Genomic DNA, 47646 nt, shown 5'->3' on the forward strand with positions numbered 1-47646 from the left:
TCACCGGTAGTGGCAATTGGTCATCAGATGGTGGCCATTCTCCAAACCCTATCAGGGATTCATCATCTTCCAGCTTTACTAAAACTGCCTCCGTTAGTTCCATGCCTTCAGCATTTACGAGAGAGATATCCATAATTGTAATTTCCTTATCCCCTTTATGTTTGAGAAACGTATCCCCAAACATTCTGCTCTCTCCTTCCCCTCCAGGTACACAATCCATCCCATATGTCTGACCAAGGTCCAAACTATTTCCAACTGGATTGGAGTTAGAACATCCACCTATGAATAGGGCCATCAATATAAAAGAGAACCTTAATAACAAGCATCTAGGAGAACCACAGAAGATTATAACCCTAAGTATATTAACCTTCTTTTTCATTTTTACAACCACCTTTATATGTTATCTATATGAATTATTCTGAGAAGTTTTATATAAGATAAGGTATTTTTTTCTTTTTTTTAGAACATTCACGATAGCTGTAATAAATTTATTAAGGTTACCTAAGTAATAAGTACTGTTCACCGTAAAAAACAGTAAGGAACACACCTAGGGTTGTGTTGAAAATACATTCAGAGTGACACGTAGGGAAAGTGCTTCAACCCACTTCAAGCAAAAAAACAATCTGCAATAATGGCTCTGTCTATTAAAAAACAGTATATAGTCCTAAAGCTATTCTATCCTGTTAATCTTCTTAGCCACAGCCATAGCAGGCAAAGAAGTTTCTACTTCTTTCTTAATCCATACTTCAATATTATCACCTTTAGTTAGGTTTGCTGTGTCATTATATGTTAAATAAAAAAGGTTAGGCACTTCCTCAAGTTTGAGTAATTCTACTAAGCTTAAATCCTTTATTTCCTCATATTCGTTACTTTCTATCCCCTCAACGAATAATACTTGGTCTTCATTAACTTCTAATAGGAAACCCTTCTTACTCTCACTATTACCTATAACATTTGAACATCCAATTATAAATGTTATTGAGAGAATAATAGGTAAGAAAACGGAAAACTTCTTCAATGAAACACCCCCTATAAATTCATATACTCATAAACATTATAGTATTTATTAAAAATTATTATACGAGTCAGACCAAAACGTATCATCGTATTTTCTATTTATATATATTCCTGTAATTCCACTATACCCCTTAACTTTTCCGTAAGCTTTCATACTGTGATATACAGGTGCACCACTATCACCACCAATTGGCCAGGATCAATTTCACTTCTTAAACCACAAATCTTTATACATCACCCTTCCATTATTCATAAGGGATACTCCTTGTATGGAAGAATGATAGATGTTCACCTGTTGAGCACGGTGGTAAAATAAGTGGATTAGCTTTCTGTTAATAATTGTTTCTTCGAGTTCAAGTAGAAGGCGGAGCTGCTTGCTACGATCCGATGTATTTTCCACCTTTTGAATGGTTTGATCAATCTTATGCTGGAGATTTTCTTCTGCTAAATTGTATATAAAAGCATGAGGTATTTGAAAAAATCTGACATAGGAAAGCACGTCGTCCTCACTGAAGGCAATTCCACCGATAACCATATCGACTCTACTTAAAAATTCATCTTTAGCCAATTTGTCAATGGGAACAATTTCAGATCGGACGTTATATCCTTCTTTGATAAGTTTTTCTGCTACCCATTTTAATTCTCTTTCCACATTAGCTCCTTTTCTAATTTCCGTTCCACAGATAACTAACGTGTTTGAAAGATTAATAGTTGTTATTCTCTCTTCTTTTTGTCTAATTACCGCACTTTTTTCCGGCATGAAGCTTGTAGCTTGGGCGTTATTTTCAACTCCAAGGTAAGATGTAAGCTCACCCGCGTCTAATATTTCCATGATAGACTGTCGCAGCTTTTCGTCTTTGAGCGGCCAATTTTTCCTTAAGTTAAAAGAAAGATATGTTGCACCTTTTTCTAGTTTACGTATGCTCGTTTCTATTTGTTTATCGTTATTATTTTTCCAAAAAGATAGCTGTGTTTGTTTTGGATACAATTCAGGCAGGTGGATAATCTCCACTCTGTTTAGAAAAGGACGACCTTGAAAGTATTGTTCATGAGCCTCCAATACCATCATTGATTCATCATGGTGATGTAACTTAAACGGACCGGTTCCGATTGGTCTTTCACCAAGGTTTGTTTTACTATCCTCCGGGATGATGGCTGCTCGGATACTGCTTAAATAGTTTAGAAATAAGTAGTTGGCTTTTTTCAAGCGAAATTGAACCGAATAAGTATTTACCTTCATCACAGCTTCTACCAATCCTTTTATCCACGCTGCCTTTTCTCCTTGTAGATGCAACAATCGTTCAAAGGTAAATACAACATCATCTGCATCTAGTTTTTTACCGTGATGAAAGCAGACTCCTTTTCTCAAATAAAACGTCCACTTTAGCCCTGAATCATCAACCTCCCAAGCATAAGCAAGCTGTGGTTCAAACTCTCCCCCACTTGCATTAAATGTTACTAGAGTATTATATATTTGCTCTGCTATGTGAACATCATGTCGTGATACTAACTGATAAGGATCCAAGTTTTTCACAGCTTCATAGAAAGGATAGCGAAGTATATCCCTATTTTCTTTTGAATCATAACCTAGCTGTCCCTCTAGCGATTTTAAGAACTCCTCCCTCTTTCCATGTGATAATTGCTGCATAGGCTTTAAGGATTGCTTGTATTTCCCTTGCTGAAAAAGCTCTTGTGCCTTGATTAGTTCTATATCTTCCGTTTTCCATAGCAAAGTCAAAATAGATCGGTTTCCTCGACCTGGCCTAACCTCCCAAGTAATCCATCCTTTCTCTTTTAACTCTTTGATAATTTGCTTTGTGTACCGCTTGGAACAAAACAGTGTTGCCGAAAGCTCTTCCATCGTTGTTAAAATCGGTGTTTCTACTTTATTTATTTCATTTAATAGACGTATATAATGTTCTAGTAACTTCAATCCGACACTCCCCCTAAAAAAGGTGCTCTATCTTCTATTTAAATCGTACACTTTTTATTCCCCTTTTTACCAGATAAACTTATATTTGTTGATTTACGGAAGGATGGGATATTAATGGGGGAAAGGAAATTAGCTCCAACCTTTCAGGAGCCAAGCTTATGGAAAAACAAGCACTTTATGTTCCTATGGATTGGAAAAGTCATATCAAACTTCGGCTTTCAAATTTATGTGATCGCCTTGCCGCTCCTAATCTATGAATTATCAAAATCGGCACTTGCAATGAGCATGATGCGTGCCGTTGATTTTCTGCCTAATATTTTCATAGGAATGCTTGCTGGAGTGATGGTAGACCGTTTTAATAGAAAAAGGATTATGAAGTATGCCGTCATTATGCAAATTATTGCGCTATCTGCTGTTGTTTTACTCATTTTCTCAAATGAAATTGCTGTATGGCATCTCTATATTTTTGGATTTATTTTGTCCACTTCAGGCTATGCGTTTGGTAATTCGCAGCATTCTTCCATTCCTCAGTTGGTGTCCAAGGAGCAATTAACGGCAGCAAATGCAAAATTAACCTTTGTAGACACTTTTGTGTCAATGATAGGACCAGGAGTAGCTGGAATTATCATCGCTTTTTATTCATTTGGAATTAGCTTTTCATTCTACTTAATTTGTCTCGTTGTATTACTAGTACTTATATTATTTATACAAGTCCCACCAGTACAACGGAAACAAGAAAAGCAGACTTCTGTGTGGGAAGATATGAAAGAAGGTATTCAAGAATTATTCGGGAACAAAACACTACTTACACCTACTGTCATTACAATTTTCTCCAATCTTTCTGCAAGTCTTGTAGTAGGTGTTTTAATCTTTTACGCTGCTGATATTCTCAATGCTTCAGAAAAAGAAATTGGATTTATGTTCAGCTTTGGAGCAGTAGGAGGATTAATTGGAACCCTAGTCATTACCAGACTAAGAAAAAAGATGGGTCGGGGCAGAATCTATGCATGGTGTCTATTGATTGAAATCATTAGTCTGATGGTCCTTATTTTTGCAAACACATGGTGGTTAATTGGATTATCCTTATTAATTCGAAGCTTTTCTGTTATCATGTCAAATGTTGTCTACTTTACCATTCGCCAGGAATTTACGCCGAACCATTTGCTAGGAAGGGTATCGGGCACATCTTCCATGCTAATGAAGTTAGCGTTACCTCTTGGACTATTCATTGCAGGATTATGGGCGGAATTTTTGCCGATTCCACTCCTGTTCATTTTTTCTACTCTAATTATGACTGTGTTGTATATCGTTATTAAGAGAAGTGCATTCTTTTTGGTGGAATAAGCTGTAATTGGGAAAAACCGAACTCATTCAATTTTAATGTAGAATGAGTTCGGTTTTATTTTATATCTTTACATAAGAATATATCGTATAATAAGATATATATATAAAGGGGGCATCTTTATGTTTTTTAATACCACCATTAATAGTCTAAATGAAAATTGGACAAACATTTATTATTTACTTCATCACGTATATGAAGAAATATCGCATCAAGCTATTCGATTATTACAGCACATAGAAAAGAATAGAGAAACCACTATAGGAGATTTAGCAAAATACTTAGGTGTAACTCATAATACTGCTTCTGAACATATTAAGAGACTCATTACAAAGGGATTTGTTTCAAAAAAGAGAAGTGTTGTAGATGAGAGAAAAGTTTGTGTTATTTTGACGGAAAGAGGTAGCGAAATACTGTACAGAAATACACGATTAGATGATGAAAAACTAAATAAAGTTTTAGAGGGCCTGACGAAAAAAGATATTGAATTGATTGAAAAAGCATTTTCTCTTCTTAGTAGGGAAGCAAAAAAATGTTTTTAATTACAAAAATTTTTGTCTCAGCAGTCATCATTGGCATAGTTACAGAAGTTGCAAGAGTATTCCCGAAGTATGGTGGGATTATTGCAGCTTTACCCTTAGTTAGCTTACTAAGTTTATTTTGGCTATATTTACAGGGAGAGCAAACCGTTACACTAAATAAATTTGCTATGGGAGTATTATGGGGGTTTCCTGCAACTGCTGTACTACTAATTATCGTAGTATTTTCACTCAAAGCATCCCTATCGCTATTTATATCAATTGGATTAGGGGCTGGTGGATGGTTTGTTTTTTTAGCTTTTCAAGATTATCTGGTTAAGAAGGTGGGGCATTTTTTCTAAATTTCACTTTTGAATTAGTGGTCTTTACATTTATAGCTTTAGTAGAGAGAGCCACTGAGTGAATTCTTTTAGTTACTATAATTACTCTTATTAATTAATCACCTAACACAACATTAATAGGAGCCATATAAATTGGCTCCCCACTAAACCTTTACTATCTCCCGTTCAACCAAAGGAATGCGTTTCCGAGAGAAAATGACCACATAAGTTGATGCGATCACGAGCAGACCCGTCATTATGGAAAAACACAATAAAATCTGCCCAATTGATACTAAACCAGTGAATAAAGCCAGTAACACAATACGCAACAAAAGCCCGACTGCTCTCAATAATCCATCAACCCTGCCTATAATTTCATTTGGAATGCGGTCCATCATAAAGGCATTCCTAGCAACCCTTGCACCACTATTCCCGATAGCGATGAATAGCATCATAGATAGATAGCCTGGGATGGGCATGTACACTATAAAGGCAATAGCCATCGTATATAGAATCATGGACGATGCAATCAGCTTCTCATCCCCGAATTTCCTAGCAGCAAACGGAACGATAATCCCTGCCAGCACAGCTCCCAACCCATACACCATCCCCTGAATTCCGTAGATATTCCCTTCTACCTTCAACACATCTGCCAGATATACCGGAAATAGATAGTTTGAAAGCATTACCGAAATAAACGGCAGAGACGATGCTATCAGAAGCAAAAACATACCTGGATTTCTCTTTATAAAACTCATAGTTACAGATGAAGAGGCACTTACCTTCCTTTCGTCGGTTTTGACTACTTGGTTTCTAACATATGGAACTTTCACAAAAAAGTAAATGGCAAGTGCATACGTACCTACATCCAAAACCAAAATGTAATGGAGATCCCATTTTAATAGAAGAATACTGGCAATCGCTCCAGCAATCATACTTGAAAGTTGGCCCTGAACCTCCATTAAACCGTTCAAAACCTTAAATTGATTTTTGCAAAACAACTCCTGATTCAAGGCAAACATCGTTGGATAGAAAATGGTGTAATAGAGGCTGCCAATCATATAAATCATAATGTAATGCCATAGCTCGTAATCCATACCAATGAAACCGACAGCAGAAAATAGAACCAAAGCGATGAGGCTGACAATCTTACTGTTCACCATCATTCTCTTTCGGGAAACTTTATCAATTAAATACCCTAAGAAGGGGGTAAGAATAAAATTAATGATGGTCATGCAAATTGCTACATAGCCAAACACTTCATTCCCATTCTCGCTTGTTACCAATAGCCACGGAATCGCTATCATGGTAATCCCGCTCCCAATAGAAGATGCCACATTAGCCATAATAATATAGCGAAATCTTATATCCTTATATAAACTTTTCATTGGTGTACTCCCTCTCCACACTTGATACATTTATCATAAGTGTTAAAGAGAAACGCTACATTCTTCGAATGGTGGAAGTTTAAATACTACTTTGTGTCCAATAAAATATTAGATTTTTGCGACTAAAGATGTATATGTTTGCGAATTATACTAACAAACTAAATACCCCTCGTAAATTACCACAATATTAAAACCCAAAAAAAGTAATATTTCATTTAAATCTTATTGAATTGTTCAAAAAAAATAAATAAATTGGATTTTATTGAAAATTAATGGAACTTTTTACTACTATATTGCGTCTATATATGGGGTGCATTGTCATTACTAGGCGAAAGTAAAAGAAAAAACTCGAAGTTGCTATTAAACTACTTGTTTTTAGTCCTTTGTCCTGAACATATAAAAAAGGTACAAGGGGATTTACTGTAACTAAAGTGAACTGCTGTGTCCTAACTATTATAGGGGGTATGTACATGAATTTTGTCAAAAGGGGATTGCTTAGCATTACAAGAAACAAAGGTAAGTCCATTATTTTATTGTTGGTTATTTTTGTGTTAGGCAACTTAATTTCTGGAGCAATTTCCATTCAACAAGCAACGGGGAATGTAGAAACCAGTATTAAAGAAAAATTAGGAACAGCAGCAACGGTCGAACTGGATTATGATGCGATGAATGAAATACCCGATGACCAGTGGGGAGAGTATGAGATTGAGAATCTGAAACTTGACCTGATTAAAACAATTGGCGGGCTATCCTATGTAAAATACTATGACTTTAATTCCAATGCTTATTTAGGTTCAAAAACACTTCAACCTTACAGAGGCGATCATGAGGAGAATTTTGAAACAGACCCAGATTACTTTAGTATGGAATTCATGGTAAAAGGAATTAACTATGCACCAGTTCTTGATTTTGAGGAACAGAAGTCAAAATTAGTTGATGGACGTGTTTTTACAAATGAAGAAGTAGAAAACGGTTCAGCAGTAGCCATTATTTCCAAAAAATTAGCAGAAAGAAACAGTCTTCAAATTGGTGATACTTTTGCATTAAATAATCAAATTTACCTTCCAGAAGACGATAAGCCAAGAGTTACAAATGATTTAGTTTTGGAAATAATAGGATTTTTCGAGCCACAGTCAGTGAAAAAAGAAGAAGGATCCAACAAAGATAGAGGCATGTTTGATTGGATGGATATGGAACTTCAAAATTCTATGTATGTACCAAATGAAGTAGTAATAAAAGAAAATAGATATCATATGGAAGAATATGCAAAGAATGATCCGGAATTTGCTGCAATGATGGAAAATGAAGAAGCTTTTGATTACTACACTCCTATTTTCGTATTAAACAAGCCAGAAGATAGTGCGCCATTCGAAGAAGAAGTAACGCCATTGCTTCCAAACCTTTATATAGTCAAAAAAGCAAGTGATCAATACGAAACGATTGCTGCGCCAATTCAATCCATGTCAAAATTATCTAACTATGTATTAATTGCAGCAGTTATCACAACCATTTTAATTATCGGTCTTGTCGTTCTTCTGTTCTTACGTGATCGTAAAAGAGAATTAGGCATTTACTTATCGTTAGGTGAACGTCGTGGGCGCCTAGTTGGACAAATCTTATTAGAAGTGATGATTATCTCTCTTATTGGGATCACCTTGTCCTTATTCACTGGAAATTATTTAGCCCAGGGAGTATCGGATACGATGATCAACGCGGAAAAAGGTCAAAACAATGACGATTACTACATGAATCCAATTTCAGGTATTCATTCGAATTTAACTACAGATGACGTAATCGCATCGTACCAAGTATCACTAGATGCATCTTTCATCTTCTTATTTTATGGTGTAGGAATAACTACCATTCTATTATCAACCATCCTACCACTTATTTATATCATTCGATTGAATCCTAGAAAAATAATGATGTAAAAGAACAGGGCTGTTATTAATAGATACCCGAATGCAATGAAAGTTAAACATAAGATAATTTTAATTTTATCTTGATCCTAACAACCTGAAAGGTGATGAAATATGATATTAGAAGTGAAAGATTTGAATTATTACTACCAAGATGGTGAAAATCGCCGTTTTATTTTAAAAGATACAAACATCTCCTTTGAAAAAGGAAAGTATTATGCCATTTTAGGTCAATCCGGTTCAGGAAAAAGTACTTTTCTATCACTGATTAGTGCCTTGGATACGCCACAAAATGGATCTATATTATTTAATGGACAAGACATTAAAGGTATTGGTTACGATCATTATCGACGTAATAACGTGGGGATTATTTTTCAAAATTATAATCTAATTCCTACCTTTACAGCAGTAGAAAACGTATTAATACCAATGTCCATTACAGAAAATCCATTACCTGATGATAAATTGAATGTTGCATATAACTTACTAGATTATATCGGCATTGGTAAGAGTAAGGCGGATCGCAGGGTTAACCAACTGTCTGGAGGAGAACAGCAGCGTGTTGCCATCGCTAGATCACTAGCAACAAATGTAGAATTGATTCTTGCAGATGAACCTACAGGAAATCTAGACGAGGATATGGAACAAGAAATCATTGCTATTTTCAAAAAGCTAGCACACGAACATCAAAAATGCGTCATAGTGGTAACCCATTCCCAAGAAGTTGCTCAGCAGTCTGACCAAATCTTTCAACTAAAAAAGGGTGTATTGACTCCATATGAGTGATTTTTTATCCAAGTTTAATAAAGATAATTACGATAAGTTGGAAAACGAGCAAAACAGTACTAGGGAAAATATGGAGCAAAAAAAGGAAGAAAAACAAGAAGAAGCAAAAGTAGAGACACCTTCTTCCACTATTAGTAGCTCTGATAGCAAAACTACTGACAGTACCCTTTCTACTAATAGGGTAGAGAGAAATGTTGACAATTATGGAATAGACGAAGACGTAGAAGTGGATCCAGATTATAAGAATAAAAAGCGTCGTAAGCAAATGATGATTGCTGCTGGATCCGCTATTGCTCTTATACTGATCTTTTTCATTTACTATCAATTAGTACATGTCAAAATGGAAGACTTTGTGGACAAGCCTGTTTCCGAAGCACGTACATGGGTAGCGGAAAACGGTCTAGAAATGGAATTAACCCAGGAATTTAGTAATGAGTACGGAGAAAACCAAATTATTTCTCAAAGTGTTCCTGCAAAAGATAAGGTCCGCAAAGGAAAAACAGTCCAATTTGTAAGTAGTAAAGGTGCAGACCCTGATGATATTATTCCCCTCCCTGATTTTTCCCTGCTAAATCAAGGTGAGATTGAAAATTGGATTGAAGAAAATCATGCGAAAAATCTCAAAGTTGTCTACGAATTCAGTGATAAAATCGATAATGGGGAATTCATCCGAATGGAAATAAGAGACAGTAACATTAAAGCAGAGGAATATAAAAGGAAAGATAGCGCTGCTGTGTATCTGTCCAAAGGGAAAGAAGTCTTTGAGAAAAATATAGCTGTTCCAGACTTTACTAACAAAACGAAAGATGAAGTGGAACAATGGGCTAAAACAAACATGATTGAGATGGAATATGAAGAAGAGGATTCCAACACTATAGAAGCTAATTTAATAATAAGTCAAAGTATAAAAGCTGACGAAAAAATTGCTAAAATGGATCAAATGAAGGTGAAGGTCTCTTTAGGAAAAGCAACAATCATCCCAAATTTCTCAGAACTCACACCAGATGAAGCGAGTGAACAATCCGGATTTTTATTGTCGGTAAAACAAAGATTCCACGCCGATGTCTCTTATGGAAAGCTCATCTCTCAGTCCATTGAAGCAGGCACGAAACTAACCAATCAAGAGGATACAGCTGTCACTGTTGTATATTCGCTAGGTCGACCATATTTAAGGGATTACCGCGGTCAACTTGATGGAGATTTACCTCGTCTATTTTATGAAGACTATCACTCAAAGGGAGCAAATGTTAATTACATTGTAAAATATGTCGACTCCCCAGAAATAAAAGGTACAGTTGTCGATATGAGTGCATTCAATCAATTTATTGCTATGACCTACACAGTTGAAGTACATGTCAGTAATAATGTTTATACTTCCCCCGCACCAGTGGAAAATGGGGAAGGGAAAGAACTAGATTAAGAGAATTCTATCATAAGTAGGCGCTTCCCTAAATCGGGAAGCGCCTTATTGATTGGAAAACAAAGTGTGAATCTAAGGTCGCATTCTTGAAAAGAAAAAAATTCGAGGATCTATTACAGATTCTCGGACTGATTTATTTCAAGCAAGGCACAGCACTCTACATGCACCGTATGTGGAAACATATCCACCGGCTGCACTTCAATTGTTTTATAGCCCCCGTCCTCCAACACTCTCAAATCTCTTGCTAGAGTGGCTGGGTTACAGGAAACATAGACAACTTTTTTTGGTTTCATTTCGATAATGGTTTGGAGTAAGGCTTCATCACAGCCCTTTCTTGGCGGATCAACCACTAGGACATCTGCTGTGTTTCCTTCTTTGTACCATTTTGGAATAACGACTTCTGCTTCTCCTACAGAGAACTCAGCATTTTTGATTTCGTTCAATGCAGCGTTACGTTTGGCGTCTTCGATGGCTTCTGGTACAATTTCCACTCCGAACACTTTGCGTGCTTTTTGAGCGAGGAATAGTGAGATAGTTCCGATACCACAATAAGCGTCAATAACACTCTCTTCTCCGGTAAGTCCTGCATATTCTAAAGCTTTTTCATACAGCACCTTCGTTTGATCCGGGTTAACCTGATAAAACGACCTAGCGGAAATGGCAAATTTAATATCACCGATATAGTCATAGATATATTCGTTCCCCCACAGGACTCTTGTTTCATCTCCAAAGATGACATTTGTTTTCTTAGTATTGACGTTCTGAACAACAGACTTCACTTGGGGCAATGTCGTTGCGATTTCTTCTACAATTGCCTTCCTGTTCGGAATGTCTGGTGTTCGAGAAATTAGGACGACCATCACTTCCCCAGTAACGAGTCCATAACGTGCCATAACATGTCTTAATGTTCCTTTATGGGTTTTTTCGTTATAAGCTCTAACTCCATACTTGTCACAGATTTCACGGACGGTTTGTACGACTGTATCATTAATTTCCTGTTGGATGAGGCATTCCTTCATATCGATAATCTCATGACTGCGCTGCTGGTAGAACCCTGCAATTAGTCCACCTTCGCGCTCACCAATTGGAACCTGGGCTTTGTTACGGTAACGCCACGGATTATCCTCCATACCAAGTACTGGATAAACTGGCACTTCCTTCAGGTGTCCGATGCGTTCGAGAACACCCTTCACTTGCTTTTGCTTGGCAATGAGCTGCCCCTCATAGCTTAAATGCTGAAGCTGACAGCCGCCGCATTGTTTATAAATAGGGCATGGTGCTTCAACTCGGTAAGGACTTGGCTTATAAATCTCCTCTAAACGCCCGAAGCCATAGCCTTTTTTTAATTTGATTATTTTTATTTTGACTTCCTCATCCGGCAATGCATTTTGGATAAAAATCGGAAACCCATCTATTTTTGCTACGCCAGCACCATCATGCGTCAAATCCTGAACGGTGACATCGTAGTATTCATTTTTTTGTACAGGTAAGTCTGTCATATCAATTCTCTTCCTTCATGTTAAATGCTGTTTTTGATTGTACCATAAGGCGGGGTGAGGTGCTAGTTGGCTATAGGGGAGGAGAGGAATTAATGTGCTCCGGGATTTCGTGGGGCTGTAGTTGTGAATTTGTATTCCGTTTTGAGGTTGGCCGAATAAATTGTTCATTTGTCCAAATCTTCGAAGGTTTTGTCCGAAATTTTTTGTGATTTGTCCGAAAAAAAGGCTCATTTGTCCGAATTGAAATTTATGGTTATGTTGACCACAATAATTAAGAAGTTTCCTATTAATTTTTGTCCGAACCAACCTAAATAGTGACCGAAATCGCTCTTATTTTGTCCTAATCCTATAATACTTCGCCTTTTTTAGTTAAAAAAAAGGGAAAAACACGCATCTCCACTCAATTTTCCACCTTACTAGTAATTCCCACTACAAACTTAAATGCATTTCTCTTTTTCTTTGACTTTTTAAATCCTTCTCTTACATCTATTATAAATATCGACTTCCCCAACCACACTCTCATATATACAGAGTGCAACTTGATTGGTCTAACTATTCCTTTTTGCTCAAATTCGGTTCCATCCTCACTTTCTATTTCTGTCCTGACTAACCAGGTATTTCCTAATCCGAACTCAATGTATTTCAAATCATTATCACCTCTAGTATTTAATTAAAATGACAGTACCAGAAGAATATTTCCTACTTATACGTCAACAATTTTTCCTACCTTTACCAGATCCACCCTACTCTGACTCAAATACCAATTCGAGTTGGACTCTAAATTGATTTGAATACTTTCTATAGCTTCTTCATTTCCATTCAACCTTTTAACTATTCCACCGTCAGGAGAAACAATCATAGATGAGCAGCCTTGTTCAGGATGACTAATATTTGAAGATACAATATATCGTTGATTTTCAGCTGCACGGCTTATTAAATGGGAATCCCAAACCGGAAGTTTCTCTGAACCACTGACATTTGTAAGATAAAATATAATTTCTGAACCATTCATTGATAAAAATTTCCACTGTTCAGGAAAACGAATTTCTCTACATAGCTGAACCGCTACCTTCATTTCTCGGCCATTAATATCAAGGCAAAAAACAGGAAGTTCGTTTCCTTTATGTAATATTCCTCTTTCATGCATAGCTAAATTAACCTTTTTATAGATCTGTTTATTACCTCTAAATGATATAAGGATACCAGCATTAAACCACCTGTTCTGTTCTTTTATAAGGGATCCAAAAATTAAATGTACCTTATATTTTATCGCTGCTTTTTCTAATTCTAAAATTGCCCTTTCAATATCAACATCCCTTGTATCACATAAGAAATCTAGATTATGAGAATACCCTGATAAGCATCCTTCTGGCATAACCAAGATGTCATTTTCCTGTGCTAATGATATCAGTTTTAACATTTTCGTTGAATTCTCAAATACATTTAATGAAGGTCTAAAATGCGATAATGCAATATTTACTTTCAAAAGTAAAAATCACCTCCGACACCTACATACATTTTTCACCTGTTTCCGTTTATTCTTTCTATCTCCCTTATGCTACTTAATGTACATTTGTAAATCCATATCTATTTCTGCTAAACCCTTTTTATTTTTCTATCACATGTTCATTTATGTAATTAATCAACATCTGCCTGTCTTCCGGAAAGGACATTTCTAATCTTTTAATCTCATCTATACTTTTCCACGATATTTCATAAATAAGGTTGTCAGGATTCTTTATTTCAGGTTCCCCGCCAATGACTTCGACTTCAAAATAGTGTGCTACTACGTCTATTCCAAATGTATTTCCTTCTTTAATGAATAAAGGCTTAATTATTTTTACTTCATAGCCTGTTTCTTCTTTTAATTCTTTAATACAACACTCTTCATACGTTTCATTTCCTTCTATTCCACCAGAAGGGATAGACCATACTTTTTTCTCATCTAGTTTGCCTTGTAATACCATAAGTATTTGACCTTGCTCGTTCATACATAAACCGGATGCTCCGTACCATTTTGTCATCTAATCCCTCCGCCTTCTAACAGATTTTAAAGTTTTTCACAAACTCTCTAAACTTCTCTTCTTCCTCAATGTAGGGATGATGATTGGATTCTTTAAAAATTTTTAATTGTGAAGAAGGAATGTGATCTGCCATTTCTATACTAAATTCAACAGGGCATTGTGCATCATATTTACCTGCATAAATGTAGGTAGGTACTTTTATATTATTCAATTGATTTCGCAGATCAAAGTTTTTCACTTCTACTTTTCTAAAATAATCAAGATTTTCTCCAACAGTGCTTCCACTATTAGGGCGTTTCATCGACTCGTTTAATTTGTCCGCTGAATAATAGGACATTAAAGCCCACTCATAGCCTAATTTTTGCCGCTGTTCTTGCACTGTATCTGAGTTGTTTAACAAATCCATAATTTCAACAATTCGTGAAAAATGCTTATTCTCTGAACAGTATATGCTATTTTTGTGTGAAGCGTATGCGTTGCTTGCTGAAGCACATCCTACAACTATTTTTGTTAAAGAATGAGGGAAATTAATAGCATATTGTAGTGCCAGCATGCCACCAGTTGAGTGCCCAGCAAATGACCATTTTTCCAATCCTAAAGCTGCTCGAATCGCTTCTAAATCTTTAGTAGCTTCTTTCATACTGAGTTGACTTGAATGATCAGCCGTTACTGACTGACCTGCACCTCTTATATTTATCAAATAAACCTTATAGTGATTGGTAAACGGATTGGCGAATAAATTTCCACGCTCATCAAATGCCATATACATATGGGTAATAGCTAACGGTTCTCCCATACCGGCAGAAAAATACTCGAACGTACCTCTTTCCGTTTCTAAAAATTCTTGTTTCCACATTAGGTTCACTCCTCCTTCTTTTTGCTAAAATGTTTAGGTTTATTTAACCTGCTTAATGACATTAAACGATAAGCTAGTTAAAAGGAATGCAAGCCCGATAAGAATTGGCGCTACGAAAAAGATGCCTATTAGGTCGGTAGCAGAATTCCAAGGAACAAAAGAATTCCATAATCTCCCTGTAATCTTCCATAGGACAACAAAAAAACAAATAGTAAAGAAAAAATAAATAATTTTCTCAAGTATTTTAATCATAAATATAACCCCTTACATGAAAAAAATGGCTGCATCTTCATTATACAGCCATTTACTGTTATCTACTGTTTAATTATTGTATTTTTGGAAATATATTTACTATAATTTTCTCACCAATGGGAAAAGTGTACAATCTTTAATATTGTCGCAATCGGTTAACACCATCAGTAATCGTTCAATACTGAAGCCCCAACCGGAGATTGGTGGCATTCCGTATTCCATTGCAGTTAAATAATCTTCATCCATCTCCATCGCCTCTGAGTCTCCGTTGTTTTTTAAGAAGGCTTGCACTTCTAGTCTTCTTCTTTGTTCGATTGGATCGACAAGCTCGGAGTAGGCATTGATAATTTCTGCCCCATTTACGATTAGCTGGAACCGGTCTGTACGATTCTCGTTTTCATCATTAGCTCTGGCAAGTGGTGATAAATCGATAGGATGCTGCACTAAAAACGTCGGTTTAAATAGATGAGGGCGACAGGTTTTTTTGTAAAGCAAATCGATGAAATTCCCTCGTCCAAGCGACTCCGCTTCCTCATGTTCTAAATTAATATTTCTTCTTTGTGTTTCATCATGAAGTTCTGCAACATCCGGATATAGGTCTATATCTATTCCTGTATTTTTCAATATTAATTCTCTAAACGAAACCACCTCCCACTCCTGTGAAAAGTCTACTTCTTGTCCGTTAATGCTTATGGTGGTGGTTTGGAAGGTTTGTTCTAATATTTCCAAAACCATTTCCCTCATTAGCTTCATTGTATCTTCGTAATTCCAGTATGCGGCATACCCTTCCACCATTGTAAATTCTTGAAGGTGCTGCGGGCTAATCCCTTCATTCCGAAAACACTTTGCCACTTCATAAACCTTTGTAAAACCTCCAACTATTAACCTTTTCATATAGGTTTCTGGAGCAATTCTTAAATTTAACTCCGTATCCAATGAAAGATGGTGAGTCCTAAATGGCTTCGCAAGTGCACCAGATGAAGTATGCTGCAAAACTGGTGTTTCTACTTCCATAAAGTCTTTATCTTCAAAGAAATTACGGATAGCTCTTACCATTTTGCTCCTAGCTAACAGGCGATCTTGCGTCTCCTTTGTCATCATGAGATCCAAATATCTCTGTCTATACCGAAGTTCCACATTGCTTAAGCCGTGCCATTTTTCCGGGAGACTTCGCAATGCTTTCCCTAGAAAAGAATAGCTTTCTATTCGTAGCGTTTTCTCACCAGTCTTCGTCGTATACAAGCTTCCTTCTACACCAATAAAATCTCCGATGTCTATGTGATCTTGAAATTGTTGAAACTGTAACTCTCCAATCTCATCCCTTTTTAAAAGTAGTTGTAAGCTTCCTTGTATATTTGCAATGGTGAGAAAGACTAAATTTTTGAATCCTCTAATACTCATTATTCTTCCCGCTACTTTTACAGATGAAGTTCCATCCTCTAATTCCGCTGCTTCTACCAAATCGTAGTTCACCGAAAATTTCTCTGGGTAAACCGTAATCCCCTGGGTTCTTAACTCCTCTAATTTTGCTAGTCTATTTTCTATTTGTTCCTTACTCATCATAATCGCTCCTTATTTTTTCTTTCAAACAACAAAAAAACTCTCACCCCCAAGACTATTCATCTTGAGGACGAGAGTTTTAGCTCCGTGGTACCACCCCAGTTTATTGATATGTCACCATACCAACCTCTTCGGGTACGGCAATAAGAAAATATTGAGTATACCCTATCTCTATAACGGGAGATCCCGTCGCAGCATCACCAAGCGTCAACCCAGATCCGTGCGGAGCTCCGAGACTTTTTTCATTAGAATCATTATTGCCCCTTTCCACCAACAGGAGCTCTCTGTAAATAAAGATCATAACTACTCTTCTCTTCTTAGCCTTTACATTCGTATATTGAAAATTAGAAACATTTTATACTATTTAAAAGTTACAGTCAATGGGTAATGATCATCTTATTAATCTCTTCAAATAAAATAAATGCAAGCTGATAGATAAATGACTTTTAATTGCAAATGAGCGAATAAATTATGGATTGAAGTCCTTTGAGATTTTAATTGAGCTTTCCGATGATTTTGGTTTGATTTCTCATGTAGCTATAGCGTTTAAAGAAATTAACACTGAAATCAATAGTAAATATAATGAATTCAAAAAACTTCATTGACTATTAGTGGAAGTTTTGGTTGATTTACTTGACACCCATGGTACCTATTTTGATTTAAACATGTTTAAATCTTTTTTCATCTTCCATTCGTTAACATCCTGCAAAAAGGGCATACTAGAGAGGACAGATTTATACGGGTGGTGTGGCTAAACCTCTGTGGAGAATGGAGGTGAAGCCATGAGCGAATTACAAATTTTTCTTACTACCGGGATTTTTATTCTAGCAGTATTAAATTTTGTGATCGTTTTAATTAATTTAAACCAAAAAAAATAATCCACCCGTCTGCTCTGGTAAGTGAGATCGGGTGGATTTTTTTCGTTCGCCCACAGTAGCTATGCCACTGCGTTATCTGTCACGAGTCAAAGTGTTGGTCGCACTTTGACTCTCTTTTAATATGTGCTTCTAATATAAATTATATCACAAAAACTGCTTTCGTAAACTTAAGTGGGATTTTTTAGTAACACATAAAGTGAAACTCCCATGCCAGTGCTATAATTAAACTATGTATAACCATTGTTTCTCATGATATTTATATAATGAAATCTTAGAGGTGTTCTGTAATGACAAATCCAAAAGTTGAGGAATTTTTAAGTAAAGAAAAAAAATGGAAGCTAGAGTTCGAGGAGTTAAGAAAGATTGCTCTTGAATTTGAGCTAACAGAAGATTTCAAGTGGATGCATCCTTGTTATACTCATGATAAAAAAAACATTGTGTTAATTCATGGATTTAAAGAGTATTGTGCGATATTGTTCCCTAAAGGAGCATTGCTAAAGGACAAGCATGGCTTATTAATTCAACAAACGGAAAATGTGCAATCTGCCCGTCAAATTCGATTTACTAACGTTAAGGAGATTCTTGATCAGAAAGATGCCATTAAGGATTATATTGAAGCGGCTATTCAAGTGGAAGAGTCCGGACAAAAAGTAGAAATAAAGAAAACGGAAGATTACCCAGTTCCTGAGGAGCTTCAACAAAAGTTTGAAGAAATGGAAGGATTAAAAACCGCATTTGAAGCATTGACTCCTGGTCGACAACGAGCATACATTTTTCATTTTTCTGGTGCCAAACAATCTAAAACAAGAACAGCAAGAATCGAAAAATATATCCCTCAAATTTTAGATGGAAAAGGGATGAATGATTAATCCTATATTACATACAGAAGCCTCTCCTATCGTTCCTTACTTAGAACAAAGAGAGGCTTTTTTTACGGATTTAATTATGGAATTTTATGTTAAAATAAATATTAAAACAGGAATTTTTTTCATAGTTTTAAGGGGGGATTATCATGATTTTACATACAGAGATTTTGGGTGAGGGAGAACCAATTATTTTCTTGCATACAGGTTTGCAAACCGGAATGACTGATTTTGTAGAACAAAGAGAATATTTTCAAGCATCCTACAAGGTAATTCTTCCTGATTTAAGAGGACATGGGAAGTCGAAAACGAATGATATTTCAAACTTCTATGTGGATTCTTCTGATGACTTGTTAGAAACACTAAATTATTTTGGAGTGGATTCTGCCCATGTCGTAGGATGTTCCATTGGGGCACTTGTGGGATTGTTCTTTGCAAAGAGATATCCAGATAAGGTAAAAACATTGACACTCTCGGGTATTATGCCGAAAAAGCCAAAAAATTGGTCAGAAATTCAAGAACAGTCATTTCAAAAGCAAGCTTTACTGCTCGAAAATGATAATATGAAAAATTACTTCAACCAACTTCATGGTGATTCTTGGCCAGAGTTTATTCATATGGCCAAAAATGAGGACTCGTATCCTTTTGAAGAAGCTGCAAATCTAGCAGAATTAGAAATGCACATTTTATTTATGGTTGGAGAAGGAAATATTCATGAAACAATAGGTGCTATTTATTATCCACAAACAAATGAACAAGTGCACGTTTCCATCATTCCGTTTGCCTCACATTTAGTTCATTCCGAACAACCACATATTTATAATGAAATATTAAACCATTTTCTAACGAATGCTTATAAATAACTTATTAACATTGAGATACATTATAAAGAACGGAGAATTAGAATATGCTTTTTGTTGGAATTGCTTTTTATTTATATTGTTTTTCACTTCGATTACAGTTGAAAAAACATTAAAATCTATTGAAAAACAGAATGAACAGGTTCTAGAGCTATTGAAAGAAATTAATCGAAAAATATAGTTAATAAATTTTTATAATTACAGAATCACAGAAACACATATCCCCTTCATTATCGAGGTGAATTAAATTGAAGTTCTCTTATATTGATATTAAAAGCGGGAATGCGACTTGCATTTTCGAGATTGATAAAAAGAAATTTGAGTTTTATCCTTCGTTTCATTCAGATGGTCTAGGTGACTTTGTAACCTATCTGGCATCAGTCCATCCTCTTTGTAAATTAAGTTGGAAAGATGGTGCCTTCCATAAAACGATTGGAGGCATTCATTGGGACGCTGGACCGTTTTTATTATTTTGGGAATTTAAACGTGACTTTGAGGACTTAACAATTACGATAACTGAGAAGCAAAATTTTAAAGTAGAACAAACAAAGATTCCTCACTTGCCTAGAGAAATTATTAAAGCAACATGCGACTTTGAAGAATTTGTTATATGTGTAGTTAGGGAGTTAGACAGAATTATCAATCTACGCGGAATATTAGGCTATCGCCAAGAATGGCAAAATCACACGTTTCCATTAATGCCTTTGTAGCACTCAAGCATGCATTTCTCTATAAGAGACCTTTTGAAATAACCCAAAAGTCAAATGGTGCTTCTCTTAAGGATGAGATAGATTTATTGTTACAACCAATAGATTAATATTTTATAGAGTAGCAATTTGGGGAGGATTTCTTTTGAAACTAGAAACTGAACGATTAATACTGAAGCCATTAGTAAAAAATGATGCACCTAGAGTTAAAGTGTTAGCAAACAATGAAAAGTTAGCAAGTGTTCTTGGTCTACCACACCCATATGAGTTGAAACATGCTCAGGAGTGGATTGACATGCAACCTGAACAAATCAAGAACGAAACTGAATTTCCATTAGCAATAGTAAGTAAAATTTTTAATGAAATCATTGGCACTATCACTTTAAGAATTAATAAGAATAACAATAGAGGTGAACTAGGTTACTGGATTGGTTATGAATTTTGGGGATGTGGCTATGCAACGGAAGCGGTTAACAGAATGAGAGATTTCGGATTTAAGCAATTAGGCTTAAATAAAATTACGGCGTCTGCACTTAAAAGAAACATAGCTTCGACAAAAGTTCTAGTTAAAGCCGGTTTAATAAAGAAGGCACACTCAGACAAAACAGATTGCTAAACAAAGCATATGAGGATATTGATGTATTTGGGCTGTTAAAAACAGAGTATTATACCAGTGAAAAAAAAGCTAAACCAGGAAGGAGAGATCGTAATTTTTTATAAATTGATGGGCATTGAAACTGTTGATGAAAATACAAATAAAATAATCTATAGAGAAGCAGTAAGAGCAGTAATTATTCAAAACGATAAAATCCTTATGGTTCAATCAAACATTGGAGATTATAAATTTCCTGGTGGTGGCGTAGAAATTAATGAGAGTCACGAAGAAGCAATAATGCGTGAGGTAGCTGAAGAAACTGGCCACCTTAAACTGTTTAGTGAGAGATAAGATTGGCGTGGTTATGGAAAGATCTATAGATGATTATAAAGATAATGCTGTCTTTGAAATGACTTCACATTACTACCTTTGTCAATTGTCAGGGGAATCAGCTGCTCAGCATTTAGATGAATACGAACTTGAAGAGAATTATACTCCAAAATGGGTCAACCCTCGTGAGGCAATTAAACAAAACAACCTTGTTAAAAAGCAACATCGTAACAGAAAATGGATACATCGAGAAAATTATGTTTTGGAAGAAGCGTTAAAAATAATGTCTAATAATAATACATTCTGTTTATCTTGAAAGAGTAGTATTTTAGCATGACATGTTTATCCAGTAATGTACTTCAACTTTAGGCAGCACCGGTCAGTTATGAAATATTATGTAAATATATAATAAAGTTGTAAGTGTTTTATTAGCCAGAGTGGAAGGAGAGAAAGGTTATGGAGATGATCTTTGGCATTTATTTCTTTATTATGGGTTCGGTCGTAATGCTACTAAGTTTAATTATTACTTTTATATTTAAGAGAGTACCATTCTACTTTACTGTGATTTTTTTCATGCTGGTAGGAGTTATTTGTGCAAATATATTTGGAATGCATGACGGAGCATTGGGTGTTGCAGTGTTTAATGGATTTACCTCCCTTTTAGCAGTCGGATTGGTTAAATTAGGGTTCTATGCTGGACACGTGGCGGAAAAAAGGATGAATAGATAAATTTCTTTCCCCCATTGTGTTGGACTGGTTCGTTAGTAATCATAAATTAGGAGAGATAGTTAATGATAATAAGAAAAATATTGACTATACTGTTGGCAACCTTTATTTCCCCTATGCCCATAGCTATTTGGGACCTAAGTTCAGGATTTGGATTCTACTGGCTTTTATTTATTTTTGGAACTCCTTTTTTATTATTTTATGGAATGCCTGTTTCTTTTCTTTCTGATATTGTAACAAAAAAGGCCACCACACCTCTTAAAAGGAGTCTCTATGCTTTGTTCATACATATCTTTTTTGGATTAGTCCTTATCATTCCTTTTTCTTTATTAATCAGTGAACCTCTCACAATGTTTTGGAATGGTGGTATAGGGAAATTATTGTTCATTTGCTCTACTGTTTCGTCATTCATCGTTTGGACTATTGATGAAATACTTAGAAAGGTTGCAAATTGGGAAAAAATCCAGAGTGCTATGTAGAAACTGTGCTGAAATTCTTTTTTTAAACGGATCTTGGAGGGAACAACTTGAAGATAAATTATTCGAAACAACCACCTGAAAACTTTGAAGAGTTATTGGATATATATGATTCATTAGGATGGAACTCACTTAATTTAACTGTTAATGATTTGGAACGGATGTGTAAACAGAGCTGGTATGCAGTCTATGCCTTTGATGAGCAAAAATTAGTTGGAATGGGTCGTGTTATTTCTGACGGTGTCATTTCTGGAGTAATTTGCGGAGTGTGTGTGTTTCCAAGCTATCAGTCAAATGGGATTGGGAAGGAAATAATGAATAAGATAATCGATCATTGTGAACAACATAAAGTAATTCCGCAACTGATGTGTGTAGAAAATTTAGAAACCTACTACTCTAATCTAGGATTCAAGAAATTTTCCATTGGAATGACAAAGAATATTAGTCGATAATACTCTCTTCTTTTCGTAACCTACATTCGGCTTTTCTCCGCATTTACGTTATAATACAACCACACTCAAAAACGAAGAGATTGGATGAAAGCATGCGACCACAACTAAATCTAAAAGTGAAAAATAAATATGCCAAGCAATACAAGAACGGTTTTCCCCTCATTCAGAAACAGTCCCTTATTAACTGGAATGAATTGAAGGAAGAAGGTACTCTTGTAAAGCTGGTTGACGAGCAAAATCAGTTTCTAGGTAAAGGGTATTATGGTAACCAAAATAAGGGATATGGATGGGTCGTTAGTTCCGATCCCCAAGAAATGATGGATGTAGCTTTTTTTAAAAATACTCTGCAGAAGGCCATTCAAAAACGTTCTGCACTTATGAAATCAGAAGAAACGAATGCATTCCGTCTTTTTAACGGAGAAGGCGATGGAATCGGTGGTTTTACCATCGACTATTTTGATGGATTTTTAGTCATTAACTGGTATAGCCACGGCATTTACTCCTTTAATTCTGTGATTCTTGAAGCACTGGAAGATGTGATGAATTACCGCGGAATCTATGAGAAAAAACGTTTTTTAGCTGATGGTAAATATATGGACGATAATGATTATGTAACTGGGCAACAAGCACCTTCTCCCCTTATCATCAAAGAAAATGGAGTAAATTTTGCTGTGCACCTGAACGATGGCGCAATGGTAGGCATTTTCTTAGATCAACGTGAGGTAAGAAAAACAATCAGAGATAAATACTCACAGGGCAAAACAGTCCTGAACACCTTTTCATATACAGGAGCATTCTCCGTTTACGCAGCTTTAGGAGGAGCCAAAAAGACAACTAGTGTAGACCTGGCGAAGCGAAGTCTTCCTAAAACAATCGAACAATTCCAAGTAAATAACATAGACGATAAAACGCAGTCCATTTTAGTTGAAGAGGTTTTCCATTATTTCAAGTATGCCAAAAGAAAAAACCTAAAATTCGATGTAGTCATCATGGATCCACCAAGCTTTGCACGCTCCAAGAAAGTAACTTTCCGGGCAGAAAAAGACTATACGAGCCTTGTATCAGATGCCATTGCCATCACGGAAAAAAATGGACTTATTGTTGCGTCCACAAACGCTTCCACATTCGGCATGGACAAGTTCAAAGGCTTTATCGACCTAGCTTTTAAACAAAACAAACAGAAATACAAAATAGTAGAAGAATTTTCGCTTCCAAGCGACTTTGCTACCATCAAACAGTTTAAGGAAGGCAATTATTTAAAAGTGCTTTTTATAAAGGTTGTTGGGTAAGCTTTCGCCAACTATTAAAAAGGTTCTGCGTTATCAATTTTGATAAGCAGAACCTTTTTTAGTGTGTGGACTTCTATCCCCATTTCTTACTCCCCATACGACTTTCGATAACCATAAAATTTCCTAAACCCTAATTTCTCATAAAAGATGGAAGAAGAGCTCGATGCCAGTAGCTCCATTCTCGTTTTCGGGTATAAACTGTGGATATATTTCAATAGTTGTTCCCCGATTCCTAGCCCGCGGTATTCTTGATTTATCAGTATTTCACAAACATAAAGCGTTACATACTTATCTGTCATCCCTCGTACATATCCAACAAGTATTTCCCCGTCATACACGACATACTTAATCGTTGAATTTTGCCAAGCAATTTTTGTTTCCTCTTCTTTTTGAACTAGGTTGGACCAGCCTTCTTTCTGGTTTAGCATGTGAATGTCTTTAAAGATTTCTTCCGTATATGCCTGTATCTTAAAATTTTTGTTGTGAACTGTAATAATTTTTCATTCACTTCTCTCGTTATTTTTAGTCTGCATTCCGAACAATTAGGTATGCAATCAGCCCTAGTGGACCGGTTGCAAGTACAATTAGTGCCCAAAGACAGCCGATATTCATACCACGTTTATTTTTGGCATCGATAAAGACCCAAAACAGGATCAAGTAACTTGCAAGGTAAAATAAAGGTATAAGAAAGAATAAGGAAAGCTCCATAGTTTTCACCTTCTTATTTATGTTTTTATTATTTACGTTTACAAGACTGCTTTTGTTTCATATTTGCATTTCGTTTATATCTTTTTAATTAGGGGAAAGTAAAAACAATTTCACTTTATACATATTTGGGAGGTTCTGCTTTTGAAACGATTGTTTGGAGTACTGCAAAAGGTCGGAAAAGCGTTGATGCTTCCGGTTGCTTTGTTGCCGGCAGCTGGTATATTGCTTGCGCTAGGTAATGCATTGAAAGAGGAAAATTTATTGGAGCTCATGCCGTTCCTTGGGGCTGGCTGGGTACAAATGATCGCCAATATTATGGATGCGGCTGGGGGGATAGTGTTTGATAATCTCCCTGTGCTCTTTGCAGTCGGTGTCGCCGTTGGACTAGCTGGTGGAGAAGGGGTTGCTGCACTTGCCGCGATTATCGGGTACCTCATCATGAATGCCACGATGGGAGTTGTGCTCGGTGTCGATGAAAGTATGCTCGAGAACCCGGCTTATGCGAGTGTACTTGGAATTCCTACCCTTCAAAGTGGAGTATTCGGTGGAGTTATTGTTGGAATTCTAGGTGCATTTATGTACAACAAGTATTTCAATATTGAGCTTCCTTCTTATCTAGGTTTTTTCGCTGGGAAGCGTTTTGTGCCAATTGCAACCGCTGCTTCTGCAGTCGTTCTTGGAATTATTATGTCATCTGTTTGGCCGCCTATTCAGGGGGGACTAAATACATTATCAGAAAGTATGATTAATACGAATCTGACATTTTCGGCGTTTATTTTTGGAGTTATTGAGCGTGCACTGATTCCGTTCGGACTTCATCACATCTTCTATTCTCCGTTTTGGTTTGAATTTGGTTCATATACGACAGAAGCTGGAAATATTGTCCGAGGGGACCAAGCGATGTTCTTTGCACAACTCCGTGATGGAATTGTACCAACTGCCGGAACCTTTATGACTGGTAAGTTTCCGTTCATGATGTTCGGATTGCCAGCTGCCGCTTTGGCCATTTACCATACCGCTCGCCCAGAAAAGAAAAAGTTAGTCGGCGGTATTATGGCATCTGCAGCACTCACTTCCTTTTTAACAGGAATCACAGAACCAATTGAATTCTCATTCCTTTTTGTGGCACCAGTATTATTCGCCATCCACACAGTATTTGCCGGACTTTCATTTATGGTCATGCACATATTAGATGTGAAAATTGGAATGACATTTTCAGGCGGAGTCATTGATTACCTCTTGTTCGGAGTTGTTCCAAACAGGACTTCCTGGTGGCTCGTCATTCCAGTCGGGCTTGTGTTCTCGGTCATCTACTATTTCGGCTTCCGCTTTGCGATTACGAAATTTAATCTTGCCACTCCAGGTCGAGAAGATGTAGAAGAGGACGAAGATGGTACTACTACATCCACAGCAGGTGATTTGCCTCATGATGTATTGGAGGCGATGGGTGGAAAAGAAAATATCACTCATTTGGATGCATGTATCACAAGACTTCGTGTATCCGTTAACGAAAATAGTATGGTCGATAAAAGCCGTCTGAAAAAACTCGGTGCTTCTGGAGTGCTTGAGGTTGGCAACAACATTCAAGCAATTTTCGGCCCTAAATCGGATACGTTAAAATCACAAATAAAAGACATTATGGATGGTAAAACGCCTCGTCCAGCAAAAATAGAACCAAACAAAGAAGTCGAACAGCAAATTGAAGAAGTTAACCCCGATGCTATGCAAACAACATCAACAGAAGGCGGATTCGTCATACCAATCAAAGGGGAACTAAAACCACTTGATGATGTTCCAGATCAAGTCTTCTCTGGAAAAATGATGGGCGATGGTTTTGCAATCGAACCTTCAGAAGGACTTGTCGTCTCTCCTGTTGATGGCAAAATTATTAACCTGTTCCCAACCAAGCATGCGATTGGTATTGAATCGAACGAAGGACACGAGATTCTGATACATGTTGGAATTGATACGGTAAACTTAAAGGGAGAAGGCTTTGAGGCGCTAGTCGGACAAGGAGATTCCATAACGAAAGGCCAGGAGCTCCTGAAATTTGACCTTAATTTTATCAAAGAAAATGCACCAGCCGTTATTACACCAATAGTGTTTACCAACCTAGAAGATAACGAGAAAGTTAAATTGAATAAAACAGGTGATGTAAATAGGAAGGAAGAGGGTATCGTGGAGATATCGAAAGGTTAAATAAAAACACAAGTTCAGCTTTATTATGCTGGGCTTGTGTTATTTTTCATCTAGAAATATTATTTCATCCGCGACTCCTTCGAAAAGGTCATCTGACATGCTTCTAAGTGGGAGAATAACAGCGACTTGTTTTTCTTTAATTTCACTGATAAGAATAAGTTCCCCATTTTCGCGTTTAATTACTGTATCTTCTGTAAGAATTGCTCTATATCCGTATGTAGGGTCGTCACTTCCACCTGTATCATTGCGCTTTTCCCATTCCGTAATATCAAAAAGGATGGCATTTTCCATCACATCAATAACAAACCCCATCATAAGGTTTTCTATAAATGGACCATATGCTTAGCAAGTCTAGGTGGTGAATTATCCACTTTTGTCCAAAGTATGTTAAAAAGGATAGCGCTGACAGCGAATATAACTAAGGGCGTTCCCATGATCAGGATTACTCTTCTATCCATCATATAGCACTCCCTTTAGCAAATGTAGTAGTGCATTATTCAAAATTATTCTTAATAAAAAGAACTTCTTCTTCTGCAGTGAGGAAACCATATGCTTCCCCGATAGTCCCACCTTCTAACCTCCAAAAATAGTTATGATCTTCTACTATTTTCGAGAAGTTTCCTGTTTTCCATCTTTCTGCAATCTGAAGCATTCGGTTTTTATTTACGAAGCTGCTGTTTGCGACTACTTCATGCACTTGCCTCACGGTATCTTCTGTCATTGGAATCGCACCCCATTTTTGCTCCGCTCTTACTTTTTGATGTGTCATAAGATGCATAATATTAATAATTACATACTCTGGTGTAGTAGCATCTATCTCTAAATCATACCGTGCTTCGCCACCGATGAACCCCGTCTGTTCTTCAATTTCCTGCTTTTCCTCTGTTTTGGGCACATCATCTTCCGGAGCTTTTTCTCCCCCTTTCTTTACCTCAGCAACAGCTTTATCTTGCTCCGCTTCCTCTACATAATGAGAGTGGAAAATAAAAACTAGTAATGCTGAAAGAAAAACAAAAGACATAATTGCTCCCCATTTGTTCATCCTATTTCCCCCAATACAATTTATCTGTTAGGAGTAATGGTTTCCTATAAAACCATATTTTCATAGATTGATAAATAATTCCACCTAATCCTAGTATAAATGGAAAAAAATGAAAAATCCATACAGGATTACTGTTGGCTCTTGTATGATGAAAAACATTGAATAAATACCACTACGTTGAGTAGAGAATTAATAACGTCCACCCATTTGCTGTTCTCCCATTTGGACTAAACGTTTTGTAATTTCTCCACCAACAGAACCGTTAGCACGAGCAGTTGTATCAGGACCTAACTGTACCCCAAACTCTTGAGCAATGCCTACCTTCATTTCATCAATAGCTGCTCTTGCACCTGGTGTAACTAGCTTTTTATTACTTAAAGATTCTTGAGCCATTTTTACCCACCTCCTTAGTTAGTTCATATAATCCCCTTTAAAGGAATTATTATGTAAAAATTACAGGAGATAATTTTTGTTTTTCTGATTGAGGGATTTTTAATGGAGGATATTTTTCGAAAAAATAGAGGTTTTATGGATTTATATGGTAAAATTATTTTGTAAATCAGAATTTTCCGAAAACATAAAAATGCGAGTCCAAGGGAGTAATGCGATTTGTATTATGAAAGTGTTATGTCTGCAATTTACACTATTTTATTTTGGTGGATTATATTTTTTATATTTCAAAGAATAAATAATCGGTACCCTGTAAGAAACTCTTGGAAAAAAGACATGTTACTCACTTTTATCCAAAGTGTTATTATTGCCTTAGTTGTAGTACCTATTATGTTGCATTTTATTAGATAATCAAAATGACACACATTAAAACGCAAGGTAAGCCCTTGCGTTTTTTGTGCTCACTTTATGTTAAACATCGGAAAATATTATAAATCCAACTTGTTTATTGAGCTTTATGGTTATATCGAACCTGGCCATAATAAGCATTTTTACCGTGTTTTCTTAAGGATTTTTTTCTAAAAGATTGTTGCTAGTAACCGGTAAAAAGTCGGATTCTGGACTTTTTACGTGCATGTTCATTGAAAACTTGTCCTAAATGCAGGAAAAGAGCACGACAGTAACGATTATACGAGTATCTAATAAAGTTCGTAAAAGCAACAAAGTTTGCGAAAACAGCCTTTCTTAAAAAATGTTTATCTAGAAGTATATGGTCAATTTGTTTGATATCTGGGGATAGCGCTATACTAAAGTAAGCTAATTTTGTTATTTCCTCCATAATCACGGCGTTTTCTACTGTTTTTAATGGATCTTTTCCCCTGTTAAAAGGACCATGACTATTAACAATAACACCAGGAATATAATTATTATCCAACTCTTTAAAGGTTTCTATAATAACTAAACCTGTATTTTTTCATACTCAGTTGCAATTTCTTGGTCAGTTAACTGACGAGTACAAGGTATTTCTCCGTAAAAATGATCTAAAAGAAAACCTACTATGAGAATTTATTTTTAATATGAAAATTTAATATCCCTCTCAAGAAACTTCCAAGCCTCCTAATATTGATTTCACTTCTTCCTTTTGTATTCAATCACTGGCAAAACAATCCCACATAGGATTGCCATATAAAATGGCAAAAACTTAATTCCCATTGGTTGCCCAAGAACGTATACTCCGAAAATTCCAATGATACTTGATAATACAATTCCAAGAATAAATCCTCCTACTAACCCAACAATAATGGCGATAAACTCTCTCATGCTTCTTGCTCCTTTTGAAAAGTAAGGTTAAAAATCGTATATAGGTTGCTGAGAGACGCCCCGAGGAGCATGAGCCCCATAATTGGATGAACTGCCCCAATCATCGGAAAGTGCCCTCTCATATTAGCCGTAAAATACATCGCAAACATCAGGATACCAACAGCTAATAAATGCCAGTAAACCGCTCTTGGCAAAGTACCAAGGATTGCTGTTAATAACAATAAAAACGGTATCGTAAAGCCAAAAACATGAACAAATAAAAAATGATGGCTCCAATTCGCCGCACTAACAAAAATAGCGAGACCCGCAGTAAAAAACTGGCCCACCACACATAAGGTATAAACGGCAGCCAAAAACAAATACAGATATTTCCCTATCTGTTTACGTAATGAATTCATATAAAAACTCCCCTTTAATCATTGATTTTTCCTACTGAATTCATCATACGGAGAATTCCTTAACGAACTATTGGAGATTTCTTAAATAATTCTTAAATAGAAAAAAACTCCATAAAAAAGCATGCTTTGAAATAGTCAATCAAAGCATGCCTTCTGTATTTTTTTAATACTAATTATAGTGATAACAACATGTATTTATATAATTCTACTAGCTTTCTTTAACTGAGAGAAGGAGTGGTTAAGATATTTTCAACTGTCATTCTATTCAATCCCATCATATTTGGCATTCTTGGCACAACCTTTATATAATCTTCGTGTGCTTAATTTAATATAACATTAACCGATCCGACTAAAATCAATGCAAATATAATGCCGCGTATCCAAATGAACTTTTTACTTATACCGGCTTTTCCTTCCAGGTGATACATGTATTGAATGGTTAAAATAATACCTAGTATCGTTAATGTTGAACCATATGAATCCTGTCCATCAGCTATAAAAAAGATAAGTCCAAAATAGATAAGAGTAATATCGATTGTCCCTATTATCATGTTTAAATAAAGGGATTTCTTTTCGCCGCTACCTATAATAACCATATTTTCTAGGTTTTTCTATTATTATATCATAAGAATTACTCTCTAAACCGATATCCTACACCCCAAATGGTTTCAATGTACTCAGGTTTGGAGGGATTCTCTTCAATCTTTTCCCTGATTTTACGGATATGAACGGTGACAGTGGAGAGCTCTCCCATGGACTCTAACCCCCAAATCCGTTCGAAAAGATGTTCTTTTGTGAAAACTCGGTTTGGATTTTCTGCCAAGAATAGAAGCAGTTCATACTCCTTGGCAGTCATGGTTTTTTCCTGGCTGTGAACATAGACTTTACGGGCGTCTGTTTGGATTACTAGATTGCGGATACGTAATTCTTCGTGAACTGCTTTTCCGCTGTTTATTAAGCGATCGTAGCGTTGAATGTGCGCTTTTACTCGCGCCACTAGCTGCATCGGGTTGAACGGCTTTTCGATGTAATCATCCGCACCACGATCAAATCCCTTTATGACATCAATATCTTCTTTTCTAGCAGTAACCATTAGGATGGGGATATCTGAAAATCCTCTGATTGCCCTGCAGATTTCAAATCCATCAATCCCTGGAAGCATTAAATCGAGGAGAACTAAGCGGTAGTCAGCAGTCTTGATTAATTCCAACGCTTCTTCCCCACTTGCAGCAATGTCACTTTCAAATCCGTGTACCTCCAGATAATCCCGTTCCAATTCGGCGATGCTTGCTTCATCCTCTACTATCAAGATTTTGGACATATGCTTGTCACTCCTTTTTTCTAAAGCGAATAAAAATACTTGTACCTTCACTTTGGGTACTTTCTGCCCATATAGTCCATTTGTGCATATGGATAATTTTTTTCGTAATCGCAAGCCCTAGTCCACTTCCCCCGGTTTCGGAGTTTCGGGAAGGATCTGTACGGTAGAATCGGTCAAAAATGTATGGCAGTGATTCTTTAGGGATCCCAATTCCATTATCTCGCCATTCCAGTTCCACATAATCATGACCTGTATGGAGGTTGAGATGGAGATGTTTTTCCTTTTCGGTCATGAATTTCAGGCTATTTGCTGTAAGGTTTGTGATTACTCGTTTTAGCTGATCACGATCGGCATCAATCACGTAAGATGAATGATGATCCGTCTCAAATGTGACCAAACCATTCTCCTCTTCAAAATAAAAGCGGAGCTCATCGACGACATCCTCCAGGTAGCTTTTCAAGTCTAGAGGAGCAAAATGAAATGGCACACTTTCTAATTCCAACTTGGAGAAAAGAAACAGCTCTTCAATGAGTGTGTTCATGTCCTCTGCCTTTTTTTCTATGGTAGCAAGGTATTTTTCCCTTTTTTCTGGTGTATTTGCCACACCATCCTGCATGCCCTTCACGTATCCTTTTATGGAAGTCAGCGGAGTTTTCAAGTCATGGGAGATACTTGCCATCCATAATTTCTGATTTTCAGCATAATGTTCTTCTGCTATTTTTGCTCCTATTAATTTTTGACGCATCTGCTCAAAGGTTTGGGCAAGGGTTTGCAGCTCGTCCTTTCGCTTTAAAGGGGGCATTTCATATTCCAGGTTTCCCTTACTGATTTCTTCTGCCGCCCTCATCAGCTCCCGGATTGGCTGGATGATACTTCTGGCCACATAATAGGTGAGCAATCCGTTCGCTAAAATTAAAATAAGGATAATACCAAGGAACCGAAGACTTAGAAACAGCTGTAATCGCTCCCCATCAGGCTGTCCCCGGAAAATATGGAACATGATCGTCCCTAGAAAAATTTCCAGCAGGAAAAAACCAATGATAGGAAGAATAATCATTGCCACGTTGGATAATAGTAATCGTTTTCTGATCGTCATCTCGTTTCATCTCCAAAACTGTGCTTATTCTTCTATAATATGTACTTATTATAAGCGACTGCTTAACAAATCCTTAAATAATTCTTAAATTCTGGGACCTATTTCAATTAGATGAAACAAAATTATAAATATTGAAACGAGACCAAAGCATATTCTGTTAAAGTATAAGTAAATCGTTTCCAAAAGGAGGATTTTAGCATGACGGAACAAGAGATTCCAGTGGGAAAAGTGCTTACATACCCAGATGGCCGGTCGGTGACGTTTCTAGAACAAGACGGTGATATCTTACTATTAGAACATCGAATCATGAAAGCGGGTGCAATGAATGGACCACATTGGCATCCAGAGCTCACCGAAACGTTTTCCATCCAGGAAGGACAAATGCAGTTTTTAGTGGACGGAAAAGAGACTGTTCTTAGCAAAGGTGAGACGATAACCATTCTTCCAAACCAAGTACATCAGTTTTGGAAAATAGGCGAATCCGAGTTAGTTGCGACACATGAAATCAAGCCACCTGGACGTCACTGGCAAATGTTTGCGCTGACCCATAAGCTTGAGATGGAAGGAAAAGTGAACAAAAAAGGAATTCCGCTCAACCCTTTATGGCTAGGATTGGCATGGGAAAGTATTGACGGTTATCTTGCTGGACCACCAAAAGCCGTCCAAAGAGTGGTGTTGGGTGGCCTTGCGAAGGCAGCCCGGGGGTTGGGGTATACTTTTTAAGCGGGATAACAAAAGGCTAGTAATGGTTGAACCACTACTAGCTTTTACAAAGGCTGTTTGCGCAAACTTTGTAGCTTTTCCGAATATAATTAGATACACGTTATAATCGTTACTGTCGTGCTCTTTTCCTACACGTAGTTTCAGTCAAAAGGACAAGTTTTCAATGAACATGCAGGTGAAAAATCCAGGAACCGATTTTTCTAGTGAAAAGTCCAGAACCCGACTTTTCTAGCAACAATCTTTTAGAAAAGATCCTAATAATAACATGAAAAGGCTTGTTAAATGGTGGATCTTGCTTATCGGTTCTCCATTTTGATCAAGTCCCTAACCGATTAAAATATTTCCGTAATCCTTCTCCTAACACATTGAAAGTAAGGATGACAAACGTGATTGCAAAGGCAGCCGAAGCAGGGATCCATACAGCTGTATAAATATCTTTCCTTGCTTCTCCAAGTATTGTTGGCCAGTTATAGCTTGTGTTGATGAGTTCTCCATAGCCCATACCTAGCATTACGAATTTTTGTGTGATGAAAACGGAGAAGATTCCAAGCTGGCCAATAATCAGAGTGACACGGCCGATATCGAAACAAAAATTTACGAGCATGTTTGGTAATATAGTTGGCCAATAATGGTTAACAGACAATTGGAATGGTGATAGACCAACCATTTTTCCTGCTTCCACATACGGTTTGTTTTTTACCTGCTGAAGCTGATCTCTAATGGAAACTCCGACTCTCCCCACTTCAACTAGAGCAATAATAAACACGACTATCCAGAAGCGATTTTCAGCAAAAATAAGCATAGGAAGGGTTAAAAACAAAATAGAAACAAAAATGATTGGCATGCTTGAGAACATTTGGTCCCACACATTAAGTATATTTGACACTACTTTTCCTTTAAAGGATGCAATGGTGCCGAGAATGATTCCAATCAAGTAACGGATACTCGTTATAAGTAAAATGATTAACATGGTATCTCTTGTTCCCATAATAATCATACTTAGCAGATTACGCCCTTCACGATCAGAACCAAGAGGGAAATCAGCAGATGGCTCAAACGGTGCTTTTATCACAACACCCTGACCAGGAAACAACAAACGATTCGGTTCGATACCTTCTTTTACATATGTAAGATGGGGCCCTATAATTGCTGTAACGATTAGAGTGACAAGGAATACTCCTCCGATTATTAAGTTCTTATTTCTCCACCACATGTCCTCACGCCCCCCTCTGACTAAATTTCGTCATTAGAACTAATTTTAGGATATGAACAACAAGTATTGTCGCTAGAAAACATAGACCAAATCCGATGACTAAACCAGGTTCAATTTGACCTGATCCTAGGCCAACTTGATTTTGCCTACCACCTAAAGCAATAAAGATACGATTACCAGCCCCTGCATAGCCAGTGAGATACTCAACCATTAGCATGTTGGATATAACAACAATCATGATGGTTGGTAGATGTGTTACAAGGTCCATCATGCTATTTTTAAGAATATGGCGGTTAATAACTTCTTTTATTTTGTTTCCCTTTGCAAAAGCAGTGCGAATATAATCCGAGCCATCCTGATGGAGAAGTGACATGCTAGTCAATCTCGCCACGTACATCATCGGATAAATTGCAACTAAAAGTGCTGGAGCAGCAAAACTATACCAATTCTTATTACTGAAAATTAAGCCCATTGGCAAATAGTAAAAGGCTAAATAAAAAGCAATGATGACAATAAAAAAATCTGGGATAGCTTGAAACAGCCAAGTTGTACCATTCCCAAGAATATTTTTCTTCGAGTGCTTATTTTTGTAATCGAAAATACCCTTATAAACTCCTAGTGTGATACTAAGCAGGAAGGCTATGGCGATGACAAGTAAGCTTTTCGGATAATAGCGAATAAGCTCTTTTTCCACAGACGTCTGGGAAAACATAGTCCCTCCTAAACTTTTATGTTCTTTTATATGCTGAAAAAAATGAACAATATTTGCCTTATACTCTTGGAAAAAAGGTTGAATACCAAGATGAGCCATTTCAACTGTATTACCCAGGTAGAAATTTTGCGTTCTCGGGAAGAGTACGAGTAAAATCATAAAGATGAGTGCCATGACTACCGAAAAGCTAAGTTTAATGGTTTCTTTTTTTATATCCATTATATCCCCCTTAATTGTTTGAAGCTAACAGTGCTTTGAAGTACGTATGTTTAGATTTGTAGAGAATGGAGTTGTTGCTTCCATTATGGGTATAGATCTCCGTCCCTGCCTTCAAGAAATTGCTATCGAAATCTTTTTCTGCCAAGCTTGAATCTGTGTCCATATCCACAATATTACGTTTTACCATCCCTAATAGTTCACCTACTTCAATTTCATCCACTTCTTCTCTTGTCAATTGATAAGACTCCCCATCAACTATTACAAATTCATACGGCCATGATGCTTCTTTTGTAGTAATTACCTGATTTTGCTGGATATTGTTGGGGGCACATCCAACTATGATAAAAATGAAGAGTGGAATGATACAATTTGTTATTCTCATAGGTATCACCTCATTCTGTTAGACGTGAATTCTATGTGGACTGTTTCAATTTTTATTTCTGGAAGTAAGGTGGCTAACAATAAATGTGAGTATGATGGTCAACGGAAGTTTTATGTGGAAGTTCAGAAAGATGCCTGTAAAAAGATAGCCTTTTGTTTTTTGTAAAAACGTTGCCTCAGCTATCCAATCGATTACATATGTAAAACCTAATATGTCAGGCAAACTTATAAGCAGGTAGACTATTAGAAAAAATGTCGCTATTTTAGGGAGATTCATATAGCATGACCCCTTTGTCGGCAGGCGGAGCACCTCCCATTTTTCTCTTAATATGCTAATTATTCCAATAATTTCATTTTGTTGCAAGAGGGTATTTCATAATAGAGTGAATACTTTGTGAATATCTCAGACTAGAAGTTTAGTATTGCTTTTGCCATCTGCTTATCACGGCCTTTTCACTCCCAAATGAAAATAGGTAATTTGCTTTTTTTAAAATGGGAAAGTCGGGCTACTTGGAGGTAGAAATACTGCCAGGATTAAATATTGCTTATTTCGGATTTATTATTGGTGATTCCGGATTAAATAATGGCTATTTCGGATTTATTATGGTGCTTTTTGGATTTAATATCTCATATTCTGGATTTAATTCTCATATACCTGTGGCGGGGATGACGGCTCTTTCCCTCTTTGTCACCAACTCGCAGCTTTTCCGCACGAACTTTAATGGTTTCCGCACCAATTCGTGGCTGTTTGGCACCAACTTTAGCAATTTTCGCACGAACTCGTTCATTTCATGAGAACAAATGCATTTTAAATAGAAAAACGCCTGAGCAATCTGCCCAAACGTAAAATTTTTCCCTTAATTACCTATTTTCATTTCAAACATCACCATATCTACCGCTTGGATGCCGTTTTCATAGATGGGTTCTGGATATTGTAGAAAAAAGTCCTGTTTAATTCCGTATATTCTAAATCCTGCTTTTTGATAGAATGCAAGGTTTTCTATACTGGAATTAGCGGTACCTACGATGACTTTGTGATAGCCTTTTTTACGAAGAAGCTTGATAGACTCAGTAATCACTGCTTTTCCATAGCCTTTGCCACGATATTCTGGAGCAAGTGCTATGTTCTTTAGTTCTACCACCTGCGAATTTTCTGGTAGGAACAATACCACACCTACCGTTTGATCTTCTAGCATAATCGCAAACATTTCACCTTCATACAAATACTTACGAATCATTCCTTCCTCATCAGCTAAAAGTAGGAACGGCATGTAGTTTTCTCGGTTTTCAGATACAAGCTTTAGTCTCATTTTACTCCTCCAAATGCGAACCCACCTTCAGAATGGATGGTTTGTCCGGTAATCCATTCGCCTTCTTCACTTGCTAGAAATTTAATAAGACGCGCGGCATCTAATGGCTCTCCAACTCGACCAGATGGAAACATTCCCGCCAAGCCTTCTTTTATGCCTCCTGTCATCCAGCCTGTGTCTGTTGGACCAGGGTTGACTGCGTTGACGGTTATTCCTCGCTCTCCTACCTCAGCTGCAAGGGTATATGTCATTGCCTCAATGGCACCTTTCGTTGTCGCGTAGGACAGTTCCCCTGGCATCGGTCGTTGGAATTGCCCGGATGTTAGATTAATAATGCGACCGCCTTTTCCTGTTTGGAATTGACGGGCGAAGTAACTACTAAGCATGGTAGTTGTTCGAATGTTTACTAGATAGTGTCTGTCTAGTTCTTCTGCCGTTATATTCATATAATTGTCGCTTGTAGAATAACAAGCATTGTTTATAAGGATAGAAGGCATTCCAAGTTCTTGATTGACCTGTTTTAATAAATGTCCAGATGCATCAAGCGTAGTTAGGTCCAATTCTATGAATCCAACTTGGACTCCTTTTTTCTCTAATTCTTGTTTTAAAAGCATAGGTTCTTCATTTTTTGAACCCCACGGCATGGCTGCGTCGTACCCAGTATAGTATGTGAAGAAAATCGGATGTCCTGCATCAGCTAGCTCTCGGCAAATTGCAGCTCCAATCCCCTTTAAACGACTCGCCCCTGTCACAATGGCAATTCTATCTTTATTTTTTTCCATAAAATATCCCTCCAACTTGGGGCACTAAATGCTTTTGGAGTTAGGCGAGATGTTATTGCCAACAAAAAAACAGGCACCAAAGGCACCTGTTTTTCGATGGGGAATCCAACTCCTCCACATGTGTCCCTTTAATGAAATACTAGATAGACAGACCGGTCCTGTTAGTAGGAGCGTTTTTCTGCCTTATCTAATTAGCTTGTTTTCATTAAAAGTTTAGCCACATGGGTTAAATGTTAATTCCCCTTCCACTCATCTCTACGCTTATGGTAAATTTAACTACCTATTTTGTCAAGAGGAAGCAGAAGGACGGTTCTTTTGAAACCTAGCAATATATGTTACTTTACAACTCGGTATCGAAGGTGGGTCTCACTCGCAAAGGCCGATGTTTCTATCCGCTCCAACCTAATACTCTCTCCAAGTCCACCAAATAATGAGATACCGTCACCCAGTAGCAGGGGTACTACATCTAATACGATTTCATCCACTAGACCAAGTTTGAGGCATTGCCGGGAAATGCTGCCGCCCAAAAGAGCGACACTTTTATCGACAGCGCTTGCTTTGGCAGCTTCAACAGCTTGCTTAATATCGTTAACGACGAAATTATACGTGATACCATCTTTTTCAATCGGTTCATGGGATTCGTGGGTCATGAGGTATATGGGAATTTTCAGCATACCACCGTACGGTATCTCTCCTTCTTCAATCGTGTTTGTTTTATTGGCTCCACCAACTACGGCACCTATTTCCTCCATTACTTTTTTGACTACTGCGTAATCCTGGTCTGTAGCTTCAAAATCGAACATCCAATCGATACCACCATCTTTGTCTGCCATGTACCCATCTAGTGTTATTGTTGCGTGAATAATAACTTTTGCCATTATTACATCTCCTTTTATTTCTTAGTTTCTACTTGTCAACAATAATGGATTTTTGAATGTACATGATACCGTGCAAGTAGTGCTATCGTTCAAACATTTGTTTACCTTTCGCTGATTTGATTGCTTAGATTTTGGTGGTCTGTGCAGAGGCTCTTCTTCATGTGGAATATCTCTAACAGGCAACAAGGTTTATCTATAGATATTAGACATTTACTATCAAAATCCTTTGGTTTTCCTAATCAGATACTTATTTTTTTCTGGCCAAGTCCGTTTCCATAAATTTTTATGGAGAAGAAAAGGGAATAACATGTAGATAATCTTAAGAACAAATTAATACGGATGTAGCCAAGTCAGTAGCTGTTATGGACTTCTACATAGCAGAGCTTGTTGAATTACTTTCTTGAATGAACACCGTCCAACCTCCCTTATAAAATTAGACGACTGTACTGATAACTTTGGCTCGTTTATTTTATTTAAATTTTTATCAGCCTATGTAATTTAGCTGATGAAAAAAAGCCTTGTTGATTTCTTTCTTTAGAAACTACAAGGCTTTTAATTAACTTCAAGTAATTCTAACGTTCTTCTTTCACAAATACACAAACCTGTTTACTCCAATGAACATTTTCCACACAATGCCCTTTAATGGAATATAGAATATATGACAGCTTTCTGTCGCCGATTAATAACCAAATGAAAGGAAGCACAGAATACGTCCCTTTGCTACTTTAAAGTAGTTCTGATTTTTGATTGCTGATGAGTGTTCCGATGTTTTCTCCATGGCAGATTGCTTTCATGGCACCTTTTTGGTTGAAGTTGAAGAGATGAACAGGAAGCTTGAAGTCTCTTGCTAGAAGTAGTGCCGATTGGTCCATTACTTTTATATTGTTTTGTACGACATCATCATAGTGTAAGGTACGGTACATTTTAGCATTTAGGTCTTTATTGGGATCCGTGGTAAATACGCCGTTCACACCTTGTTTCGCGACAAGAAGTGCGTCACACTTCATCTCCACTGCACGCTGTACACTCGGGTAATCTGTCGTAACAAAGGGCTGCCCGTTTCCTCCCCCGAATAGAATGATATAGCCTTTTTCAAGATGATTTATTGCACGTAGGCGAATATATGGTTCTGCTACAGAAGGTGCTGGTACAGCGGTCATTACTCGGACTTCTTTTTCCGTCTTAGTTTTTAAGACTCCTCGTAACATTAGGCTATTAATAATGGTTCCAAGCGTTCCTATGTTGTCTGCCTCCACTCTATCGATTCCCCAATGACTCGCCATATTTCCTCTAAATATATTTCCGCCACCAACTACTACACAGACCTCAATACCACGCTCACTTAACGAGAGTATTTCCCCCGTGATATGCTCCAGCATTTCCACACCAAAGCTTTCGCCTTCTTTTCCTTGCAATGCGCCACCACTTAGTTTTAATAACACTCTTTTGTACATCATTCTATTCCTCCCATTCGAAATGCCTTGACCAGCCTCAAGGGACTAGCATGGAGCTAGACACTGTTCCACTTTTACTTTCTTAATCTGAAAAAAAGGAGCCAAAGCAAAATGCTTTGACTCCTTAAAAATAAAATTGGAAAAAGTGATTGACTGCAGAAAAGTTGATTTTAACATTTCCATCACTCCCTCCCATTTCATTACATAAACTTTCCATATTATATGATAGATTTTTTGTTTTGGGAAGTAGTGTACTCTCTCCCCATCACAATTCTCTTTTTAAAATACCCAAATATTCTTTCCATGGACCAACATCATTAGAATATCTTTTTGCTATTACTCTAGTTATTTGGTTGAGGTGTGTTAAATCGTGAACAGCCCAAGTAGCGATCAATTCCTTAAGTTTAACCTCGCCAAGTGCCGGATGGAAACCCTTTCTGTCAAGAATGTCTTCATCTACAAGAGATTTCAAAGTTTCGAGATTGTCCTCCCTTCGTTTCTTAAATTCGTTTAATTTTTCTGCTAGTGTTGTCTCAGCCTTTTCATGTAAGTGGGCAAACCGGTCAAATTCAGGAAATGGGTTTGTGTCTCCTACTTCTACTATGAATCGGAGTCGAGGAATCCAATTTTCTTTCTCTGCCTCGATCAAGTGATCGACTACTTCTATTCCACTCCAAGTACCCTCCCCTTCGTTACAAGTGAGAAACCCTTCAGGAAGACCAGTTAACATTTCATTTAATACGCGGGGTGTTCGTTCCAACATACTAACTGCCTCTACTAATTTAAAATTCAATCCGACCACGCTCCTTATTAGATTTCTTTTTACATTCGCCCTTCTTGTAAGGTATTCCTCCTATTTAGGGATACGTCCAAGCATGCCAACCAGTTATTCATATTTTATTGAAAGAACATTAATGAAGCGTGTTGCTTCCATAGGAGTGATGTTTGTTGGATTTTCGTATTCGTACGCAGTTTACCTTTTCTGCGAGTGATCGAAAATTGAATAGAATTTTAGAAAGTCTAGCTAATGAAGGTATTGCTGTTAATGGGTATTTTCAGACATTGGTTGGCAAGAGGTATCATTTTGTACGAATGGTAGTTGGTTACACTGACGAGGTGACGAATCATGATGTTCCAACTGGCCGTACCATAATGGAACAAGCAGAAGTTCATTATAAGGAGAATCAAGTTATTCAGCTTCTCGAAAATGGAGCTTGTATTCCTAACACTTTTTGGCGCCATAAGCGGTGCCGAGCTCTTTATCTAGGGGAAGATAATACTTTCTATTTGGACGTTGCCAATGTCAGTAAGACAATTGAGCTTCTTTCAGAGGAAAATTCGTACCGCGGTCAGGATTAATACCCTATTCATTTATTCTTGCAAGTGATAAGAGATGCGAGAGATGCCAGAAATAGTGGAAGGCTTTGAGTATTTAATCCGCACCCAATTTTCATTTGAACTGGATGACGTAACGTTAAGTAACATCTTAACAGACTTGTCTAATTAGGACATTAACATCAATGCCTATTTTCACAGCAAAACAACCAATCATATTCATTTATTAAAATGGTAATGGGAACTAGCAACACGGAGACGTCAAATGAATGGAACGTGCTTCGGGGAATATTAAAAGGACTTGGTCTGCCATTTAAAGACAGACAAGTTATTATAAGCTCCCAGCAGGTCAGTCTAGGCAGTTAAACGATCTATTCGGCGCGCTCTGGTGTAAGTTGGACATTGAAAGTATGTATCTTGGTGGAAACACAAATGTGTTCTTGGATACCTCTGACATGGAGCGCGCCATCGCCATTTTATCTGAACCAGTATTAATTATTTGTGAACATAACCCTTAGTAGGGAACACTGTCTTTAATGGGTGTTGTTATGTTTTGGAACCAATCAGTTTTGGTCACCGCATATCCTACCGAATCGAATAGCTTATCATTCTGAGGCCAGGCACTGCGGTGATAGGCTTCTTTTACATATCCACAGCTATGGAACGTTTTGCGCATCGCAAAATTATCATGCCTTGTATGTCCTTCGATGCGGATGAGATGTACGTAATTCGTGAACAAGTAATCCGTCAACCACTTTACCGCATGTGCACCACGCCCCTTACCTCTGTATGCTTCTTTGATGCGGAGGTCAAACAGGCAACTCTCATCCTCCAAATCAAAGCTTCTAACCATTCCAATTGTTTCATTGTTCACCTTAATCAAAAATGTTTTTGTTCCATTCTCCGTGTAGTTTCCTTCTTTTAAGGACTGTTCTATTTCTTCTTTATTTGGTTTCTCATTGCCATGAAACGGCCAGGATTCAGTTGTTAATAGTTGGACAAGTTCATTCTCAGTATTCGGTGTCAGTTCTATGTAATCCTGCATATTAGTTTCCCCCTGCTTCCCACTCTTCTCGCAAAAATCCCATTCGAATCGAGTCATATAATTTCCCTTGATACTGTCGAACATTACGTATTTGTGCCTCTTTGGTAAACCCTAGCTTTTCGCCAACTTTGACCATCCTATGGTTTCCAGACCAAGTTGTATAACCAACACGAGGAATGTTTGATTTTGTTTGGAAAAGATGTGTCGTCCAAAGCTTAATTGCCTCTGTCCCATAACCTCCATTCCAAAACTCGGGGAGGTAAATGATAATCCCCATCTCCAACCAATTAGAAGGCTCGTGCTCCCAATAATAGATAACACTGCCAATTGTTTGTTGTTCCGGGGATGTTTGTATCAAATAAATAGTGTCCATACCCTCATTGAGCTTCTGGGTCATTTCAGTAATATAATCTTCTTTCGCAATGTGTTCAAGTGGAAAATATGGGGCGTCCCACTTCTTATATTCTGGATACGGATCTCCATACATTAACTGCCATAGTTGGGGAAGATCTGTTATTGTAAGCTTTTTCAGCTGAATTTTGGTGCCAGAGATGAGATCTGGTGATGGTGGTGTTTGCATGGTTTTCTGTCACTCCTTTTGATGTGGTTAGTATTTGTATGTAATCGGAGGAAAGAGGTTTCGTTTTTTGGCAGGATTGGGGAATATGATTGGACTTGAGAATACAGTTGTTCTCCACATAAAGGCAATTACCACTTGACATACACTTGCGAAGAGCACATTTAATCGACAACTACAACTATTCTTATTACTACTTTAATATAAAGAAAATTACCCCTATGGAAGTCTATTCTTTATTCTGATAAAAATAAAAGGTACTTGATCTACAACAAGTCTTTATAAAAATAATAGCGTTATTAATAATGAGAATCACTCTATTCAACATTCGATTATTGATCAAAGAAAGGTTCACTACTATTTTCATAGACTTTTCAACTAACTTATTATTGTATTTAAATACTTTTTATTGAATATTTATTAATATTTTATGATAATATGAATATAAACGGACGTATGAAGGTATCAATTTTGAAAGAAGTGTGTTTTTTTGAGTTTATTTTTTACGTATCTTTTAGCTGGCCTTGCAATTGCAATGCCAATAGGAGCAATAACCGTTGAAATGACAAAGCAAGGTTTGAAAAAGGGTTTTTTGCATGGTTGGGCAGTAGGGTTAGGTGGAATAACGGTCGATCTCTTTTTAATTATTGCATTATATATGGGATTGGCTTCTATACTTTCTATCCCTTACATTCAAATACCTATGTGGCTTATCGGTGCTTGTTTTTTAGCATTTTTAGGTTATGATTCTATCAAAAACTCGAATCAGGATATTGCATTAAATGGCGCGAAACCAGAAAAGTCATTTTTCAAATCCTATCGTAATGGTTTATTAGTAGCTTTGTCACCAGGAAATCTTGTGTTTTGGATCTCCGTTTTTGGGGCTGTACTTTCCGATTCCTATGATACGACACAACCGAGTAAATTTTTAATTGTCGGGGCAGGTATATTAGCCGGTATCCATAATACATGATGTAGGTCTACTTTCTATAGTAGCGATTACAAGGAAAGTTATGAATCAAACATTAATAAAGTGGGTATCGATTATTGCAGGATTGATTTTAATTTGTTTTGCAGGATACTTCTTATATGAATTTATTTTATCCATAAGAGGAATCATTTAATTTACTAAACTATAGTCTAGGGCTGTCCAGAAAGTGCATACTTTCGTCTGGCAGTCCCTATTTATTAGAAAAGGTTTCCCTTTCCTCCTCTTAACATATATTTAAACAATCCAGCGCGATCCTGGAACATGGATCAGCGCTTATTTGCAATAAATTTTACTAAGAGCAGGAATTGCCACAAAAAACAGGAATTTTATATTAATACTATATATCACAAGAGTTCGAAGGAGAGAAGCAAATGAAAAATCCTACGAGAGACATTTATGATAAGTTAGCCAATACTTATCAAAACGATATTGACGAGACGAGTCCTTATAACGCATATTATGAACGCCCAGCTATGATGAATGCTTTGCCACACCAATTAAAAGGAAAAAAAGTGCTTGATGCCGGTTGTTCTGCTGGGTGGTATTCATCTCAATTATTGCATCAAGGGGCGGAAGTTACCGGAATAGACGTAAGTCCCGAAATGGTGAAAGCTGCGAAGCATCGTTTAGGGGAAAAAGCAACAGTCATTTGTCATGATCTTCAAGAAATTCTTCCATTTAAGGACGATTCCTTTGATATGATTGTAAGCTCACTTACACTTCATTATTTAAAGGATTGGACTTATACATTTCAAGAATTCAACCGCATTCTAAAAGCAGCTGGAACCTTTTTATTTTCGGTACATCACCCATTTATGGACTATACCAGGCACGGTTGTGAGGATTACTTTAAAACCCAATTCTTATCAGAAACCTGGACCAAACCTAACATTACCATTGATGTTAGCTTTTACAGAAGACCCCTGCAAAGCATCGTAAATGAAACTACTCAATTTTTCCATATTGAGAAGCTGATTGAACCCCAACCGCTAGAAAAGATGAAAGATGTGAAAGAAAAATCTTATCACTACCTTAAGACCAGCCCACATTTCCTTATAATTAAAGCTGCGTCAAAAAAGATAAGGGAAATCTAGCTCTTGAGTTACGTTTCTTATTTTCCAATTATGGTGAAAATTATTAAATTTGAATCTAGGTCCACTTAAATAAATGAAAATTTGGAGGGATAGATGTGAAAAATGCTGCACTTTTAGTCATTGATGTCCAAAGAGGAATGTTTCCTGAAAGGAATGAAGTATATAACGGGGATAGGTTAATTCATAATTTGAAAAGTTTATTAACAAAAGCACGCGCTAGTAATACTTCTGTATTTTATATTCAGCATAATGCTACAAAAGGATAACCTTTAGAAAACGGAAAAGGAGGTTGGGAAATTCAGCCTGAGATTTTGCCCGAAGAAAAGGATGTTATTATTCAAAAGTTTACTCCAGATTCTTTTTTACATACATCATTAGATGAGGAATTAAAGAAACAAGATATAAAGCACGTAATCTTAACAGGAATCCAATCAGAAGTGTGTGTAGATACTACCTGTCGCAGGGCTTTTAGTTTAGGATATAAAGTGACATTGGTTTCCGATACCCATAGTACATGGGATTCAAAGGAGATCACAGCTCAACAAATAATAGACCATCATAACCGGGCTTTAAAATGGTTTGCTGACGTTTATCCGGCAAGTGACATTCGTTTTTAATTATGTAAATGGAGGAATTTAATTGAAAGGGTTAAAACTATTATTATCTATAACTTCCTTACTATTACTTGGAGTATTCGTGTTGGATAACTATATATCTATAGATGGTTTTATATGGAAGCTAATTATCGTCCCTATCATTACCATTATACCAGGGTTAGCAGCATATTTCATAACGAAAAAATGGTGGTCGGCTATTCTCTTTACACTTATTTTAACTATCATTACAGATGTATATTATAGTTGGATTTCCCATTCATCTGTCTCTCTAAGCTCTTGGTGTATCCTGTTACCACTTATAGTAACCGGGATTGTTGGAATGATAGAAGGAATTAAAATTTCTTAATTGGAGTTGATAAAATGAAGGTTATCGGTCTTATTGGCGGGATGAGTTGGGAATCTACTGCTGTTTATTATCGAATGTTAAATGAAGAGGTTAAGAGAAGATTAGGGGGTTTACATTCAGCAAAATGTCTTTTGTATAGTGTGGATTTCCATGAAGTTGAGCATTACCAATCAGAAGGAAATTGGCAAATGGCTGGTGAATTATTGGGGCATGCCGCACTCTCTTTGGAAAAGGGAGGAGCAGATTTTATAGTCATTTGTACGAATACGATGCACAAGGTTGTAGATGATATTCAATCGAAAATTAACATTCCTCTTTTACATATCGCAGATGCTACCGCGACTCAAATTAAAGAGAATGGAATTAATACTGTTGGGTTATTAGGAACAAGATACACGATGGAGCAAGATTTTTATAAGTTGCGCTTGGTGGAAAATCGGATACAGGTTCTTGTCCCACAAGTAAATGAAAGAGAGATAGTAAACAAGATAATATACGAGGAATTATGTTTGGGTAACATTCAGCAAAGTTCAAGAGATTACTATAAAAAAGTGATTCAAAGATTAATTAAATCCGGCGCTAAAGGAATCATATTAGGCTGTACAGAAATTGGATTACTAGTGAAACAGGAGGATTCTGATGTACCTCTATTTGACACAACCTATATACATGCTATGGAAGCAGTGAATATGTCGTTAAATGAACACTTTTGATTGAATTAGATATAAAAAAAGTAGGAATAATGGATGCGTAATAAAAAGTTACGAGGTTTAAAACGAAAGACAAGAATGATTAGTTTACAAAATTCAGCAGGAAACGAAATATTTCCCAACTGAATTTTATAATGGATACTGGCATCTACACGTACCAGCTGCACAAGATTTTCTCTCTTCAAATAATACCCCACTTGGAATAAAGCAAATTTGTATAAAAACTATACTTTCTAGAACCGAACATTTGATTAAAAGTAAGCTGGAAAATTCAGAAGATGTTGGTGTAGTTGCAGCAATATATTCCACAAATTTATGGAACTCTCAAATTATCGTCTTTTCTGGAAGTTCTCACTTTAAGGGTTTTTTTAATAGAAATGACGAGTATCAAAAATGGATTCCTTTTTCTAAGGAAAAAGATATTGTCAGTGAATGGGGGATAAATATCCCTAAAAATATGATTGTAATGGGTTTTAGAGAAATAATCAGATGAAAATATAGAAAGTTATCAAGGGGATATCTGGTTTATTGGTGAACTATGAAAGGATAGCTTTCTAAAATATCGGTACGTAAAATGTTAAAAGGGGCTGGGACAAAAATGTTTTAGCCTAAGACAAAACCGAACTTATTTGAGTGATTGATCAAATATGTTCGGTTTTTTAGTATAAAAATATGCTTTTATTTTTTAGATTACACTAGCGGTTGATTGGAGGGCAAGACGTAGACTCCTGCGGGAGAAGTGGCCAATGTGAGA

The 47646-nt window shown here is 36.8% G+C and carries 56 protein-coding genes, 2 pseudogenes and 1 other annotated feature (1 of these 59 running past the window's edge); of the genes and pseudogenes, 26 read left to right on the top strand and 32 right to left on the bottom strand.

The genetic code is table 11. The annotated features are described in order from the left end of the window. The 3 genes from LRP81_RS05870 to LRP81_RS05880 form a co-directional block, all read right to left on the bottom strand. Positions 1–379 carry the 5' portion of a hypothetical protein gene (locus LRP81_RS05870; RefSeq protein ID WP_230500326.1) on the bottom strand. It extends 200 nt beyond the left edge of the window, so only the first 379 of its 579 coding nucleotides appear in the window; its start codon is at positions 377–379; its stop codon lies beyond the left edge, outside the window. Between the two features lie 291 nt (positions 380–670). After that, positions 671–1018 carry a DUF3221 domain-containing protein gene (locus LRP81_RS05875; protein WP_230500327.1) on the bottom strand — a complete coding sequence of 116 codons (348 nt, stop codon included), beginning with the start codon at positions 1016–1018 and terminating at the stop codon, positions 671–673. 204 nt (positions 1019–1222) lie between these two features. After that, entirely contained in the window at positions 1223–2950 is a 1728-nt protein-coding gene (locus LRP81_RS05880; RefSeq protein ID WP_230500328.1) for an ABC transporter substrate-binding protein, read from the bottom strand. 114 nt (positions 2951–3064) lie between these two features. Between LRP81_RS05880 and LRP81_RS05885 the strand changes: the two genes are divergently transcribed. The 3 genes from LRP81_RS05885 to LRP81_RS05895 all read left to right on the top strand — a co-directional run bounded on the left by LRP81_RS05885 (position 3065) and on the right by LRP81_RS05895 (position 5172). Then, the gene (locus tag LRP81_RS05885; RefSeq protein WP_230500329.1) at positions 3065–4294 is read left to right on the top strand and encodes an MFS transporter; all 1230 of its coding nucleotides are present in this window, start codon (positions 3065–3067) and stop codon (positions 4292–4294) included. A 120-nt stretch (positions 4295–4414) separates the two neighbouring features. After that, positions 4415–4834, top strand: a complete 420-nt coding sequence (locus LRP81_RS05890; protein WP_230500330.1) for a MarR family winged helix-turn-helix transcriptional regulator — start codon at positions 4415–4417, stop codon at positions 4832–4834. Further along, positions 4825–5172, top strand: coding sequence for a DUF3147 family protein (locus tag LRP81_RS05895; RefSeq protein ID WP_230500331.1), 348 nt, complete (start codon positions 4825–4827; stop codon positions 5170–5172). Before LRP81_RS05890 ends, LRP81_RS05895 begins: the two co-directional genes overlap by 10 nt. A gap of 143 nt (positions 5173–5315) precedes the next feature. On the opposite strand, the gene LRP81_RS05900 is transcribed toward LRP81_RS05895, so the two are convergent. Next, positions 5316–6539 (bottom strand): MFS transporter, encoded by a 1224-nt coding sequence (locus tag LRP81_RS05900; protein WP_230500332.1) that lies wholly within the window; start codon positions 6537–6539, stop codon positions 5316–5318. Positions 6540–7009: 470 nt separating this feature from the next. On the opposite strand from LRP81_RS05900, the gene LRP81_RS05905 reads away from it, so the two are divergent. From LRP81_RS05905 to LRP81_RS05915, 3 genes are all read left to right on the top strand, one after another. Then, positions 7010–8470: an ABC transporter permease gene (locus tag LRP81_RS05905; protein WP_230500333.1), complete on the top strand. Its 1461-nt coding sequence runs from the start codon at positions 7010–7012 to the stop codon at positions 8468–8470. A 102-nt stretch (positions 8471–8572) separates the two neighbouring features. Beyond that, entirely contained in the window at positions 8573–9244 is a 672-nt protein-coding gene (locus LRP81_RS05910; RefSeq protein WP_230500334.1) for an ABC transporter ATP-binding protein, read from the top strand. Continuing rightward, positions 9237–10664, top strand: coding sequence for a PASTA domain-containing protein (locus tag LRP81_RS05915; RefSeq protein WP_230500335.1), 1428 nt, complete (start codon positions 9237–9239; stop codon positions 10662–10664). The genes LRP81_RS05910 and LRP81_RS05915 overlap by 8 nt, the downstream gene beginning before the upstream one ends. A gap of 113 nt (positions 10665–10777) precedes the next feature. On the opposite strand, the gene rlmD is transcribed toward LRP81_RS05915, so the two are convergent. The 7 genes from rlmD to lysS all read right to left on the bottom strand — a co-directional run bounded on the left by rlmD (position 10778) and on the right by lysS (position 16855). Continuing rightward, positions 10778–12163 (bottom strand): 23S rRNA (uracil(1939)-C(5))-methyltransferase RlmD, encoded by a 1386-nt coding sequence (rlmD, locus tag LRP81_RS05920; protein ID WP_230500336.1) that lies wholly within the window; start codon positions 12161–12163, stop codon positions 10778–10780. A gap of 400 nt (positions 12164–12563) precedes the next feature. Continuing rightward, entirely contained in the window at positions 12564–12809 is a 246-nt protein-coding gene (locus LRP81_RS05925) for a DUF3977 family protein (protein WP_230500337.1), read from the bottom strand. A gap of 57 nt (positions 12810–12866) precedes the next feature. Next, the gene (locus LRP81_RS05930; protein ID WP_230500338.1) at positions 12867–13649 is read right to left on the bottom strand and encodes a carbon-nitrogen hydrolase family protein; all 783 of its coding nucleotides are present in this window, start codon (positions 13647–13649) and stop codon (positions 12867–12869) included. Positions 13650–13770: 121 nt separating this feature from the next. Then, on the bottom strand, positions 13771–14187 hold the full coding sequence (locus tag LRP81_RS05935) for an NUDIX hydrolase (protein ID WP_230500339.1): 417 nt from the start codon (positions 14185–14187) through the stop codon (positions 13771–13773). Between the two features lie 16 nt (positions 14188–14203). Continuing rightward, a complete protein-coding gene (locus LRP81_RS05940) occupies positions 14204–15043 on the bottom strand; it encodes an alpha/beta fold hydrolase (protein WP_230500340.1) in 840 nt (279 codons plus the stop codon). A gap of 39 nt (positions 15044–15082) precedes the next feature. Further along, positions 15083–15295, bottom strand: a complete 213-nt coding sequence (locus tag LRP81_RS05945; protein WP_230500341.1) for a hypothetical protein — start codon at positions 15293–15295, stop codon at positions 15083–15085. Positions 15296–15394: 99 nt separating this feature from the next. Next, entirely contained in the window at positions 15395–16855 is a 1461-nt protein-coding gene (gene lysS, locus LRP81_RS05950; RefSeq protein ID WP_230500342.1) for a lysine--tRNA ligase, read from the bottom strand. A gap of 63 nt (positions 16856–16918) precedes the next feature. Beyond that, positions 16919–17183, bottom strand: a binding site (T-box leader). An 837-nt stretch (positions 17184–18020) separates the two neighbouring features. Between lysS and LRP81_RS05955 the strand changes: the two genes are divergently transcribed. The 10 genes from LRP81_RS05955 to LRP81_RS06000 all read left to right on the top strand — a co-directional run bounded on the left by LRP81_RS05955 (position 18021) and on the right by LRP81_RS06000 (position 24031). Further along, a complete protein-coding gene (locus LRP81_RS05955) occupies positions 18021–18602 on the top strand; it encodes a YdeI/OmpD-associated family protein (protein WP_230500343.1) in 582 nt (193 codons plus the stop codon). 143 nt (positions 18603–18745) lie between these two features. Then, positions 18746–19459, top strand: coding sequence for an alpha/beta fold hydrolase (locus tag LRP81_RS05960; protein ID WP_230500344.1), 714 nt, complete (start codon positions 18746–18748; stop codon positions 19457–19459). Positions 19460–19704: 245 nt separating this feature from the next. Next, positions 19705–20166, top strand: a complete 462-nt coding sequence (locus tag LRP81_RS05965) for a hypothetical protein (protein WP_230500345.1) — start codon at positions 19705–19707, stop codon at positions 20164–20166. A gap of 142 nt (positions 20167–20308) precedes the next feature. Beyond that, complete coding sequence (locus LRP81_RS05970; RefSeq protein WP_230500346.1) at positions 20309–20779, top strand: GNAT family N-acetyltransferase; 471 nt, start codon at positions 20309–20311, stop codon at positions 20777–20779. Positions 20780–20887: 108 nt separating this feature from the next. Further along, positions 20888–21109: an NUDIX hydrolase gene (locus LRP81_RS05975; RefSeq protein ID WP_230500347.1), complete on the top strand. Its 222-nt coding sequence runs from the start codon at positions 20888–20890 to the stop codon at positions 21107–21109. 13 nt (positions 21110–21122) lie between these two features. After that, positions 21123–21404, top strand: coding sequence for a hypothetical protein (locus tag LRP81_RS05980; protein WP_230500348.1), 282 nt, complete (start codon positions 21123–21125; stop codon positions 21402–21404). Positions 21405–21544: 140 nt separating this feature from the next. Next, a complete protein-coding gene (locus LRP81_RS05985) occupies positions 21545–21817 on the top strand; it encodes a hypothetical protein (protein ID WP_230500349.1) in 273 nt (90 codons plus the stop codon). Between the two features lie 62 nt (positions 21818–21879). Beyond that, the gene (locus LRP81_RS05990) at positions 21880–22293 is read left to right on the top strand and encodes a hypothetical protein (RefSeq protein WP_230500350.1); all 414 of its coding nucleotides are present in this window, start codon (positions 21880–21882) and stop codon (positions 22291–22293) included. A gap of 47 nt (positions 22294–22340) precedes the next feature. Next, positions 22341–22742, top strand: coding sequence for a GNAT family N-acetyltransferase (locus LRP81_RS05995; RefSeq protein ID WP_230500351.1), 402 nt, complete (start codon positions 22341–22343; stop codon positions 22740–22742). A gap of 92 nt (positions 22743–22834) precedes the next feature. Continuing rightward, complete coding sequence (locus LRP81_RS06000) at positions 22835–24031, top strand: class I SAM-dependent rRNA methyltransferase (RefSeq protein WP_230500352.1); 1197 nt, start codon at positions 22835–22837, stop codon at positions 24029–24031. A gap of 86 nt (positions 24032–24117) precedes the next feature. On the opposite strand, the gene LRP81_RS06005 is transcribed toward LRP81_RS06000, so the two are convergent. Both LRP81_RS06005 and LRP81_RS06010 read right to left on the bottom strand, forming a co-directional pair. After that, entirely contained in the window at positions 24118–24459 is a 342-nt protein-coding gene (locus LRP81_RS06005) for a GNAT family N-acetyltransferase (protein ID WP_230500353.1), read from the bottom strand. A 94-nt stretch (positions 24460–24553) separates the two neighbouring features. Next, a complete protein-coding gene (locus tag LRP81_RS06010) occupies positions 24554–24739 on the bottom strand; it encodes a hypothetical protein (protein ID WP_230500354.1) in 186 nt (61 codons plus the stop codon). A gap of 186 nt (positions 24740–24925) precedes the next feature. Between LRP81_RS06010 and ptsG the strand changes: the two genes are divergently transcribed. Continuing rightward, positions 24926–26938, top strand: coding sequence for a glucose-specific PTS transporter subunit IIBC (ptsG, locus tag LRP81_RS06015; RefSeq protein WP_230500388.1), 2013 nt, complete (start codon positions 24926–24928; stop codon positions 26936–26938). Between the two features lie 39 nt (positions 26939–26977). On the opposite strand, the gene LRP81_RS06020 is transcribed toward ptsG, so the two are convergent. The 9 genes from LRP81_RS06020 to LRP81_RS06060 all read right to left on the bottom strand — a co-directional run bounded on the left by LRP81_RS06020 (position 26978) and on the right by LRP81_RS06060 (position 32505). Beyond that, the gene (locus LRP81_RS06020; protein WP_230500355.1) at positions 26978–27253 is read right to left on the bottom strand and encodes a hypothetical protein; all 276 of its coding nucleotides are present in this window, start codon (positions 27251–27253) and stop codon (positions 26978–26980) included. A 178-nt stretch (positions 27254–27431) separates the two neighbouring features. After that, positions 27432–27980 (bottom strand): DUF6241 domain-containing protein, encoded by a 549-nt coding sequence (locus LRP81_RS06025; RefSeq protein WP_230500356.1) that lies wholly within the window; start codon positions 27978–27980, stop codon positions 27432–27434. Positions 27981–28169: 189 nt separating this feature from the next. Continuing rightward, positions 28170–28373 carry an alpha/beta-type small acid-soluble spore protein gene (locus LRP81_RS06030; protein WP_230500357.1) on the bottom strand — a complete coding sequence of 68 codons (204 nt, stop codon included), beginning with the start codon at positions 28371–28373 and terminating at the stop codon, positions 28170–28172. 589 nt (positions 28374–28962) lie between these two features. Beyond that, on the bottom strand, positions 28963–29304 hold the full coding sequence (locus LRP81_RS06035; RefSeq protein WP_230500358.1) for a class II aldolase/adducin head domain-containing protein: 342 nt from the start codon (positions 29302–29304) through the stop codon (positions 28963–28965). A gap of 194 nt (positions 29305–29498) precedes the next feature. After that, positions 29499–29690, bottom strand: coding sequence for a DUF5957 family protein (locus tag LRP81_RS06040; RefSeq protein WP_230500359.1), 192 nt, complete (start codon positions 29688–29690; stop codon positions 29499–29501). Then, positions 29687–30088, bottom strand: a complete 402-nt coding sequence (locus LRP81_RS06045) for a DUF6220 domain-containing protein (protein ID WP_230500360.1) — start codon at positions 30086–30088, stop codon at positions 29687–29689. The genes LRP81_RS06040 and LRP81_RS06045 overlap by 4 nt, the downstream gene beginning before the upstream one ends. Before the next feature lie 320 nt (positions 30089–30408). Then, positions 30409–30684 (bottom strand): hypothetical protein, encoded by a 276-nt coding sequence (locus LRP81_RS06050; protein WP_230500361.1) that lies wholly within the window; start codon positions 30682–30684, stop codon positions 30409–30411. Positions 30685–30719: 35 nt separating this feature from the next. Further along, entirely contained in the window at positions 30720–31409 is a 690-nt protein-coding gene (locus LRP81_RS06055; RefSeq protein WP_230500362.1) for a response regulator transcription factor, read from the bottom strand. Between the two features lie 7 nt (positions 31410–31416). Further along, the gene (locus tag LRP81_RS06060; RefSeq protein WP_230500363.1) at positions 31417–32505 is read right to left on the bottom strand and encodes a sensor histidine kinase; all 1089 of its coding nucleotides are present in this window, start codon (positions 32503–32505) and stop codon (positions 31417–31419) included. Positions 32506–32703: 198 nt separating this feature from the next. On the opposite strand from LRP81_RS06060, the gene LRP81_RS06065 reads away from it, so the two are divergent. After that, on the top strand, positions 32704–33228 hold the full coding sequence (locus LRP81_RS06065; RefSeq protein ID WP_230500364.1) for a cupin domain-containing protein: 525 nt from the start codon (positions 32704–32706) through the stop codon (positions 33226–33228). A 316-nt stretch (positions 33229–33544) separates the two neighbouring features. Here the strand turns inward: LRP81_RS06065 and LRP81_RS06070 are convergent, their stop codons facing one another. The 3 genes from LRP81_RS06070 to LRP81_RS06080 are packed head-to-tail and all read right to left on the bottom strand — an operon-like array spanning position 33545 to position 35754. Further along, positions 33545–34441 carry an ABC transporter permease gene (locus LRP81_RS06070; protein ID WP_230500365.1) on the bottom strand — a complete coding sequence of 299 codons (897 nt, stop codon included), beginning with the start codon at positions 34439–34441 and terminating at the stop codon, positions 33545–33547. 4 nt (positions 34442–34445) lie between these two features. Next, positions 34446–35372, bottom strand: coding sequence for an ABC transporter permease subunit (locus LRP81_RS06075; protein ID WP_230500366.1), 927 nt, complete (start codon positions 35370–35372; stop codon positions 34446–34448). Between the two features lie 10 nt (positions 35373–35382). Next, on the bottom strand, positions 35383–35754 hold the full coding sequence (locus tag LRP81_RS06080; RefSeq protein ID WP_230500367.1) for a hypothetical protein: 372 nt from the start codon (positions 35752–35754) through the stop codon (positions 35383–35385). 491 nt (positions 35755–36245) lie between these two features. Here LRP81_RS06080 and LRP81_RS06085 point away from each other — a divergent pair, with 491 nt between their 5' ends. Continuing rightward, the gene (locus LRP81_RS06085) at positions 36246–36548 is read left to right on the top strand and encodes a hypothetical protein (RefSeq protein WP_230500368.1); all 303 of its coding nucleotides are present in this window, start codon (positions 36246–36248) and stop codon (positions 36546–36548) included. A gap of 62 nt (positions 36549–36610) precedes the next feature. On the opposite strand, the gene LRP81_RS06090 is transcribed toward LRP81_RS06085, so the two are convergent. The 5 genes from LRP81_RS06090 to LRP81_RS06110 all read right to left on the bottom strand — a co-directional run bounded on the left by LRP81_RS06090 (position 36611) and on the right by LRP81_RS06110 (position 40970). After that, positions 36611–37063 carry a GNAT family N-acetyltransferase gene (locus tag LRP81_RS06090; RefSeq protein ID WP_230500369.1) on the bottom strand — a complete coding sequence of 151 codons (453 nt, stop codon included), beginning with the start codon at positions 37061–37063 and terminating at the stop codon, positions 36611–36613. Further along, on the bottom strand, positions 37060–37845 hold the full coding sequence (locus LRP81_RS06095; RefSeq protein WP_230500370.1) for an SDR family oxidoreductase: 786 nt from the start codon (positions 37843–37845) through the stop codon (positions 37060–37062). The genes LRP81_RS06090 and LRP81_RS06095 overlap by 4 nt, the downstream gene beginning before the upstream one ends. A gap of 335 nt (positions 37846–38180) precedes the next feature. Then, the gene (locus LRP81_RS06100; protein WP_230500371.1) at positions 38181–38723 is read right to left on the bottom strand and encodes a dihydrofolate reductase family protein; all 543 of its coding nucleotides are present in this window, start codon (positions 38721–38723) and stop codon (positions 38181–38183) included. 725 nt (positions 38724–39448) lie between these two features. Next, positions 39449–40180 carry a UMP kinase gene (gene pyrH, locus LRP81_RS06105; RefSeq protein WP_230500372.1) on the bottom strand — a complete coding sequence of 244 codons (732 nt, stop codon included), beginning with the start codon at positions 40178–40180 and terminating at the stop codon, positions 39449–39451. Positions 40181–40442: 262 nt separating this feature from the next. Further along, on the bottom strand, positions 40443–40970 hold the full coding sequence (locus LRP81_RS06110) for a DinB family protein (RefSeq protein ID WP_230500373.1): 528 nt from the start codon (positions 40968–40970) through the stop codon (positions 40443–40445). A gap of 155 nt (positions 40971–41125) precedes the next feature. Between LRP81_RS06110 and LRP81_RS06115 the strand changes: the two genes are divergently transcribed. Continuing rightward, positions 41126–41536: a hypothetical protein gene (locus LRP81_RS06115; RefSeq protein WP_230500374.1), complete on the top strand. Its 411-nt coding sequence runs from the start codon at positions 41126–41128 to the stop codon at positions 41534–41536. A 490-nt stretch (positions 41537–42026) separates the two neighbouring features. Here the strand turns inward: LRP81_RS06115 and LRP81_RS06120 are convergent, their stop codons facing one another. After that, on the bottom strand, positions 42027–42557 hold the full coding sequence (locus LRP81_RS06120) for a GNAT family N-acetyltransferase (RefSeq protein ID WP_230500375.1): 531 nt from the start codon (positions 42555–42557) through the stop codon (positions 42027–42029). 1 nt (position 42558) lies between these two features. Further along, positions 42559–43137: a GNAT family N-acetyltransferase gene (locus tag LRP81_RS06125; RefSeq protein WP_230500376.1), complete on the bottom strand. Its 579-nt coding sequence runs from the start codon at positions 43135–43137 to the stop codon at positions 42559–42561. Between the two features lie 487 nt (positions 43138–43624). On the opposite strand from LRP81_RS06125, the pseudogene LRP81_RS06130 reads away from it, so the two are divergent. The 6 genes and pseudogenes from LRP81_RS06130 to LRP81_RS06155 all read left to right on the top strand — a co-directional run bounded on the left by LRP81_RS06130 (position 43625) and on the right by LRP81_RS06155 (position 47385). After that, positions 43625–44258: pseudogene (locus LRP81_RS06130) on the top strand (LysE family translocator). 238 nt (positions 44259–44496) lie between these two features. Next, positions 44497–45219, top strand: coding sequence for a class I SAM-dependent methyltransferase (locus LRP81_RS06135; RefSeq protein ID WP_230500377.1), 723 nt, complete (start codon positions 44497–44499; stop codon positions 45217–45219). 95 nt (positions 45220–45314) lie between these two features. After that, positions 45315–45836 (top strand): annotated as a pseudogene (locus LRP81_RS06140) (cysteine hydrolase family protein). Between the two features lie 22 nt (positions 45837–45858). Then, complete coding sequence (locus LRP81_RS06145; protein WP_230500378.1) at positions 45859–46182, top strand: hypothetical protein; 324 nt, start codon at positions 45859–45861, stop codon at positions 46180–46182. 14 nt (positions 46183–46196) lie between these two features. Further along, positions 46197–46895, top strand: a complete 699-nt coding sequence (locus LRP81_RS06150) for an aspartate/glutamate racemase family protein (protein WP_230500379.1) — start codon at positions 46197–46199, stop codon at positions 46893–46895. Positions 46896–46986: 91 nt separating this feature from the next. Further along, on the top strand, positions 46987–47385 hold the full coding sequence (locus LRP81_RS06155) for a DUF3916 domain-containing protein (RefSeq protein WP_230500389.1): 399 nt from the start codon (positions 46987–46989) through the stop codon (positions 47383–47385). Positions 47386–47646 lie beyond the last annotated feature (261 nt).

Origin of the sequence: Sutcliffiella rhizosphaerae (assembly GCF_917563925.1) — a bacterium.
Lineage (GTDB): Bacteria > Bacillota > Bacilli > Bacillales > Bacillaceae_I > Sutcliffiella_A > Sutcliffiella_A rhizosphaerae.

What these genes read in the sequence shown, in the direction of transcription:
- LRP81_RS06000 (WP_230500352.1), top strand. Translation starts at nt 22,835, where the DNA reads ATGCGACCACAACTAAATCTAAAAGTGAAAAATAAATATGCCAAGCAA.
- LRP81_RS05955 (WP_230500343.1), top strand. Translation starts at nt 18,021, where the DNA reads ATGACAAATCCAAAAGTTGAGGAATTTTTAAGTAAAGAAAAAAAATGG.
- LRP81_RS06150 (WP_230500379.1), top strand. Translation starts at nt 46,197, where the DNA reads ATGAAGGTTATCGGTCTTATTGGCGGGATGAGTTGGGAATCTACTGCT.
- LRP81_RS05945 (WP_230500341.1), bottom strand. Translation starts at nt 15,295, where the DNA reads ATGATTAAAATACTTGAGAAAATTATTTATTTTTTCTTTACTATTTGT.
- LRP81_RS05960 (WP_230500344.1), top strand. Translation starts at nt 18,746, where the DNA reads ATGATTTTACATACAGAGATTTTGGGTGAGGGAGAACCAATTATTTTC.
- LRP81_RS06060 (WP_230500363.1), bottom strand. Translation starts at nt 32,505, where the DNA reads ATGACGATCAGAAAACGATTACTATTATCCAACGTGGCAATGATTATT.
- LRP81_RS06010 (WP_230500354.1), bottom strand. Translation starts at nt 24,739, where the DNA reads ATGGAGCTTTCCTTATTCTTTCTTATACCTTTATTTTACCTTGCAAGT.
- LRP81_RS05915 (WP_230500335.1), top strand. Translation starts at nt 9,237, where the DNA reads ATGAGTGATTTTTTATCCAAGTTTAATAAAGATAATTACGATAAGTTG.
- LRP81_RS05990 (WP_230500350.1), top strand. Translation starts at nt 21,880, where the DNA reads ATGATAATAAGAAAAATATTGACTATACTGTTGGCAACCTTTATTTCC.
- LRP81_RS06040 (WP_230500359.1), bottom strand. Translation starts at nt 29,690, where the DNA reads ATGAGAGAGTTTATCGCCATTATTGTTGGGTTAGTAGGAGGATTTATT.
- LRP81_RS05885 (WP_230500329.1), top strand. Translation starts at nt 3,065, where the DNA reads ATGGGGGAAAGGAAATTAGCTCCAACCTTTCAGGAGCCAAGCTTATGG.
- LRP81_RS06090 (WP_230500369.1), bottom strand. Translation starts at nt 37,063, where the DNA reads ATGAGACTAAAGCTTGTATCTGAAAACCGAGAAAACTACATGCCGTTC.
- LRP81_RS06120 (WP_230500375.1), bottom strand. Translation starts at nt 42,557, where the DNA reads ATGCAGGATTACATAGAACTGACACCGAATACTGAGAATGAACTTGTC.
- LRP81_RS06065 (WP_230500364.1), top strand. Translation starts at nt 32,704, where the DNA reads ATGACGGAACAAGAGATTCCAGTGGGAAAAGTGCTTACATACCCAGAT.
- LRP81_RS06030 (WP_230500357.1), bottom strand. Translation starts at nt 28,373, where the DNA reads ATGGCTCAAGAATCTTTAAGTAATAAAAAGCTAGTTACACCAGGTGCA.
- LRP81_RS05900 (WP_230500332.1), bottom strand. Translation starts at nt 6,539, where the DNA reads ATGAAAAGTTTATATAAGGATATAAGATTTCGCTATATTATTATGGCT.
- LRP81_RS06045 (WP_230500360.1), bottom strand. Translation starts at nt 30,088, where the DNA reads ATGAATTCATTACGTAAACAGATAGGGAAATATCTGTATTTGTTTTTG.
- LRP81_RS05935 (WP_230500339.1), bottom strand. Translation starts at nt 14,187, where the DNA reads ATGACAAAATGGTACGGAGCATCCGGTTTATGTATGAACGAGCAAGGT.
- ptsG (WP_230500388.1), top strand. Translation starts at nt 24,926, where the DNA reads ATGCTTCCGGTTGCTTTGTTGCCGGCAGCTGGTATATTGCTTGCGCTA.
- LRP81_RS06080 (WP_230500367.1), bottom strand. Translation starts at nt 35,754, where the DNA reads ATGAGAATAACAAATTGTATCATTCCACTCTTCATTTTTATCATAGTT.
- LRP81_RS05905 (WP_230500333.1), top strand. Translation starts at nt 7,010, where the DNA reads ATGAATTTTGTCAAAAGGGGATTGCTTAGCATTACAAGAAACAAAGGT.
- LRP81_RS06095 (WP_230500370.1), bottom strand. Translation starts at nt 37,845, where the DNA reads ATGGAAAAAAATAAAGATAGAATTGCCATTGTGACAGGGGCGAGTCGT.
- LRP81_RS05910 (WP_230500334.1), top strand. Translation starts at nt 8,573, where the DNA reads ATGATATTAGAAGTGAAAGATTTGAATTATTACTACCAAGATGGTGAA.
- LRP81_RS06005 (WP_230500353.1), bottom strand. Translation starts at nt 24,459, where the DNA reads ATGCTAAACCAGAAAGAAGGCTGGTCCAACCTAGTTCAAAAAGAAGAG.
- LRP81_RS05980 (WP_230500348.1), top strand. Translation starts at nt 21,123, where the DNA reads ATGGAAAGATCTATAGATGATTATAAAGATAATGCTGTCTTTGAAATG.
- LRP81_RS06050 (WP_230500361.1), bottom strand. Translation starts at nt 30,684, where the DNA reads ATGGTTATTATAGGTAGCGGCGAAAAGAAATCCCTTTATTTAAACATG.
- LRP81_RS05985 (WP_230500349.1), top strand. Translation starts at nt 21,545, where the DNA reads ATGGAGATGATCTTTGGCATTTATTTCTTTATTATGGGTTCGGTCGTA.
- LRP81_RS06135 (WP_230500377.1), top strand. Translation starts at nt 44,497, where the DNA reads ATGAAAAATCCTACGAGAGACATTTATGATAAGTTAGCCAATACTTAT.
- LRP81_RS05975 (WP_230500347.1), top strand. Translation starts at nt 20,888, where the DNA reads ATGGGCATTGAAACTGTTGATGAAAATACAAATAAAATAATCTATAGA.
- LRP81_RS06025 (WP_230500356.1), bottom strand. Translation starts at nt 27,980, where the DNA reads ATGAACAAATGGGGAGCAATTATGTCTTTTGTTTTTCTTTCAGCATTA.
- lysS (WP_230500342.1), bottom strand. Translation starts at nt 16,855, where the DNA reads ATGAGTAAGGAACAAATAGAAAATAGACTAGCAAAATTAGAGGAGTTA.
- LRP81_RS06125 (WP_230500376.1), bottom strand. Translation starts at nt 43,137, where the DNA reads ATGCAAACACCACCATCACCAGATCTCATCTCTGGCACCAAAATTCAG.
- LRP81_RS05890 (WP_230500330.1), top strand. Translation starts at nt 4,415, where the DNA reads ATGTTTTTTAATACCACCATTAATAGTCTAAATGAAAATTGGACAAAC.
- LRP81_RS06085 (WP_230500368.1), top strand. Translation starts at nt 36,246, where the DNA reads ATGGGAAAGTCGGGCTACTTGGAGGTAGAAATACTGCCAGGATTAAAT.
- LRP81_RS06020 (WP_230500355.1), bottom strand. Translation starts at nt 27,253, where the DNA reads ATGATGGGGTTTGTTATTGATGTGATGGAAAATGCCATCCTTTTTGAT.
- LRP81_RS06055 (WP_230500362.1), bottom strand. Translation starts at nt 31,409, where the DNA reads ATGTCCAAAATCTTGATAGTAGAGGATGAAGCAAGCATCGCCGAATTG.
- LRP81_RS06070 (WP_230500365.1), bottom strand. Translation starts at nt 34,441, where the DNA reads ATGTGGTGGAGAAATAAGAACTTAATAATCGGAGGAGTATTCCTTGTC.
- rlmD (WP_230500336.1), bottom strand. Translation starts at nt 12,163, where the DNA reads ATGACAGACTTACCTGTACAAAAAAATGAATACTACGATGTCACCGTT.
- LRP81_RS06100 (WP_230500371.1), bottom strand. Translation starts at nt 38,723, where the DNA reads ATGGCAAAAGTTATTATTCACGCAACAATAACACTAGATGGGTACATG.
- LRP81_RS05940 (WP_230500340.1), bottom strand. Translation starts at nt 15,043, where the DNA reads ATGTGGAAACAAGAATTTTTAGAAACGGAAAGAGGTACGTTCGAGTAT.
- pyrH (WP_230500372.1), bottom strand. Translation starts at nt 40,180, where the DNA reads ATGATGTACAAAAGAGTGTTATTAAAACTAAGTGGTGGCGCATTGCAA.
- LRP81_RS05895 (WP_230500331.1), top strand. Translation starts at nt 4,825, where the DNA reads ATGTTTTTAATTACAAAAATTTTTGTCTCAGCAGTCATCATTGGCATA.
- LRP81_RS06075 (WP_230500366.1), bottom strand. Translation starts at nt 35,372, where the DNA reads ATGGATATAAAAAAAGAAACCATTAAACTTAGCTTTTCGGTAGTCATG.